Here is a 57194-nt window from a genome sequence, read left to right on the forward strand (position 1 = left end):
CCCGCTCATCCGCGGGCGCCGGGGCCGGCCACGCCGCACACCCGAGGCCGTGGTGGCCGACCGAGGCTACGACCACGACAAGTACCGAGACCTGTTGCGACAGCGCCGGATTCGACCGCTGATCAGCCGCCGAGGCACCCGTGACAACAACCAACCCGTGCGCTGGGTCGTGGAGCAAACCCTCGCACTACTGCACCAGTTCCGCCGCCTGGCCGAACGCTGGGAACGCCGCACCGACATCCACCACGGGTTCCTCGCGCTCGCCTGCAGCCTCATCACCTGGCGACGACTCCCAAACCGAATGCGTTAGGAGCTCTGAGCCGGTACTGCCACCGCCACGCGTTCGAACTGAGTCCGACGCCGGACGAGGTGCGGCACCTGATCGAACGCGCGTGGCGGCTCGTCGAACCGGCCCGTTCGGCGGACGAGCGGCAGGAATAGCGGTGCGGCGAGCAGTGCGTCCCGCGTCGCGCGAACGTTGCCGTGCTGACTCGGTTGGCGGCGTGCCCTCGCGCGCCACCACTCCACCGTGCACCCGGCGGTGAATTCGCGGCCCGCGATGCTGACCGGTTCGGCAAGGGTTGTCGCTCGGGGTCAGCGCGCGTACTCGTCGCGGTTCGCTGCGGGAAAGGCCATGCGCTGGGCCGTCAGCACCCAGCCGAGGGTTTCCCGGTCGCGGATTCACCAGGTCACTCTGCGTCCTCGACGGCGCTGAGCAGGTCTTCCGGGTTCCACACCTTCTTGGCGATCGCCCGGTACAGCTCACCGCGTTCGATGATGTCGTCGGCTTTGAACTCCTCGTATGCTTTGAACGGAAGGCCGTGGCTCTGCGTGAAGTGCAGGAAACCGGGGTTCTTCTCGTAGCAGAGCGGGCTGAGGCTCGCGGCCAACAGGTTCTGTCCGTAGTAGTGCGGGACTTTATCTTCGTACGGGGCATCGTTGTAGCTGGCGTTGAACTGCTTCGGGAGGAGCAAAAGCCCGCCGATCCGATTGCGGTGGCGGCTGAAGTCCGCATCGTGATTGAACTCGTCGCGGTGCCGCTGAGGCCGGTCGGCCCAGATGTGTTCGACCTCGTACTTCACCGACGCGCCGTTGGTGAGTTCGATGTAGTTGGAAGCTTGGCCGGAAGCGACGGTGATGTAATCGGTCATCCGCGCCAGCACCTTGTGCAGCTGGCCGCGATTCTGCTGGTGAACGTACAGGTCGTCGTTGCTGTCAAAGGTTTCCGCCATACGACTCAGGTAGTCGTGGAGGAACTTCGCCAGGTCGCCTGCGGTCAGGCCGCGTGTATCCCGCATGACGGTGAACATGGCGTACTGCATCGTCGAGTAGTCGGTCGCCCTGAAGTTCCAGATGCGTCGGGCGAGGAGGATGTCGACGAACCGTCCGACGAGTTCGAGCTTGAGATCGATCGTGGATCGGTCATCGGTGACCTGCAAGGGCGCCAGGAGAAGCTGGTCCTGGAGCGTGAAGCGATGATCCGCGTTGTAGCGGATGAACCGAAGCGGGCTCACCGGGTCGAAAGGACCTGAACTGGCTTTGAGAACCCGCTCGTACTGGCGAGCGTAGAAGTCCAGGTCGTGCGTGATGAACCGGCTGAAATCCTCCTTGGTTGTGAGCCCGACCTGTTGGTGGTTGTTGCGCAGCCACCGATGGAACTCCGTGCCGATGAGGTCCCAGTCTTCGGGGCGCGCATCCTTCCTTCGTTCCCGGATCGACATCGCGTACTGGCTACGCAGCCAGGTCTTCAGGAAGTCGGAGCCGGCGCTCTCGGTGGTGTCGTCCAGCCTGCGCATGTGTTTGCGCCACAGTTCGTTCGCGTGGGCCCGTGGTGCACCTTCGTCGATGTTGGCGAGTAGGTATCCCTTCAGCATGTCGGCCGGAGTGAGCTTCAACCCGCGGTCGTTCATGGTCTCGAAGATCGCGTACGCGTCGTCGTCGTTGTACGCGGTGATCTGGACCAGCTGCACTCGGTCTTTGAGCCAGTCGATGAAGTAGGGCAGTGCATCGCCCTTGAGCTCTTCGGGGAAGAGCCCGTCGATCTCTCGGTAGCGGCTGATCAGTGTGCGTACCGACTCGACGGCGTCGGACGGTGGGTCGTATTCGCCGTCCTCGTACAAGGCGCGCATGCACTCGTTCCGGTCGGGCACGTCGAGGTTGAATGACTTCTCGCCGTAGCTCTCGGAGAAGATCAGCTCGTCGATCGGGACCGTGGTGTCTCGGTTGAGCTGGAGTCGCCGGAGGTAGGTCAACACCAGTGTCAGACTCGTCAGCCGTTGTTGGCCGTCGACGACGAAGCGCTGGTTGCCCTTTTGGGAGACGATGATCGCCCCGAGGTAGTAGCCCGGGTACTTTGCGACGTCCCGGCGGGCGTGGTCCTTGTCGTAGAGCTGCAGGAACTTCGAAGTCAGGTCCGTGACCAGTTCGGCGAGCTGTTTCGGCTCCCACTTGTAGTCGCGCTGGTAGTAGTCGATGGCGTACTTCTTGTTCGCCAGGACTTCGGAGACGGTTTTCGCAACGCCGGCGATAGTACGGTCGTGGTCGCTCACGCTTGGCCTCCGGCGATTCGGATGCAGGTCACGTTGGTCATCGGGGAGAGTTCGATTCCTTGCTGCCCACCAGTCGTCGTGCGGGCCCGCCCGCACGACGGACGATCTTATCGACCGTCAGCTCAGCTGTGGTTCGTGCGTCTCTTCTGCGGCAGCATGCAAGCCACGAGGGAACGAGTGGAAGGCGAGTATGGAAACCCGACCCCTGAACGTGCACGATATTCCCGCCATCATCGCGCTGATGGACCTCGGCAGCCCCTTCGTCCGTCCTCGCACGGAGTCCGACTACTGGCTCTACGCCAACCTGTTCTCCGGCACGTGCCCAGTCGCTGTCGAGGGCGGCGAACTCGTGGGCGCGATCATCGCCTTCCGGAGCCAGAACGATCCCGGTGATGTCTATATGCAAGACGTCGTCACCCATCCCGGACATCGCCGCCGTGGCGTCATCACCACGCTGCTCAACACGGTCCGGGAGGTCGGGCTACGCCTTGGCTGCACACGGTTGTATCTGACGTCCGAACCTGAAAACACCTCCGCCCACCGAGCCTGGTCGCGGCTCGGCTTCGCCAACATCGCAGGCGATCACATCAGCAACGGCATCTCGGTGATCACCGACTACAAGGGTCCTGGACGACACCGCGCTGTTTACGAACTTCGGCTCGCCTAGCTTCGGCATCGGCGGCATCGCGCCAGGTCACCGCTTCGGGGGAGACGGCCGGTGTGAGCGAACTGCCGGAGCGCTTCGGTGAACCGCTCGAGCGCAACGCCGCTGCCAGTGGGAAACCCGCCTTCCGACTCGACCGCTGGCGACGTGAGGTCGCCGTCGCCACTTCAGCCCCCTCTGCGCTGCGGCGCGCCCACTGGCGAGGTTAGCCGTTGATGCTCTTGCCGTCTTCACACAACGTCAATTCTCCGGTTTGACTTGCGCGTAATGCGGTGTCGATTCGTGCGGCCAGGGGTGGTGTCACTTTGGCGATCGTCTGCTGCATTGTGTACAGCCCAGCTGACGTGATCTCCGGGTCGGTGAGGGTGAGAGCCGCGACGTCTGTGTCGGTGATCAGACCTCCGTCCCACACGAAGGCCAGCCCCTCGGGCATGCGTCCGTCATCGGAGATGCTGTCGATCACCAGAAGTGTGCCGAGCGGCCGGTCCAGGCCGATTTCTTCGCGTACTTCGCGTCGGGCTGTGGTCCACGGCGACTCGCCCGCATCGACGACGCCGCCCGGTATATCCCAGTGCCGCTTGTAACTCGGCTCGACCAGGAGGACCCGGCTGGAGCTGTCATGAAACAGCACGCCAGCGGCCATGCGGCGGCGAGGCAACGAGCGCACGTACTCGTCGAACGGCAGCAGATCCACGTTTCGGAGGCTACCTACCGGTTGCAGGAGTGGTGCTGACCTGTAGTCGCGGGAGGCATAGAACGCGCGGGAGGCAAGGTGAGCGGTGGGACCGAGGCGCTGTAGTAGCCGCCGGAGTCAGGCATCGGCGGCGTCGCGCCACGACACCGCTTCGGGGAGACGGCCGGTGTGGGCGAACTCCCGGAGCACTTCGGTGAACCGCTCAAGCGTAACGCCGCTGCCAGTGGGAAACCCGCCTTCCGACTCGACCGCTGGCGACGTGGGGTCGCCGTCGCTGACGACGTAGCCGTCCGGTCCGGCGTAGAGCAGGTACCCGTAGCCGTGCGCGATGTGGGCGCTGAGAGCGACGTCGGTGCCCTGGATGTTGGCGGTGTCGGTGTCATCACGGGACAACAGCTCGACGAGGCGTGTCACGTCGTCGTCGGTGGCGAGTGGCAGGCTTTCGCCGCCAACGACACCGTCGCGGAACGTCGGTACTGCCGCGACCAGCTTCATGTTGAGGGCTCCTCTCCCGTGTAATCCCGGACTGTGCCGTCCGGCTGAATCTCGCGGCGTCGGTGAACGGCCAACCACATGAGTTCCGTGTTCTTACCCGGTAGGTGCGCGTGTCCTCATCCTCGAACGGTGAAGGGTGGGCTCCACGGAGACACCCCAAATTCACTTATCGAGTTGTGGCGTCGCCGTCTTGAGTGCCGGGTACGGTGCGGACCGTGGGGAACGGGCTGACGCAGTGGACCATTCATGGCGAGCGACTGGTCGATGACACGCGCAAACTCACGTTGTCGATCGCGTCGGTGGAGTTGCCGGATGGTGTGACATTCGAGCAGTACGTACTGAGGTTGCCTGCGGCGGCGATGATGGTCGTGCTCGACGACGCGCGTGATCATGTGTTGATGATGTGGCGGCACCGGTGGATTCTCGACCGCTGGGTGTGGGAGTTGCCGGGCGGCTATGTCGACCCGAACGAAGATCCGGCGGTGACGGCGGCGCGGGAAGTCGAGGAGGAGACCGGCTGGCGGCCTCGGGACGTGCGCAAGCTGTTGTCGACCCAGCCGATGGTGGGTTCGGCGGATGCGGACAACCGGCTGTACGTGTCGCTCGGTGCGGAGTACGTCGGCGACCCAACGGACATCAACGAGGCGGAGAAGATCGCGTGGCTCCCGCTGTCGTCGGTGCGGGAGAAGATGGAGAACGGCGAGATCGTGGGCGCGTCGTCGCAGGTCGGTCTCATGCACGTGCTGGCGTTCCCGCCGGAGGTGCTGCGGCTCGGGATGTAGTGGCCACTGAGTGGCCAGTCGCTGCGATGTCTGGCCGGTCGGTCAGTGCTGCGTATACCGTCACCGGTGGTGTACCGGGTTTTGCGTGGGGTGAGCAGACATGGCCGATGGCGGTAGTCGTCGACATCCGCCGAACAAGCGGCTGACATGGGAGCGGCTGCAGCGTGGGTGGAGCCGCGACGAACTGGTCAACCAGATCGCTGAGAGCATGCGCGCCCACGGCGACGGCGAATCTGGGCTGACCGCGCACACGGTGCGCCGCTGGGAGTCGGGCGAGCGGTGGCCAGAGCCTCGCTTTCGCAAGCACCTCGTTCTGATCTTCGACCTCCCCGCCAGCGAGCTCGGACTGTTGACCTCGGAGGAGCGCGAGTTCCAACCGCAGGAGGTCACAGTTCCGGGCGGGGTGCTGGATGCGATGGTGAGTGCGGAGCTGAGGAGGTTGCTGATGAGCGAGGGCACCGGGTTCGGCCGCCAGCAGTTTCTCCGCGCAGCCGTGGCCGTGGGCCTGTCGCCCCTGCTTGCCTCGGTGGGCGTCGGCGAGGCGGACGCGGCACGGCACAGCCGCGGACATGCGCGCGATCCCCGGGCGGTCGAGTCGTATGCCAACGCCACCGCAGCGCAGCGTGCGCTGTACTGGACCACGCTGGCGGAGACCATGTGGGATGCCGCGCTCGGACACCTCCGACTCGGGTTGACGCTGCTGGGCCAGACGACCACCAGTCGCGAGGGTGACGACCCGCTCGCGGCAGCGGTCGCCGAAACGGCGTTGCTTGCGGCGCGGATCGCGTTCTTCGACCTCGGGAACCCGACGGTGGCGACGCGGTGCTTCGAGCAGGCCGAATCGACCGTCGACTACGCGGGCGATCACGCGCTGGCGGCGGCGATCGCGGCGCACCGTGCGTTCGTGCCGGGGTTCGCGGGCGACGGCGTCGCCGCGCAGCGCCACTTGGACGTCGCGCAGGCGCACGCACGGTTCGGCGGCGGTCCGAACCTGCGGGCGTGGCTGCACTGCGTCACGGCCGAGGTGCATGCCCGCACCGGTCAGGGTGAGTCGTCGCGGGAGCGGATTCGCCAGGCTGAGCACGCCCTGGGCACCAACGGCACGGATCCGGACTGGCTGGACTTCTTCAGCCCGGCGCGCCTGGCGTCGTTCGCTGGCAACGCGGAGCTGCTCGCCGGGCGACACGAGGTGGCGGCACGGTGGCTGGACCGGTCGCTTGCCCAATTGGATCCGCAGGCGGACAAGCAGCGTGCGGTCGTCCTGCTCGATCTGGCGGCAGCACACGCGCCGACGGACGCCGTGCATGCCGCGTCGTTCGCACATCGAGCGTGCGACATGTTGAGCGACCGCCCGTACGGCGCGGCCGTCGAGCGGATTCCCGCTGTGCAGCAGGCGTTGGCGGGCACGCCGGCTGGCGTCGAGCTCGTCGAACGGACGCGTGCGTTGCGGCTGCCTGCTGTGGCGGTCGACTAGGTAGTCGTCGTCTGCGTGTTGTGCGTCGCGACGAGGTCGGCCAGCGGGGCGAGGCTGTCCAGCTGGAAGAGGCAGGACGCTTCGACGTCGGAGCCGAGAATGGTCGTGGCCGTGTCGCCGCGCAGGATGTGTCCCCACGGTCCGCGGCGGATGACGGCGGTGTTGATGCGCAGTTCGATGGCGGGGCGGATGTCGTTGTCGAGGCGGTCGCCGACGTAGAGGATGTGCTCGGCCGGAACGCTGGCTTCGGCGATGACACGTTCGAAGAACGCGGTCGACGGTTTCGTGGCGCCCCAGCTGTCGGACGTGCCGAGAACATCGATCGGCAGGTCGAGTGAGCGGAGGATCGACTCGGCGCGGGCTGTTTGGTTGCCGGCGACGCCGACGGTCAGACCCTGGTCGCGGAGTGCGGCGAGGCAGGGGCGTGTGTCGGGGTGGAGGTCGTCGTCGGTGAAGGTTTCGGGCTGCCCGGCCTCGGCGCGGCGACGTCGTTCGGTTTCGAGGTCGAATCCGGGCCGGAACACCTGGAACGCTTCGCGGTAGTCGAGTCCGCGGGCGATCACCGCGCCGAACACGGCCGAGAACGTGTGCCGCGGAACGCCGAGCCAGTCGGCCCAGGTGCCGTACTCGGTGGTCTCGTCCACGAGCACTTCTCCGACGTCGAAGAACACCGCGCGAATCGTCATGCCCCCACCCTAGAAGTCGACCGTGTGGCGGTGTGGCGCCCCGCGGCCACGGCGTGGCCACTGCCTCCCGGCGGCACGAGTTGGTGTGCTGGTCGTGTTGTTGTTCATGACCAGGAGAAACGCGGTCGATATGACACATGCGATGACTCCGACCGACGCCGCGCCGCGCGACGCTGCGAGGTCGAAGATCTACACCACGTGGTTCCGGTGCGCGGTTGACGGCCGCGATCACGCGGTGGAGGACGAAGCGTTCGCGGCAGGGCGTGCCAGCGGTGGGCGGTGCGTGGCGGTGTGTGGGCACGTGGTCGAGATGTCGGCGGCGATCGTGCCGAACGGACCCGTGTGCCGCGGGTGTGCCGCGGTGTTGGCGCCCGTTGTTCCGGTGCCGCACTGCGGGCGCGGTGTCCGGCCAGGTCTTGTGCGCCGGTTGGTGGGCCGTCGTGGTATGGAGGTCGGCGCGTGAGCGACGGGATGTTGTTGGCCCGGCCTCTGCCGGGAATTGTTGGGCTGCGCCAACAGGTGAGTCATGTGTTCCGCCTGCCGGACACGGTGGTGCCGCCGAATCGGGTCACGGCGTTGTGCGGCGTGTCGTTCGCGCCGGCGCAGTTGCAGCGGTCTCCAACCCGACGGGAATGGCGTGCGAGCTGTGCCTGGCGCGAACGCCGAGGCCAGCCGTGGACGGCAGGGTCTGTGTCGAAACCCCGATCGGTGCAGGCCCTGCCGTCTATCCAGGAAGGCGTGGGGATGACCGAGGTGAGGGCCTGGACCGGCGGGCGCTGGAGTGGGTGGACACGGGCGAAGGAGGCCGGGTTCCGCCTGCACGAGCAGCTGGACACGGTGCGGGTGTTCGCACGGGAGCTGCCGGGGCACAGGGACATGTTGACGGTGGACTGGCCGCGGCGGACGGAGACGGTCCGGTGGGTGGCACGGCTGGCGCGGGCGCACCGGTGGTCGCGGGACCAGGTGCAGGGCTGGACCGAGGGTGAGGCGTTGCCGCGGGCGGTGAGAACCCAGATTGGCCCGGTAACGGCGGTAATCCAGGCGGTGCTGGAGTGGCCGGTCGATGCCCGATGAGGCGTGGCCAGGTGTGTTCAGCCACGACACGCTCCACTGGGTCGAGCGGGTCGGCGTGGCGGCATTGCGGGGCTTGGGCCAGGCCCGGTGTGGCGCGGTGTGCGTGCCACCGGCGTGCGCCGTCGTACGCGAACGTGCGCGATGTATGCAGTGCTTTCCGTGGCCGACGGGTGGGGCCGAGATGGCTGCGCTGCACCGACCGCATCTAGCGCGTACGACATGAGTTCGTGGAGAGTTCCGCGCAGTGCGCGGTGGTGGTGAAGTTCCGTTGGAGAGGAGTGTTCGTATATGACCGCAGTGTTGCCTGTGGACGGTTTCGCCGACGATCCGGTGGCGTCCCATTCGGCGCAGTTCCCGTTGGCCCGTGCGTACTGTGCGCCGGGCGAGGACCAGCCGTCGGAGGCCGGGGTGCGGCCGTGGAATCTGCGCTCGGTGCAGCCGGTGGCCGGGCCGGTGTCGGCGGGCGGACAGTCGGACTACGACCCGATTCGCCAGGTGGCGGTGACTCGCGAGGGGGTACCGGTTCTGGCCGAACCGACGGCGAACTCGGTTTCCAGCAACGATGGCGATGAAGGGCCGAGTGAGGACTGGACGTACGACTTCACGCCGGACAACCCGTACTCGACCTGATGTCGGTCCTGATCCTTACCGGGGAGCACGACCCGAGTGCCGACGCGATGGTGCGGGCACTATCCGAGCGTGAGGTCGAGGTGCACCGGATCGACACGGCGTGGTTCCCCCGCCAGCTCGGCGTGAACGCTGGGCTGGCGGGGGCGTCGTGGTCCGGGACGTTGCGCACGCCGCACCGCACGGTGGACCTGTCCGAGGTGGGCGCGGTCTGGTACCGGCAGCCAGGGGCGTACGAGTTTCCCGATGACCTGTCGCCGGTGGAGCGTCATCACGCCAACATGGAGGCCAAATACGGGCTCGGCGGGGTGTTGTCCACGCTGCCTGCGATGTGGGTGAACCACCCGGCGAGGTTGGCCGACGCGGCCTACAAGCCGGTGCAGCTGGCCGCGGCACGCCGGGCCGGGCTGGACGTACCGGAAACGCTGATCACCAACGATGCCGACGAGGTTCGCGAGTTCGTCGCGCAGGGCCGGACGGTGACGAAGATGATCGGTGCGGGCATGATCGTCGAGGAGGGTGCGCGCAAGGTTGCCCGGACGCGCGAGGTCGACGACGCCGACGTGGCCGACCTGCGTGGGGTCGAGACCACCACGCACCTGTTCCAGCGGTGGGTGGAGAAGGCCTACGAGGTGCGGCTGATCGTCATCGGCTGCAGCCTGACGGCCTACGCCATCCACGCTGGAAGTCCGGAGTCGTACATCGACTTCCGCGCCGACTACGACAGCCTCAGCTACGAACTGGTCGACGTCCCTCAGGCGGTGTCTACTGGCGTGGACCGGTTGATGGGCGAGCTGGACCTGGTCTACGGGGCGCTGGATTTCGTGGTCGGTCCCGATGGTCGGTGGACGTTTCTGGAGGTCAACCCGACCGGCCAGTACGGATGGCTAGAACATCACGTCGACGGAGTGAGCCTGACCGGCAAGCTCGCCAACCTACTCGCTGCTGGAGCCACCTTTGAGTGACTGGACAACACGCGCCGCACGGCTCGTGGACGAGTTGACCGAGGCGGGCAAGCTCCGCTCGCCGCAGTGGCAGGAGGCGTTCCGCGGCGTGCCGCGCCACGTGTTCGTGCCGGAGTACTACCAGCAGGACGGCGGCACATGGACCGCGGTGAGCACCGACAGTCCCGAGGGGCTGGACGCGGTGTATGCCAACCGCGCCCTGTTCACTGACGTCGATGAGCACGGGCGTGGCGTGTCGTCGTCATCCATGCCGGGCTTGATGGCCCGAATGCTGGAGATACTGGACATCCACCCCGGCGATCGAGTGCTGGAGATCGGGACCGGAACCGGGTACAACGCAGCCATCCTGTGCTCTGTACTCGGCGATGACAACGTCTACAGCATCGACATCGACTACGTCGATGCCGCACGGCGTCGCCTGGCTACCGTGGGGTTTTCCCCGACGCTGGATACGCGCGACGGGGTACTCGGCCTTCCCGTTGGCGCGCCCTATGACCGCATTGAGGCGACAGTGGCGGTGTCGAGCGTCCCGTACGCGTGGGTGCAGCAGGTGCGTGAGGGCGGGCTGATCCTGGTCGACCTCAAGATCGGCACGGCGGCGGGGAATCTCGTGCTGCTGCAGCACGACGGGTACGCCGCCGAGGGCCGATTCGACGGCGGCTATGCGGCCTTCATGTCGATGCGTCATCCGAGCCGCGTCGAGCCACCGACGACACCGGTGAACACGAACTCGCTCTCCGCGGTTACCGGAGTTACCCGGGTGCCGCCGAAGGCATGGGAGAAGTCCGTGCCGTGGTTCCTCGCGTCTCTGAGCTTGCCGGAGGGCACGACCTATGGGTTTACCCTGGACGAGCGGTACACGCCGACGGCGACGCTGTTCACATCGCCGGACGGCTCTCGCGCCACCGTGTTGCTGGATGGGGAGGAGTCGCTGGATGGGGAGGGCGGGGCTTGGCAGTGCGAGCAGTCCGGTCCGCATCGCCTGTGGGACGAGGTGGAGCGGGCATACGCGTTGTGGTGGGATTTCGGACAGCCGTCGTGGGAACGGTTCGGACTGACCGTGACACCCGAGACGCAGACGGTGTGGCTCGACGACCCGGTGCAACCGGCCTGGTCATGCCCGCTACCGGACTAGCTGTGGGATCGTAACCGACACAGCGACGCACGCGTGCAGTCTCCGAGTGAGCTTCCCCTTCCATGTAGCCGACGTCCCCAACGTCGACAAGTTCCTGGTCGGTGTTCGAGGACATGCTTGCGGGGGTGGGCGAGTTCATCCGCACGGGACGACGGCCGACCGGTATCCCGTGGGTCGACGCCGACTGAACCCGGTCGGCACACCGCGAGCGCCACCTGTTGTCACGGCTGCGCAGCAGCATCGGTAACGCTCGAGTATCGCCTCGGTGCGTCCCGTAACGACCACCTGCCTTCCTGACGACGGTCCCGACGACAAGGGAGACAGGTGCCGACGTGCGGCACCTGAGGTAACAACCACACATCGGCAAGTGGCTGAAAACTCTGTCAAAACAAGATCGGCGTGTGAACTTGTGTTACGACCGTTCACGGTCTATGGTGTGTTTATCCCGCCCGGCCGTTGACGACAGGACGCCGCGATGACCGATTCGATCACGCAGATCACCGCAGCCGAGATCTCTCGGCTGGCCGGGGTTACGCGTGCGACGGTGAGCAACTGGCGGCGGCGTCACCCGGACTTCCCGGTGGCCGTCGGGGGTACGGACACGAGTCCGACGTACGACCTCGACACGGTTCGCGCGTGGCTCGCCGAGCGTGGGCAGCTGCCGGAGTCGACCCCCGAGGCAGAACTGCGACTCGCGCTGCAAGGCGCGAACGACAGTCGGCTGCTGGCGCGGCAGTTGCTGCCACTGGTGTCGCCGCTGGCGCAGCTTCCCCCGGACAGGCTCGTGAAACTGGCGGACCTGCCGGACGAAGAGTTCGCCGCGGAATTGGCCACGGTAGTAGGCGAGCACCACGCACCCGACTTGGCGGCGCATGCATTGGTGCGGTGCTGCGCGGCACGCGGCCACGAGGCACGCGGCCCAGGAGAAGGTGCCGCCGAGACGGCGTTGCAGATCCTCGCGGAACCCCTGACGGACACGACTTCCACAGGGACGTATTCGACCCCGCAGGGCCTGGCCGACCTCATGGTCGCCCTGCCCGGTCGCCTCGCCCGGACGTTGGACCCGGCCTGCGGTGGTGGCGGCCTCCTCTCCTCCGCGGCGCGAGCCGGTGCCGCGGAGGTACTCGGTCAGGAGATCGTGAACGATCAGGCGGCGTTGGCGCGGGTGCGCGCCGAGCTTGCCGCGCCGGACGCTCGGGTGTGTCACGGCAACAGCCTCGTTGCGGACGCCTTTCCCGACGAGCGGGCCGATGCGGTGGTGTGCAACCCGCCGTTCGGCCTGCGCGACTGGGGCCACGACGACCTCGCCTACGACCCGCGCTGGGTGTACGGCTTCCCACAGCGTTCGGAGTCCGAACTGGCCTGGGTGCAGCACTGCCTCGCGCACCTGAGCGAGCACGGTACGGCCGTGGTCCTCATGCCACCCGGCGCGGCGGAACGCTCCGGCGGCCGCCGCATCCGCGCCGAACTCGTCCGCACGGGTGCGTTGCGGGCGGTCATCGCGCTGCCGCAGGGTGCCGCGCCGCCGCTGCACGTCAGCCTGCAGCTGTGGGTGCTGACACCGCCGCCGGACAGCGAGCCGAAGCCGGTGCTGTTCGTTGACGCCTCGGATCAGCCGGGACGTTCGGAGCAGCCAGGGCGCTCGGACCAGCCGGGGCGTGTCCGGGAGATCGACTGGGACGCCGTGTCGGAGCGAGTACTGCCGGTGTGGCGGGCGTTCCGCGAAGACCCCGAAAACGTCGACTCGGAGCCGGGACGGAGCGGCACGCGCTCGGTCGTCGACCTGCTCGACGACACGGTCGACCTCACCCCGCAGCGGCACGTGTGGGCCGAGCACGTCGTCGAACCGGAGCGGCACGACGCGGTGGCTCACGAGTTGCGTGAGCGGTTGCGGCGCGCCGGCGACGCTCTCACCGGGCTCGGCGATGGCCGGTTGTGGCAGCCGGCCGGGCCGGAACCGGCCGAGTGGCGGACGGCCACCGTCGCCGACCTACTGCGTGGCGGCGCGCTCACGCTGTACCGCGTCACACCGGCGCGGAAAGCGGCAACGCCCGGGGTCGACGAACCCGCTGTGCTGACCCGCCACGACGTCCGCACCGGGGAACCGCCGTCGGGTTCGCTGACAGACAAGCCGGTCGACAAGCTGGTGCCGGTCGAGCCGGGAGACGTGGTGCTGCCGGAGACGTTGCACCACACCGGCCCGGTCACGGCGCGCGTCGCCGGTGAGCACGACGCGGGGAGTGTGCTCGGGCCGCACCTGTTCCTGCTGCGCCCGGATCCGGACCGGCTCGACTCCGAGTTCCTGGCGGGATTCCTGGCCGCCGAGCACAACGTCCACGGCGCCACCACGGGGACGTCGGTGCGGCGACTCGATGTGAAACGGTTGCGCGTGCCGCTGATGCCCCTGGAACGGCAACGCGACTACGGGCACACGTTCCGCCGGGTGCGTGCGCTGAACTCGGCGGCGGACCTCGCAGCGACGATCGCGCGCGAGTTGGCCGGCCAGTGGGCGCGCGGCCTGACCAGCGGGGCCCTGCTGCCCCCGGACGACGAACCACTGGCACCGGCGGTCGGGCCCTGACGCCTGCCGCTGCCGGTCCGGCACGGAAGCGAGCCCAGCGTTCACCACCACAGAAGTCCATCATCAAGGAAGACCGAGGGGAACGTCGTTGAACACCAACAAGCACACCGAGCTGGCGAATCACGCCTGGTCCGTCGCGGATCTGCTGCGCGGTGACTACAAGCAGTCCGACTACGGGAAGGTGATCCTGCCGTTCACGGTGTTGCGCCGGCTCGAGTGTGTGCTGGAGCCGACGCGGGAGAAGGTCGCGGAGACGGTCGACAAGTACCGCGACCGGGACATCGACGTTGACCGGTTCCTCCGAAAGGCGTCGGGGCATCGCTTCTACAACACGACGCAGCTCAGGCTGAAGTCGATCACGGCGGACTCCTCGCACGTCGCGCGCAACCTCACCGAGTACATCGGCGGCTTCTCCCCGAACGCCTACGAGGTGCTGGAGCGTTACGAGTTCGCCGAGCAGATCAAGAAGCTCGACAACGCCAACCTCCTCTACCAGGTGACGAGCACGTTCGCCGATCTGGATCTGCGGCCCGAGGTGGTCGACAACCACCAGATGGGCTACATCTTCGAGGAGCTGATCCGGAGGTTCGCCGAGCAGTCGAACGAGACGGCGGGTGAGCACTTCACGCCGCGCGAGGTAATTGAGCTCATGGTCAACCTGCTCATCGCGCCCGATGACGATGCCCTGAGCAAGCCGGGCGTTGTCCGCAAAGTGCTGGACCCGGCGTGCGGCACGGGCGGCATGTTGAGCTCGGCCTACGAACACATCACGCGGATGAACCCGGACGCGACGGTCGACGTGTACGGGCAGGAGCTCAACCCCGAGTCGTGGGCGATCTGCCGGTCCGACCTGATGATCAAGGACCAGGACCCGGACAACATCAAGTTCGGCAACTCGTTCAGCGACGACGGCCACCGCGGCGCCACGTTCGACTACCTGCTGGCGAATCCGCCGTTCGGGGTGGAGTGGAAGAAGGTCAAGGAGGACGTCGAGGACGACCTGGAGCGGCTCGGCGAGAACAGCCGGTTCTGGCCTGCGCTGCCGCGGATCAACGACGGGTCGCTGCTGTTCCTGCAGCACATGCTGTCGAAGATGAAGCCCGCCGAGCAGGGTGGCGGCCGCGTGGCGATCGTCTTCAACGGCTCACCGCTGTTCACCGGGGCCGCCGGATCCGGTGAGTCACAGATCCGCCAGCACATCCTGGAGAACGACTGGCTCGAAGGCATCGTGGCGCTGCCGGACCAGCTGTTCTACAACACGGGCATCTCGACGTACTTCTGGATTCTCAGCAACCGCAAGAGCCCGGAATACCGGGGCAAGGTGGTGTTGCTGGACGCGCGGGACCAGTGGCAGAAGATGCGCAAGTCGCTCGGGGACAAGCGCAAGTACGTCGACAAGGACCAGATCGCCGACATCAGCCGGCTCTATGCCGAAGCGTTCGACGCGGCGAAGGATGAGAGTCACCCGCAGCACTCCAAGGTGAAGGTCTTCAACAACGAGGACTTCGGCTATCGCCGCATCACCGTGGAGCGGCCGTTGAAGCTGAAGTTCGAGATCAGCGAGAACACCCTGGCCGCGTTGGGCGAGGCGAAGCCGGTGCAGAAGCTCGACGCGCCGGAGGAGTTCGTCGCCGCGCTGCGACCGTTGCTGGGCACGACGTGGTGGGCGAAGGACGAAGCCGTCACGGCGATGCGGGAGGCCGTCACGGGTGCGGGCCTGAGCTGGCCGACCGGCGCGCCGTTCGCCAAGGCCCTGCGCGACGCTGTCGGGGTGCGCGATCCCGAGGGCGAGGTTCAGACCGTCAAGGACAAGCCCGAGCCCGACGCCGAGCTGCGCGACTTCGAGAACGTGCCCCTCGACGAGGACGTCGAGGAGTACCTGAAGCGCGAGGTCCTGCCGCACGTCTCCGACGCGTGGATCGACCACACCAAGACGAAGATCGGCTACGAGATCCCCTTCACCCGCCACTTCTACGTCTACGAACCTCCGAGGCCACTGTCGGAGATCGACGCCGAGCTGAAGGCCCTCGAAGCTGAGATCCAGAACCTGCTGGGCGAGGTGACGGAATGAGTCGCGTGACGAACGTTCGCGCGGCTGCGGAAGTCAGCCTTGGGCGTCAACGCGCTCCCCAGCACGACGCCGGCCCGCACATGGTTCCGTATCTGCGCGCAGCGAATGTCAAAGACGGTGCGCTCGACCTCAGCGACGTCAAGAACATGAATTTCTCTCCGGGGGAACAGCAGGTCTTTTCACTCAAACCTGGCGATGTGCTGGTCTCCGAAGGAAGCGGTAGCCTCGGTTCAGTTGGGGCTTCGGCGGTCTGGCGCGGGGAACTCGACGGCGTTGTATGTTACCAAAATACGCTTTTGCGCATGCGGCCGCGTTCGGGTGTTACGGATGGACGATTCCTTGAATGGTGGGCTAGATCGGCCTTTGGTAGTGGATTGTTTGCCTCTATTGCCACAGGGGCAAACATATTTCATATTAGCGCTGATCGAGTGCGAGCGCTCCCGATGGAGCTTCCTCCACTGGAGGAGCAGCGCCGTATCGCCGATTTCCTCGACGCTGAGACCGTCCGCATCGACAAATTTATCTCTGCTTTGAGCAAGGAGCTGGACCTATTCGCGGAGCGGAGGCGTGCAGGAGTTGTGCATCTGGTCGCTGGCGGTGACGAGATGCCCTGTCGGCCGTCGACGTTGGCCTGGCTGAGAAGCGTGCCCGAGACCTGGTCGGAAGTTCGGCTTGGCCTCGTTGCGCAGATGGGAAGTGGGCACACCCCGAGTCGTAATCGCCCCGAGTGGTGGGTGGATTGCACGATTCCCTGGGTTACGACCGGTGAAGTCAGTCAGCTCCGCGACGATCGGCTCGAGGAGCTTATTGATACCCGAGAGAAAATCAGTGATATTGGCCTGAAGAACTCCGCTGCTGAACTTCATCCGAAGGGCACCGTCTTCCTGTGCCGTACAGCGGCGTCCGCAGGATATTCCGGTGTTATGGGACTCGATATGGCCACCAGTCAAGACATCGTGACCTGGACGTGCGGCCCGCGCTTGGACCCGTATTTTCTTCTGTGGTGCCTCCGTGCGATGCGACCGGACCTCCTTGGGCGCCTCGCGATGGGGTCGACGCACAAGACGATCTATGTGCCAGACCTACAGATGCTGAGAATTCCGTTGCCGTCGGTTGACGAGCAGCGCAAGATTGTTAAGTCGATTAGGAACCAGAACCGTCGCCTTGACGCACTATCCGACAAGGTGAAGCGCCAACGCGAGTTGCTCTCCGAACGCCGGCAAGCGCTGATCACCGCTGCTGTTACTGGGGAGTTCGATGTGTCCGCTGCGAGCGGTCGAGGGGTCGAGGAGTAGCCGATGCCGATTCATCATGAGGCCGTGTTCGGCACGGCGATCGTCGACTCCATGTTGGAGCACGGCTGGGAGCTGGGCAGCGCCGCCGACTACGACCCTGCGCTCGGCCTGGACGTCGGCCAGATGCTCGCGTTCATCGGGGACACCCAGCAGGCCGAATGGGACGAGCTGCTCACCTACTACGGCGGCGACGCCAACGAGGCACAACGCGGATTCGCGCAGCGCGTCGCCAAGGCCATCGACACCGACGGCGTGCTCGACGTGCTCCGCAAAGGTGTCAAAGACCGCGGCGTGCGCATCCGCCTCGCCTACTTCAAGCCGTCCCTGGTCGCCTCCAACTCCGCGCTCGACGACTACCGCAAGAACCGGCTCACCGTCGTCCGCGAACTCGCCTACGCCGCCAAACAGGCCGACCGGGACAACCGGCTCGACCTGGCACTGTTCGTCAACGGCATCCCCGTCGCCACCGCCGAACTGAAAAACCCCCTCACCGGCCAAGGCGTCGAACACGCCAAACACCAGTACCGGCACGAACGCGACCCCAGCGAACTCATCTTCGCCAAACGCTCCGTCGCCAACTTCGCCGTCGACCCCGACCTCGTATTCGTCGCCACCGAACTCCGCGGCGAACGCACCCGCTTCCTGCCCTTCAACACCGGCTCCAACGGACCCGGCAACCCCGGCGGCGCCGGCAACCCGCCCCCGGCGGCACCGACCAAATACCGCACGTCCTACCTGTGGGAACAGGTGTGGCAACGCGACAACTGGCTCGACATCCTCGAACGGTTCGTCCACGAACACCGCGACAAAGGCGTCAACGGGCGGCTCAAAAAGTCGCTGATCTTCCCGCGCTACCACCAGTGGGACGCCGTCAAAAAGATCACTGCTCACGCCGCTCGCCACGGCACCGGCAACGACTACCTCGTCATGGCCTCCGCCGGCTCCGGCAAATCCAACACCATCGCGTGGCTCGCCTACCGGCTCTCGTCCCTGCACACGCCCACCGATCCGGCCGAACTCGACCCCGAAGCACGGGAGCAGGGCCTCACACCGGGCACGCCGGTGTTCGACAAGGTCCTCATCATCACCGACCGCCGCAACCTCGACGCGCAGCTGCGCGCCACCGTCGGCAGCTTCGAACAGACCGCAGGCACCGTCGTCGCGATCGACGAGAAGCAGGGCTCGAAATCCGAACAGCTCGCGAAACGGCTCTCCAGCGAACAGGGCAAGATCATCACCGTCACGCTGCAGACGTTCCCGGCGCTGCTGGACTACCTGCGGCAGAACCCGACCGAGATCAAAGGCTCCAAGTTCGCCATCATCGTGGACGAAGCCCACTCGTCCCAGTCCGGTGACGCGGCAGGTGACGTGCGCAAGGCGCTTCGCGGCCTCGCTCTCGACGCCGACGACGACTCCGGGGACGCGGGCGCCACCGAAGCCACCGGCGACAGTGACGACGTCGAGTCCAGTCTGAAACAGCGGGTTGCCGAACGCGCGAAGAACCCCAACCTGTCGTACTTCGCCTTCACCGCCACCCCGAAGGCCAAGACCCTCGAGTATTTCGGCGTCCTCGACGAACGCGACGGCAAGCCCGCTTTCGTGCCGTTCCACACCTACTCGATGCGCCAAGCCGTCGAAGAGGGCTTCATCCTCGACCCGCTGCGCAACTACGTCACCTACGACACCTACTGGAAGCTGATCAGCAACAACCCCGACGACCGCGAGGTCGACCCGGCCAAGGCCAACCAGGAACTCGCCCGCGCCGCGGTGATGCACCCATCGACCGTCACCCAGCACGCGCAGGTGGTCGTCGACCACTTCCAGGCCCACACGTTCGGACGGCTCGGCGGGCGCGCCAAGGCGATGGTCGTCACCTCCTCCCGGCAGAGCGCGGTGCAGATGTCGCGGGCCATCAAGAAATACATCGCAGGCCTGCGCGAGCAGGGAACACTCCGCGGCGACATCGGGGTGCTCGTCGCCTTCTCCGGCTCGCTGACCTACGAGGGCGAAGAGATCACCGAATCGCAGGAGAACGGTGGCGTGCCCGAAGGTGCGCTCCCGAAGGCGTTCGCCTACACCCGCGCCGACGACGTCACCACCCGGGGCGGCGGGGCGGGACAGCCCGAGTACCGCATCCTGGTCGTGGCGGAGAAGTACCAGACCGGATTCGACCAGCCGCTGCTCACGACGATGTACGTGAACAAGAAGCTCGGCGGGATTTCGGCGGTGCAGACGCTGTCGCGCCTCAACCGCACCGCCGACCGCAAGACACAGGCCGACCTGGCGGTGCTCGACTTCCTCAACGACGCCGATGCCATCCAGGAGGCGTTTCGGCCGTACTTCGAGGACGCCTCGACGCTGCCGTCGGACCCCAACCTGCTGTTCAACGCGCAGAGCAAGGTGCTGTCGGCGCAGATCCTCGTCGACGCGGAGATGACCGAGTTCGCCCGCGCGTTCCTGGCGGCCGAACAGATTGCGGCCGGCAACGAGGCCAAGTGGGCCAAGCTGCACGCCGAGCTGTACCGGCACATCGAACCGGCCGTCGCCCGCTACGACGCCCTGCTGGCCGACGAGCACCTATCCGAGGTCGCCGAGCAGTTCCGCTCCGACCTCAGCGACTTCATCCGCAAATACGGGTTCCTGTCGCAGATCGTGCCGTACAAGGACGCCGAACTGGAACGGCTGTACCTGTTCGGCCGGCACATGCTCAACCGGCTGCCCGTCGGCAAGGACGGCGGCGTCGACATCGGCGAGGTCGACCTCAGCCACCTGCGGGTGGAAAAGACCGGGGAACACGACCTCGGTCTCACCCCGGAGGGCACCGCGGAACTGCCCGGCTTCGGCGACGGCACTGGTGCTGGTCAGGAGCAGGACAAGTCGCTGCTGTCGGAACTCATCGAACGGTTCAACGACCGGCACGGCACCGAGTTCACCGAGGAGGACGTGGCGCGGCCGTTCAACGAGACCGTCGGGGACGAGAAGGTCCGACTGGCCGCGGTCAACAACACCGAGGAGAACTTCGGCGCGGTTTTCGACGACGTCTTCGAGGACAAGATGGCCGACCACATCGACACCATCGCGGGTCTCGGAAATCAGTATTTCCACAGCCACGACCGGACGTTCAAGGAGTCGCTGAACCGCAGTGCCCGGGGCGCGGCGTGGCGGCTGATCCGCAAGCAGGAGGGCGTCGGCGACGTGGCGTGACGTCAGGTTCTCCGGGCGTACCGGAATCGCTGGACTCGTGACTGCACGGGCGGGATCATGATCCGGCGAGATCGGCTGGCCCGGTGAATCGGCAGGGCACGTCGGCGGTGACGGTGAAGGGGAGGCTACGTGGGGGACACGGTCGCCGGTCGCTACGAGTTGCGCGACGAGATCGGTTCCGGCGGCATGGGCACGGTGTGGCGGGCGTTCGACGTCGTCCTCGACCGTGAGGTGGCGGTCAAACGCATCAACCCGCGGGCCATCGGCAGCGGGGACGCGGTCGAGGAGCTCGCGCAGCGCTTCCAGCGCGAAGCGCGCGTCACCGCCCGCATCCTGCACCACGGCGTCCCGCAGGTCTACGACGCCGGACTCGACACCGGGGTCGCCGAGCTGTACCTGGTGATGGAACTCGTACACGGCGTGCCGCTGCGCGCGTTCATCGACCGGCGGGAACCACTGCCCGCCGCGTGGGCCGCTGCGTTCGGCGCGCAGATCGCCACGGTGCTGTCCCACGCGCACGCCGTGCCCGTCGTGCACCGGGACCTCAAGCCCGACAACGTGCTGGTCACCGACGACGGCGGGGTCAAGGTGCTGGACTTCGGCATCGCCGCCGTCCTGCAGCCCGACACGGCACGACTGACCGCCACCGGCACGCCGATGGGCACGAGCCTGTACATGTCACCGGAACAGATCCGGGGCAGGCAGATCACGCCGCACAGCGACCTCTACGCGCTCGGCTGCGTGCTGTACGAACTGCTGTCGGGATATCCCGTGTTCGGTGGGGACACCGACATCGACCGGTGGAACCGGCACCTCGACGAGACCCCGGTGCCGCTCGCGGACCTCGGTGTCGACGTGCCCGACGACCTCGACCGGCTGGTGCTGGACCTCCTCGCGAAAGCTCCGACCGGCCGCCCTGCCGACGCCGCGGAGGTCTACGAGCGGTTGCTGCCGCTGCTGCCCACGCTCGGCGCGGCACCGGACGCCGCCGGGGCCGTGTCGGACGGGATGCCGGATCCCACGTTGGTGTTCCGGCGCCCCAACGCCCCGGGAAGCAGGTCCGAGTCGGGGCCCGTGCTGGAACCCGCCACCGCGGAGGAGTCCGCCGCGTCGGCGTCCCGCGTGCCACGCACCGCGATGCGCGAGTCCATGGACGACGCTGTCGAGCGCGCGGACGCGCTGCTGGGGGAGTACCGGTTCATGCAGGCCGCCGAGGTGCTCGACGCGGTGATCCAGCCCGCCGGCAACGTCCTCGGCGCCGAGAACCCGCACGTGCTCCAGCTGCGGCTGCGGCGAGCGGCGATCCTCGTCATCGCCGGTGAGTACCGGCTCGCGCGCCCCGAATTCGACGCGCTCGCGGATGCGTTCGCCCGCACCGAAGGCCCGAACAGCGACGATGCGGTCGAGTCGCTGCGGCAGGCCGCGTACTGCCGCGCCGAACTCGGCGATGTCGACGAGGCGCTCGCCCAGTTCCACGACGTGCTGACCAGGCTCCGGAGTGAACGCGGCGACGGCACCGAGACGGCGTTCGAGGTGCGCCGCAACATCGGCGAGCTCCAAGCGGCCCGCAACGACCTCGACGACGCCGAACAGACGCTGCGTGCGTTGCACGACGACCTCGTCCTCATCAACGGCGCAGACGACGAGGACACGCTCTACGTCGCCGAACTCCTGGGACGCCTCCGGTCGGCCCAGTCGGGGTGAACCGGCCAAGGCGGCGTGCCTATCCGTCCGGTTCGATGGTGCCGTCGGCGAGGGCGGTGGTGAGGTGGGTCGCGATGTGGCGGCCTGTGTCGCCTGCCTGGCGTAGGCGGGTTTCGAACCGGGCCAGCCTGCGGAACGCCTCGCCCAGTTCGCGTTGGCGTTCCAGGGGCAGGACCGGCACCTCGGCGCGGCGGATGTCGAGCCGGTGCACGCCCGACGCCGTCGTGCTCAGCGCCCGCGCCCGGCTGCTCGCACGCAGCTGGCCCGCGAGGAAGTGCACGTTGAGCTTGTCGCCGTCCACCCGCAGCAGCGACAGGTTCGGCCCCAGCACCAGATCCTCGGCCTCGACCACCTGCGTCGACGGCGTGCCGTTGCCCGCCGCCACCAGCGGCACCACCAGATCGCCCGGCTGCAACGGCGTCAGCTCGTTCGGGTCGTTGCCCGCGTAGCGCAGCGTCGGCTCCTGGCACGTCGCCACGTCCCGCCCCGTCAACACCCGCGGACCGTCGCCGTCCTCCGCCGTGGCGACCGGCGCGTGCCGCTGCCGCAACGTCAGCGCACCGGCGCGGGCCAGGTCGTTGATCGTCGAATACGTTCCCGTGTGGCCGGTCGCCTCCCGCACCGCGGGTAGCAACTCGTCCAACTCCGCCAGAGTCCGGGCCAGCTCGTCGCGCTCCCGTTGCAGCGCGCCCAGATCGACCTCCGCAAGCGGCTGCGGCAGGTGCCGAGCCGGAGTCACGTCGACGTCCTCGTCCAACAGCTCGATCGGCTCCACCGTCCGGTGCCGCCCCGCGACCTCCTCGACCGTGCCGTGTCCGCAGAACTCGTCCCACGCCGCGCCGACATCCCGCGCGATCGCGTCCCAGTCGACGTGCCCGCGCCGCGACGGCCGATGCCGAGCCGTGTCGACCAACAGCACCGGCCCCGCGCCCTGCTCGGCAGGATTCCGCAACACCCACAGGTGCACGGCGATGCCCGTCGACATCAACACACCCGCCGGCAGCGCCACGACCGCGCGCAGCGCGCCCCGCCGCAGCAACGCCTGCCGGATCGTCCGCCCCGACCGGCGCCCCGCCGCCCCCGCAGGCAACGCCACTACCACCGAACCGCCCGGCTCGGCGTGCGCGAGACAGTGCTGCACCCACGCCAACTCCGGCTCGCCCTTCACCGGCAGGCCGTACTCCCACCGCGGATCCAGGCCCAACTCCTCGTGGCCCCAATCGCGGTACCCGAACGGCGGGTCGCACACGACCGCATCGAACCGCCTGCCCGTGAACGCGTCGTGGCGCAGCGCATCCCCAGCCGCGACCTCGACCTTTCCGTGTTCACGGAGCCGGGCGCGGGCGATCCGCGCGGTCGTCACCTCGATCTCCTGGCCGACCAGCGTCTCCGCACCGGCCTCCGCGGCCGCGCGCAGGACGTTGCCGGACCCGCACGCCGGGTCGAACACCGAGTTCGCCTCGCCGGTCAGGTCCATCATCAACTCGGCGAGTGGCGGGGGAGTGACGAGGTGTTGCCGCTGCTGCCGGTCGAAGATGCGTGTACACAGTTCCTCGATCACCTCGCCGGGCGGCGTGTCGCCGAGCTCGTCCAGCGCCGCGCGGACCCGCTCCGGCAGGTCGACGCCGGCGTGGCCGGTCAGGTGGTCGGCGATGTCGGCGGTCAGCTCGACGAGAGCGGCGTCCCCGCGGCCGACGTCGAGGGCCCGCCACACGACGTCAACAGGCGACGGGCCGATCGGTTTCCCCTGCGTACGGAGCCAACGCTGCACCTCGTCCAGCCGGAACGTCGGCGCGCCGCGCGCCCCCACGACAGGTTCGGGGAAGTCCGCGTGCCGCTTACGCCAGTTGCTCACGGCTGCCCGTCCCACGTTCGCCAGTCGCGCGATCTCCGCGGCCGTCACCCACGTTTCGTCTGACATGCCACCTCCAAGGGTTCGTGGTTGTGAGCATATCAGAACGCGGGATGCGTGTTGACTGTGAACATCGCTGTATGCTCCACTGTGAACGTCAACAGGTCATGCCGCTGTGAGCGGCCGAGGTTCGCAGTTGGGGAGTCGACATGGAATCCGGGGAAGATCTCGACGAGCTCGCCCGCGCCGCCCGCGACGGTGACCGGACCGCCGTGTCGGCGCTGCTGCGGGCGATCCAGCCGCGGGTGGCCCGGTACTGCCAGGCGCGCGTGGGTGGCCGGTTCAGCACGTACGCCTCCGCCGACGACATCACGCAGGAGGTGCTGATCGCCGTGATGCAGGCGCTGCCGTCCTACCGGTCGGACCGCTCCGCGTTCACGTCGTTCCTGTTCGGCATCGCCTCGCACAAGGTCGCCGACTTCTACCGTAAGCGGCAGCGGGAACCCATGACGCCGATGGACGACCTGCCGACCACTGTGGACACCGGCCCCGGCCCGGAGGCCGTGGCGCTCCAGGACGACGAACGTCGGCGGCTCGGCAAACTGCTGGAAGGGCTGACCGACGCGCAGCGCAACATCCTCGTGCTGCGGCTCGTCGCCGGACTCTCCGCCGAGGAAACGGCACGCGCCATCGGTTCGACATCCGCCGCGGTGCGGGTCACGCAGCACCGCGCACTCGAAAAGCTCCGCCGCATCCTCGCCGCCCAGTGCTGCCCGGCATAGCCCTTCACGCGCATTCCCGGCGGGACATCCGGGTCCTCAGCTTTCCACTCCGCCGGACAGTTTTCCCACGCGCGCAGTCATCGCACCACTCGCAGTTCTGGCACTACCGCAGTTCTCACTTGATCGCAGTTTTCACTCAACAGAAATGGGGACAACCATGTCTGACAACAACCCGTACTCGCAGCAGCCGCCCTTTCCGCAGGCAGGCTCCGGTGCACAGTCTTCCGGCGCGCCGTCTCCCGGAGCACAGTCCCCCGGAGTACAGCCTCCCGGCACGCAGCCTCCCGGAGCGCCGCCGAGGTCTGCGAAGTTCGTCGGGCTGGCGTGGTCGAGTCTGATCCTGGGGATCGTCGGCCTCGTCGGATCACCGGTGATCATCTTCAACAACATCACCGCCATCGCCGCAGGCGTCGGCCTCATCCTCGGGATCATCGCCCTGTTCGGCAGCAAGAAGATCGTCGCCGGAATCGGTGTCGTGCTGTGCGTCGCCGCGGTGGCCGTCACGGTGGTGGTGCAGCAGAATGCGGTCGAGGAGCTGGACCGCATCACCGACGAGTTCGACGCCTCCCTCGACGGCACGTCGAGCACCGTGGAGCCGGCACCGTCGCTGCCCGACCCGGAGCCGGTTGACGAGGTGACCCAGCCCGAGACGAACGAGCGCAACTACATCCCCATGCAGCTCGAGGACGAGGCCTGGGTCGGCCCGCCCGGGGACGCCCGGGGCTCCACCGGGACGTCGTTCGCCATCGACAGCGTCGAGGCCGACCCGGGATGCCACGCCTACGGCACCCCGCCCGAATCCGGCCACACACTGCTGCTGCACGTGCGGGTCGCGACCGGCAGCGACCAGCTGGCGGCCATGGACGCGGCGGGCGTGGTCAACCCGCTGAGCTTCGTCGAGATCGGCGCCGACGGCGTGTCGCACCCGGCGGACATCGGGACGTGCACCGACTTCGAGGACCAGCTCTCGTCGAACTTCGGCGTGAACCAGAAGTACAGCGGCACCATCGAGATCGTCGTCCCCGAGGCGAGCGGGACGCTCGCCCTCGACCCGGGAGCGATGGCCGAAGGACCGTCGGGTTGGGAGTGGACGTACTGATGGACTACGGATCCCGACCCGGCCATTCCCCGATCCTGCTGCTCGTGCTCGCCCTCGTCGGCGTCGTCTGGGCGATCGTGTGACGCGTGCAGTCCGGCGAACGAGACCGCGCGCCACGCGAACGTCGCGAGGGCGACCACCATGCAAGTCCACTGTGGATCGCCAGCACCCGGTCCGTTATTCACCCACATCACCGAAGCGACTCCCGAACGTAACGAGTCGGACTCGCCGGGTAACTCCAACGGCCCCGGTGACGAAACACGGCCGACGTAAGAAAACCGTGAAAGGAAGTACCCCCGAGATGTCCGCTCCGCAGCCGTACCCGAACCCGTCGGTCCCCGGCGCGCAGCCGCCCGCCCAGCCGCGCAACGGGCTCGGTACCGCCGGATTCGTGCTGGGCCTCATCGGCCTGGTGTTCTCGCCGATCCCGTTCGTCGGAGTGGTGGCCTGGCCGCTGGTGATCCTCGGCTTCATCTTCTCGCTGCTCGGCTTCCTGCGGGCGCGCCGTGGTGAGGCGACCAACAAGGGCCTGTCCGTCGCCGGCATCGTCTGTTCGGCCGTGGGGCTCGTGATCTGCATCCTGTGGGCGGCCGCGTTCGGCGAGGCCGTCAACGACGTCAACGAGGAGGCCAACCGCGAGGTCACCGTGCAGTACGAGGTCACCGGTGACGCGCCGAGCGTCTCCATCAGCTACACGACCTTCGGCGACGGCAACACGTCGATGAACCAGGCCGACGTCACCGACCTGCCCTGGTCGAAGGAACTGACCACGAAGGGTCTGTTCAAGGGCGGCAGTCTCACCGTGTCGACCGGATCGCAGGGCGGCAGCGTCACCTGCACCGTGACCGTTGACGGCGAGGACACCAAGTCCAGCACCGCCTCCGGCGAGTTCTCCACCGCCAGCTGCGACGGCTTCAGCAGCTGAGCGGCGTGAGCATACGACAGTGGACGAGCGGCGTGATCGCAGGCAGCTGCGACATGATCCGAGCGCACGCTCGTCCACTGTCACCCACTCATCGCTCCACGTCGCCCACGTCGCCGCATCACTCATCCGTTCATCGGCGCGACTTCGACTCCGTCGCCTCAGTCTGGAGGACAGCCATGACCAACAACGACTCCTCGACACGACGATGGACCGGAGTTCTGGCGGTAGTCGGCGGCATCCTGGCCGCAGTGGGCCTCATCGGTGGCCTGATCGTCCTCGCCGGTCAGGACCACTCGGGTGGGGGCACGGGAGTGGCAGCCCACATCGACGCAGACACATCAGCCGCCAGTGGTGCTCCGGAGACCGTGCCATCAGGTGAACCGGTCCCCGATAGCATTGTCGTCGTCCATTGTGACGTGGACGGGCAACCCACCCGGTCCGAGTCGTTCACGATCGCCGACCAGGACTTCACCGAGGCGTGGGACCAGGGGCCGTCCTACTGCGAAAGCTTTGATGCCGCACCGGACACGGAAACCGAGCGGGATGCCTACGAAGCCAGCGGCTACGCCGACGGGGACATCGGTGTGCTGTACAGCCAGTGCACGGAGGCCTCGGCGGGTTCGTATCCAGATGTACCGTCGGCCACTCAGGTGTCGGAGCTGGAGGGAATTCTGATTCTCTGCCCGGACCACCCGCGCGCCGGAAAGTTTCGTGAGCTCGTGAAAGCCGGCAACCGTGACATCGAGCTCGCCGATTCAGGGCGGCTCATTCGGTCGGGTACGTGGCGGGTCGGCGAACAGGTGCAGCCCGGTACGTATGCCGTCGAAAGTCATATTGAGGGTTGTTACTGGGAGCGTACCGACTCAACGGGCGAGATCATCGACAACAACTTCGTTCGTGGCGCGAAGCGCGTCGAGGCCACGATCGTTCACGGCGACCATTCGTTCACCTCCGAGAACTGCGGAACCTGGCGACCGGTCGAATGACGTCTCGTAATGAGTCGGTTGAACTCCTCGCCTCGGATGGGGTCTTGTGTCGTTCGGTGCGCGCCGCACGCGTGAACGCCACGCCACCGCTCACCGCTTTGGCCAGTGCCAGGCTGGACGGTCGAGGAGGCCGGGTTGGTCGGCCAGCACCGTTGCGCCGAAATCCCTCTCCAGTTCCACCAGGTTCGCGTCGTCGGCCGCCGCTCGGACCGCTTCCACGAGCGGCCGTGCGCGCGTCACCACCACGACCTGGGTGTGCTCCGCCGCCGTGGCGATCAACGCAGCCAGCGCGGGCAGCAGACTCGGGTGCAGGCTCGTCTCCGGCTCGTTCATCGCGAGCAACTCCGGCGGGCGCGGGCTCAACAACGCCGCCACCCACAGCAGATACCGCAACGTCCCGTCCGACAGCTCCGCCGCCGACAACGGCCGCAACAATCCGTACTGGTGGAACTGCAGCTCGAACCGGCCGTCATCACCCGGCCGCACCGACAGGCGCGACGCCGGGAACGCGTTGTCGATCGCCGTGTGCAGTGCCTCGGAGTCGCCGATCTCCTCGATCGTCTGCACCGCCGCAGGCAGATCGGCCCCGTCGTGGTCCAGCACCGGAGTACGGGTTCCCACCCGCACCTGCCGGGCCGGGGCGTCGGCGTCGGTGCGGAAGTGGCCGTAGAACCGCCACGAACGGATCCGTTCCCGTACCAGGAGTACCTCGGGTGAGATCCGCGGATCGGCGAACGACGTCAGCATGCTGTCCGTCACCGGGATCTGATGCGGTTCCCGGCCCCACGCTCCGTCCGTCCCACGGGTGCGCACCACCGGACCGTCGCGATCGGCCAACAACGCGCCCTTACGCAGCACCGGCCCGATCCACACACACTCCCGCTTGAACTCCGGATCGCGAATGAACGCCGACCTTTCCGGCACCGGCATCCCCAGGTCGAGCGCATAGCCGAACTCGTCTCCGGCGAAGCCGAGCCGCAGGCCCACCGACTTGGTCCGCAGGGCGCCCTGCGGCGGCGCGGTGCCCTCCCGCACCGTGCGGCCAACCGTTTCCGGTCCCGCCCACGACGTCGACGGCAACCCGCCTTCACGGGCCAACGCCGCGACCGCACCACTGTGCGCCGCATCCGCCAACAGCCGCAGCGCTCGATACAGGTTCGACTTCCCCGTGCCATTCGCACCGGTTACCACGGTCAGCCGGGACAACGGAAGCACGAGATCCCGCAGCGAACGGTAGTTCTGCACGGCCAGGGTCGTCAGCATGCGGCGACCGTAACCGCCGCCACCGACACGAGCATGCGCACGGCGTCGCCGCGAGACCCGCAATCGCTGGTTCACGACGGTGCCGGCCGCGGTGGCGTGGTTCCCCGCGGGACCGCCGCTCCGCTCCCGGATCCGTCAGGCCGTGTCACCGGCGGACGTACTGCACATAACGAATGAGTCTCCGTCGTTAACCCCGCACTGATCATCGCCGACCAGGACGGGCGGACCCATCAATCGACGAGGACTGGACCGCCCGTGAATACCGCGTTCGCCACCCCGCCGCCCGCCTTCGACCACTCCCGGCACAGATAACCCGTGGCCGACATCAACACCGGCACCAGCACCGACACCGCGCCGCCCGACCCCGCGCACCCCGACACCGGTCACGCCGGCGACCGTGGCACCGCCACCCGCACGTCGTTCGGCTCCCGCGTTCGCCGCGCCGCACCGCCCGTGCTCGTCTACCTCGCGATACGCCTCGTCGGCGTCGTCGTGCTCGCCGTCATGGCGGCCTCCCACGACACGAGCCTGCTCGACCGGCTGACGGCCTGGGACGGCCAGTGGTACCTCGGCATCGCCGAACACGGCTACGCCGGGCAAAGCGCGCGGAGCGTCGGCCCCGACGGACAGCCGTACCCCGACGCGCCGTTCGCCTTCTTCCCGCTGTACCCCGCGGCGATGTCGATCGTCGCCACCTTCGGCATCCCCCTCGACATCGCGGGTCTCGTAGTGTCCACCCTCGCGGGCGTCGCCGCGGTACCCGCCGTCATGCGCCTCGCCCGCCACGCGCAGCCGCGGCCACACACAGGACCGCGACACCACACCGGCCCACAGGGCGACGCAGCCCCGCACGTCCGTCCCCGACCCGACGTCGACCCGCACCGCGTCGGACTGCTCCTCGTCGCACTCTGGGCGGGCGCGCCGATGTCGGGGGTGCTGTCCATGGTCTACACCGAGGCCACGTTCCTCGTGCTCGCCGCGTGGGCGCTCGTCGGTGTGCTCGACCGGCGCTGGCTGCTCGCCGGCACCTGCGCCCTCACCGCCGGCCTGGTGCGCCCGTCCGCGGCGGTGCTGATCGCGGTCGTCGTCGCGGCCGCACTGCACGCCGCGTGGACCCGCCGCGGCGGATGGCCCGCCGCCCTCGCCGCCGGGACGGCCCCGCTGGGACTGCTCGGCTGGTGGCTGACCGTCCACATCGCCACCGGACACACCTGGCAGGCCATCGAACGCCACGGCTGGGGCGTCTCCTGGGACTGGGGCGCCGACACCCTCGCCTGGATCAGCGCCGCGTTCGCCGCCGAAGCTCACCCGTACCACCTCGTCGGCGCAACCGTGACCGTCGGCGCCGCCGCACTCGTCGTAGTCCTGACGGTGCAGCGCCCGCCGTGGCCGCTCACCGCCTACGCGGCAGGCGTCGTCGCCCTCGCCGTCGGGTCCGGCGGACTCGCGATCACCACGCCACGGCTCCTGCTCGCCGCCGCACCCGTGCTGATGCTGCCGATCGCCACCGGGCTCGCCGGTCGCCACCGCGGCACGGCCCTCGCCGTGACGGGCGCCGTCGTGATCGCCGGCTGCTGGTTCTCCGCCTACGCGCTCACCGCGTGGCAGTACGCGATCTGAAGCGCACCGTGACCCGCATTCGCCGCGCCCTCCGCACACTCACCGACCACGTCCTCGCCGCCGCCGTCACCCTCGCGCCGGTGCTGTTCCCCCGAGCCCTCGACGACCCGCCGCACCCGACAACCGACGGGTCACACCAACCCGATCCACCGGATCCCGACGATCAGCCGCGGCCGCCGCGCGAGTCCTGACGCCCGCGCGTCACCGCCGGACAGTCCACTCACGACACCGCCACTCACGACACCGCCACTCACGACACCGCGGCATCACGACACCGCGGCATCACGACACCGCAGCCGAACTCTGTGCCAGCAACGGGATCCGCCCACCGGCGAGCACGGCCTCACGCTGCCGCTGCGACAACGTGTGCCGCACCTCGTACCGCCGATCCTGGGTGGCGTTGTAGACCGACAGCCGCGCGTCCGGTTCACTCAGCAGCCGGCGCAGATCCTCGACGACGAGCGTGTCGTCGGCGTCGATACGGGCGTAGTCCTCGGAATCGGCGAATTCGAGCGGCAGGATGCCGAAGTTCGCCAGGTTCTGCCAGTGGATCCGCGCGAACGACACCGCGAGCACCATCCGCAGCCCCAGATGCCGCGGCGTGATCGCCGCGTGCTCCCGCGACGACCCCTGACCGTAGTTGCGCCCGCCGACGATCACGTGTCCCGCACCGCCTGCCGTCTCCTGCGCCCGCGCCGGGTAGTCCGGGTCGATCCGCGTGAACGTGAACTCCGCCAGCGCGGGCACGTTCGACCGGTACGGCAACGCGGCGGCACCCGCGGGGGAGATCTCGTCGGTCGACACGTCGTCGCCCACCTTCAGCAGCACCGGCGCCTCGACCCGATCCGGCAACGGCGGGAAATCCGGCAGCGACGAGATGTTCGGACCCTTCGACAGCTCCACCTGCCGCGACTCCTCCGGCTCGGGCGGCGGCTCCAGCATGTCCGGGTTGACCGTCGCCCGCTCGGGCAGCTCCAGGGTCGGATAGTCGATCCCCAGATCCCGCGGGTCCGTGATCGCGCCTTCGAGCGCGCTCGCCGCGGCCGTTTCCGGCGAGCACAGCCACACCGAGTCCTCCGGCGTGCCCGACCGGCCGGGGAAGTTGCGCGGGAACGTGCGCAGCGAGTTGTGCCCCACGGCGGGTGCCTGGCCCATACCGATGCACCCCATGCACCCCGCCTGGTGGATCCGCGCGCCCGCCGACACCAGGTCGAACGTGGCGCCCAGCTTCGTCAGGTCCGCGAAGATCTCCCGCGACGTCGGGTTGACGTCGAAACTGACACCGCCCGCGGTCTGCCTGCCGCGGACCATCGCAGCGGCGATCGCGAAGTCCCGCAGCCCCGGATTGGCCGACGACCCGATGATCGCCTGCCCCAACGGCGTACCGGCCACCTCGCGCACCGCGACGACGTTGTCCGGCGCCGACGGCGTCGCGATCAACGGCACCAATGTCGACAGGTCGATCTCGTCGGTCACGTCGTACTCGGCACCCTCGTCGGCGGTGATCTCCACGAAGTCCTGCTCCCTGCCCTCGGTGCGCAGGAACCGCCGCACCGCGTCGTCGGACGGGAACACCGTGGTCGTGGCGCCCAGCTCGGCGCCCATGTTCGCGATGACGTGCCGGTCCATCGCCGACAACGTGTCGAGGCCGGGGCCGTGGTACTCGATGATCCGGTTCACCCCACCGGACACGGTGTGCCTGCGCAGCATCTCCAGGATCACGTCCTTGGCCGACACCCACGGCGGCAGCTCGCCGGTCAGCCGCACACCCCAGATCTCCGGCATGCGCACGTACAACGGTTCGCCCGTGATCGCCGTCGCCACGTCCAGTCCGCCGACCCCGATCGCCAGCATCCCCAGCGACCCGGCCGCGGGGGTGTGCGAATCGGAACCGACCATGCTCGCACCGGGCACGCCGAACCGCTGCATGTGCGTCGGGTGCGACACGCCGTTGCCGGGTTTGGAGTACCACAGGCCATACCTGCGGCACGCCGAACGGAGGAACGCGTGGTCCTCGGCGTTGCGCTCGTCGGCCTGCAGCAGGTTGTGGTCGACGTACTGGACACTGACGTCGGCGCGGGTGCGCTCGAGGTCGAGGGCCTCCAGCTCCTGCATCACCAGCGTGCCGGTGGCGTCCTGGGTCAGCGTCTGATCGATGCGGATCGCGATCTCCTCACCCGGCGTCATCGTGCCGCTCACCAGGTGGTCGGCGATCAGCTTCTGTGCGACGTTGCGAGGCATGCGTCCTCCTTCGCCCGGGGGAGTCCGCAGGGTGGAGTTGCCACAGCGGCGGCTGCCGAAACGTTCACCCCGCTCCCGCCGCCCGCCCGTGTGAGGGCTGCCACGCGTGCGCCGCCGGTTCGCCTCGATGGTTCATACCGCCGTGGTGCACGGGAATCCGATGGAGAACCGGAGCGGCCCTCGCCACTGTGATTCGGGAAGTGCTGCGCCGTTCGACGATCGGGCCACTGGAACGCCACGTTCCGGGAAGGCAGGCGCAGCGCGTACGACCCGTCAGCCAGGAGACCGGCCACGGCGCCGTGCGGCTCGTTCGCACACACCGATGACCCGATCCACGAGGACCTGGAGGGGCGGGCTGACGATGTCATGCCGCTGCGCCGAAGGCGCAACTCTGTTCCGATCATTTCCCGGCGGGCCGCGGCCGTGGCCGCCGCGGTCCTGACCGCCGTGGCGACGGCGTGTGCGCCACCGCCACCGGAGCCTGCGTCGACGTCGGGTGAGGCGATCAGCAGGGACAACTGCGGTATCGACGTCGCCGTGGACGGCCCGCCGGACCGTGTCTACGCGGCGTATCAGCCCGCTGTCGAGATCGCCCACGCGCTCGGCATCACCGACCGGCTGGTCGGGACGGCGTTCCTCGACGCACAGGTCCTGCCGGAGTACGTCGACCAGCAGGAGCGCGTCGACTACGTGCCGAGCCTGCCGAGCAGGGAAGCGTTGCTGGAGATGAAGCCGGACTTCGTGTTGTCCGGTTTCAACGGGTTCTTCGCCGAACAGAGCGCGGACAGCTCGGTCGGCACCCGTGCCAGCCTGCGCGAACTAGGCGTGCAGAGTTGGATTCTCTCGCCGCTGTGCCCGAGCGAGGACGGCCTCACCGACCGGTCCATCGACCCGGCCACGGTGACGGTCGAAAGCATCTACCGGGACCTGCGTGATCTGGGTGCGCTGTTCGAGGTCGAGGACACCGCGGAGGCGGTCATCAGCGACATGCGCAGGCGCATCGGCGACGTCGAGAAGCGCGTCTCCGGCGCCGAACGGCCGTCGGTCGCCATCGTCTCGCCCAACGACGACGGCAGCTACGGCGTCGCGAGCGGCATCGACTTCGGCTCCCACGTCATCGAACGGGCGGGCGGCACGAACGCCTTCGCCGACCTGTCGGACACGCGCAACATCGACATCGGCGCCGAGGAACTGGTCGAGCGCGACCCCGACGTCATCCTGACCGACGCGTGCTGCAACGCCGACCTGACCCGGCAGGACGCGCGGTCGGAGGTCGACGCCATCCTCCGCGACCCGGCGTTGGCCGACGTCACCGCCGTCACCGAGAAGGCCGTGCACCCGTTCCTGTTCGCCGACCGCTCCGCGGGCGTGCGGGCCGCCCACAGCATCGAGCTGGTCGCCTCCATCCTGCATCCGAACCGCGTTGACTGACGGCGGCCCGTCGACCGTCGCAGAAGCCCCGCGCGTCCGCACCGAGCCCGCGGCCGGCCCCCGTGGACGGTCCACAGTGGTCCGGACGGTGTCGGTGGTGGCGGTACTCGCCGGTGCCTGCGGACTGTCCCTTGTGGTCGGCAGTTACCCGATCCCGCCGTCCGACGTGCTGTCGGCGGTCGTCTCGCCGGGCACCGGTGCCGCGGACACGATCGTCCACCACGTGCGGATCCCGAGGACGCTCTCCGGCCTGCTGGCGGGCAGCGCGCTGGGCGTGGCAGGCGCGGTGATGCAGGGACTCACGCGCAACCCGTTGGCGGGGCCGGGAATCCTCGGCATCAACGCCGGCGCGTCGCTGGCCGTGGTGACGGCGATCGCGCTCGGCGTGACCGCGGCGGGCGACTACCTGTGGTTCGCCTTCGCCGGGGCCGGTGCGGCCGCGCTGCTGGTCTACGGGTTCGGTTCGCTCGGCAGGGGCGGGGCGACGCCGGTGAAGCTGGCGCTGGCCGGTGCGGCGCTGAGCGCGATGGTCGGGTCGATGACCACCGTCGTCACCCTGCTCGACGCGGCCACCCTGGACCAGTATCGGTTCTGGGCCGTCGGGTCGCTCACCCGCTCCGGAGCCGACGTCACCGCCGCCGTCGGACCGTTCCTGGCCGTCGGATTCGTCCTGGCGGTCGCGGTCGCCGGCAGCCTCAACGCGCTCGCCCTGGGCGAGGACATGGCGCGCAGTCTCGGAACGCCGGTCGTGCCGGTGCGGGTGCTCGCGGCGTCGTCGGTGTTGCTGCTGGCCGGCGCGGCGACCGTCATCGCGGGGCCCGTCGCGTTCGTCGGCCTCGCGGTGCCGCACCTCGCGCGCATCCTGGCGGGTCCCGACTACCGGTGGATCATGCCGTTGTCCGCACTGCTGGGGCCGGCCCTGCTGCTGCTCGCCGACGTCGCCGGTCGACTGCTGGTGCAGCCGGAGCAACTGCAGGTCGGCATCGTGACGGGACTCGCGGGCGGACCGTTCTTCCTCTACCTGGTCCGCAGGCGGAAGGTGGCGCAGCTGTGACGGCCCGGCGCGACACGCTCCTCCTCCACGCGGCAGGCCGCGGGGTCGCGTTCCGCGTGAGCAGGCGTTCGGTGGTGCTGACGGCCGTGCTCGGGCTGTGCGCCGGGGCCGTGGCCGTGCTGTCGCTCGGACTGGGGGAGTTCGACCTGAGCCCCGCCGACACGCTGCGCGTGCTCGGCGGGGGAGGAACGCTCATCGAGTACGACGTCGTCGTCCGGGACCGGCTGCCGCGCGCGGTGACCGGCCTCGGCGTCGGCGCGGCCTTCGGGCTGTCGGGCGCTCGGCGGCGCGTTGCTGACCGCCGCGGCGATCGTGGTCCTCGCACTCGGCCGTGGGCACGGCGGTTATCGGCTCGTGCTGGTGGGCATCGGGATCGCGGCGATGCTCTCGTCCGCGATCTCCTTCCTGCTCGTGCGGGCCGAGTACCGCCAGGTGCTGAGCGCTGCGTCCTGGCTCACCGGCAGTCTCGCCAACCGCGGAGCACTGCACGTCACCGTCATCCTCACCACGCTGGCGGTGGCCGTCCCCGCGCTGGTGGTGCTCGGCCGCCACCTGCGGGTCCTCGAACTCGGCGACGACCTGGCCCGCACCCTCACCGGCGGCGTCGGCAGGGTCCGGCCCGCGCTGATCGGGACCGCCGTCGTCCTCGCGGCCATGGCGACCGCGGCGGCCGGGCCGATCGGGTTCGTCGCCCTCGTCGCACCGCAGATCACGCGGCGGCTGCTGCCGGGCGGCCCGCCGCCGCTCGCCCCGGCCGCCGCGACCGGTGCCCTGCTCGTGATCGGCGCGGACCTCGCCGCCCGGCTGCTGTTCGCACCGACCGAACTGCCCGTCGGCGCCGTCACGGGCGTGCTCGGTGCACCCGTGCTGCTGTATCTGCTCGCCCGTGCCACCGAATCGGACACACCGGATGAACCCTGACCCGCTGACGCCGCCTGCCACGCCGCTTGTCACGACGACTCCTGCCACCGAGCTGGCGACCACCGGCCTCACGCTCGGCTACCACTCCCGGCCGGTCGTGCACGACGTCTCCGTCACCGTGCCGCCGGGGCGGATCACCGTCATCGTCGGGGCCAACGGCAGCGGCAAGTCCACGCTGCTGCGAGGCCTCGCGCGGCTGATGACCCCGAGCCGGGGAGCGGTGCTGCTCGACGGCCGTGACATCGCGGGCATCGGCGCGAAAACGCTTGCGCGGCGACTCGGCCTGTTGCCGCAGCAGCCCCTCGCTCCGGACGGCATCACCGTGTCCGACCTCGTCGGCCGCGGGCGGCACCCGCACCAGCGCTGGTTCCGCCACCACAGCGAGGCCGACGACGCCGCCGTCACGAGCGCCATGGAGGCCACCGGCATCGCCCACCTCGCCGACGAACCGGTCGACGAACTGTCCGGCGGTCAGCGGCAACGGGTGTGGCTGGCGCTCGCGCTGGCCCAGGACCCCGACGTGATGCTGCTCGACGAACCCACCACCCACCTCGACCTGGCGCACCAGATCGAGCTGCTCGAACTCCTGGCCGACCTGAACGCCGAGCTCGGCCGCACCACCGTGCTCGTCCTGCACGACCTGAGCCTCGCCGGGCGCTACGCCCACCACGTCGTCGCCGTCAAGGACGGCCGCATCGCCGCCGAAGGACCACCGGCCGACCTTCTCGAACCCGACACCGTCGCCTCGGTGTTCGGGTTGACCTGCGAGGTGATCGACGACCCGCTCACCGGAACGCCGATCGTGCTGCCCCGCCCACCGGCGGACTCCCGTCGCAGCACGTGACGCGAGTCCACCGGCGGACCCTCGGGATCAGCCGGTCGGTTGCAGCAGCACCTTGGAGTAGCCCTCCTCGCGCTTGTCGAACCGCGCGTAGGCGTCGGGCGCCTCGGCGAGAGGGAGTTTCTTCGACACCACGAAGCTCGGTTCGGCCCTGCCCGCGACGATCAGGTCGCGGAGCTGGTGGGCGTAGGCCTTGGCGTCCGCCTGGCCCGTCCCCATCCGCAGGCCCTTTTCGAAGAACTTGCCGACTTGGAACAGCAGGATGCCCTGCGCGGCGTTGTCGTCGGGCGCACCCGGATCGGACGGCAGATACAGCCCGACGACGCCGAGCGACCCGGTCGGGCGCACCGTGTCGACCAGCTGGTCGAGCACGAACGCGGGCTGTTCCTCGCCCTCGGGTGCGGTCGCCTGGTACCCGACCGCGTCGATGCCCCGGTCCACGCCGTCGGCGTGGACGGCGTCGGAGATCTGCTCCGCCGGATCGCCCCGGGTGAAGTCGATCGGCTCGGCCCCGATCCGCTCGGCCAGTCGCAACCGGTCGGCGACCTTGTCCACCGCGAACACCCGGCTCGCGCCCTTGAGTACGGCCGAGTAGGCGGCCATCAACCCGACCGGACCGGCCCCGTAGACGGCGACCGTGTCACCGGGACGGACTCCCGCCAGCTCGGTGGCGTGGTAGCCGGTGGGGAAGATGTCGGCCAGCAGCGCGAAGTCGTCCTCGTGCTCGCCGCCTTCCGGCAGCGGCACGCAGTTGAAGTCGGCGAACGGAACGCGCAGGTATTCGGCCTGCCCGCCGCGGTACGGGCCCATGCCGACGTACCCGTAGGCACCGCCCGCGCCCGGCGGATTCACGGTCAGGCAGAACGCCGACTTGCCCGCCCGGCAGTTCGTGCAGAAACCGCAGGCGACGTTGAACGGCAGGACAACGCGCTGTCCACGTCGGACACTCGTCACGCCGTCGCCGACCTCTTCGACGACGCCCATGTTCTCGTGGCCGAACACCGTGCCCGCCTCGGCGTCGGTGCGGCCCTCGTACATGTGCAGATCGGAGCCGCAGATCGCCGTCGTCGTGATCCGGACGAGCACGTCGGTCGGCTGTTCGATGCGGGGATCGTCGACGTCGGACACCGACAGGTCGTAGGGACCCTGGTACACGACCGCCTTCATGACCACCTCCCGGCCATAGGGAATCGAGCGGACATTCCCGGTCTACCCGGAGCGTCGCGGCCCGTAACAGAGGTGGCCCGGGACGGCGGTCCGCGCACGGCTCGTTGCTCCGGCGGCCGCGGCGCGGGGGCTGGTGCCGGTTCGCGGGCCGTTCGCGCCCGGGCCGGAGTCGTTTCGGGGGACGCCGACCACGGGTACCCGGCCGGGTGACCGTCGTCCGCGCGGGGTCGCGTGCGGACGGAGCGAGTCCCGGTCGAAGGCGAGGCACGACGATGACGGCTCAACCCCCGGATCCGGCACCGGACGACACCCCGGGCCTCGAGCCCGGCGGGAGCGTCCGGCCCGGCGACACACCGCCGGAGTCGGGCCAGACGTCCGGACTCTCCCACCGGGAGCCCGAACCACCACGCGTCATGCCGACACTGACGATCGTCCTGTTGGCGATCGCGGCCCTGCTCGTCGCGGGCATCTTCGTGGTGATGATCTTCCAGGTGTGGTGACCGCGGTTCGCGCCCGTGACCGCAGCGCGCCGTGACCGCGGTTGGCGCCGTGCCTGTGGGGTCGTGTCGCGCCGTGCGGTTCACTCCGGTGCGAGCCGTTGCCAGATGCGGGCCAGATCGCGCAGATCGTCGTCGTCGAGGCGGTCGAAGAAGAGCGTCCGCAGCTCGGCGTACTGCTGTTTCCACGCCTTGCGCAGCAGGGACCGGCCTGCCGGGGTGAGCACGACGTCGACCGCGCGGCCGTCGGTGCCCGACCGGGTCCGCTCGATCAGGCCGCGGCGTTCCAGCCGGTCGGCCAGCCGCGTGAAACCTCCCGTCGACATCAGTCGTTCCCGCGCGAGGTCCGACATCCGCATGCCGTTCCTGCCCGCCTCGCCCAGCCGTGCCAGCACGCTGTACTCGGCCATCGACACGTCGAGGGGTGCGAGCGCGGCCTCGATGTCACGCCAGATCCGGTCGTGCGTGAGCAGGAAACCGCGCCAGGCGCCGTCCTCGAGTTCGCTGAGTCGCGGGGTCGTCATGGCAGGCACGGTACTCGGCGACGGGGGCGTGCTCACGGGGAGTGGAGTCCGTGCGCCGGGAGAGGCGGTGAGCAAGTGGGCCGGTTCCGCCCGGAATAAGTTGTCTGCGCAGGCAGTTATTCCGGGTGTGGGCGTGACCGCGCCAGGCGAAACGGAGGCATCGAGATGGCGTTCGAGATCGGGGTTCTGACGTTCGGAGAGGTCACCGAGGACCCGACCACCGGCGAGCTGCCGAGCCCGCGGGAGCGGATGCGGGAGACCGTCGAACTGGCCGAGGTCGCCGACCAGGTGGGTCTCGACGTGTTCGCGGTCGGGGAGCACCATCGCACGGACTTCGTGGCATCGGCACCTCCCGTCATCCTCGCCGCGGCGGCGCAGGCGACCCGCGACATCCGGTTGAGCAGCGGCGTCACGGTGCTGAGTTCCGACGACCCGGTGCGGGTGTGGGAGCAGTTCGCGACCGTCGACCTCATCTCGGGCGGGCGCGCCGAGATCATCGCGGGCCGCGGTTCCTACACCGAGTCGTTCCCGCTGTTCGGCTACGACCTCGCGGACTACTCGGAGCTGTTCGCCGAGAAGCTCGACCTGCTGTTGCGTATCCGGGAGGAGAACCCGATCACGTGGTCGGGACGGTTGCGGCCCTCCCTCGACCACGCCGACATCGCACCCCGCGCCGACGGCGACACGCTGCCGATCTGGGTCGGCGTCGGCGGCACACCGGCGTCGGCGATCCGCGCGGGACAGCTGGGTGTGCCGATGATGCTGGCTCTGCTGCTGGGACCGATCGGCTTCCACGAGGAATCCGTGCGCCTGTACCGCCGGGCCGCGGCCGAGGCGGGACACGACCCGGACGCGCTGCGGATCGGCCTCACCGCGCACGGCTACGTCGGCCGCACCAGCCGGCACGCCAGGGACACCATGTACCCGTACTTCGCCAAGGGCATGGCCGACAACAATCACCAGCGGGGGCGCGGATTCCGCATCCCGCGGCAGGCGTTCGACGCGCACACCGCGCCGGGCGCAGGCCTGCTCGCCGGCAGTCCGCAGGAAGTGATCGACAAACTCCTCGCCTACCACGAACTGTACGGACTGGACCGCGTGCTGCTGCAGGCCGGATTCGGCGGCATGCCGCAGAAAGAGGTCCTCGACGGCATCGAACGGCTGGGCAGCGAGGTCGCTCCCGTGGTGCGCCGCGAAGCGACCGGCAGCCGGTCCGGTGGAGGCATCTCATGAGGTCGGGTGCGGACACGGACACCGAGGCCACGGTCAGCAGGGTAGCCGGCGCCGGACCGAGGGATGCCGAGGCCATGGCTGCCGACGCCACGGTGGCGACCGGACGGGCAGGAGCGGAACCGGCCGCGGCCACGCTCACCGTGGCTGTCGTCAACGGCAGTCCGAGCGAACGGTCCAAGACGGCGGCGCTGGCCGACGTCATCGTGACAACGCTGCGTGATCTGCTGGAACCCGACGGCGTCGACGTCGAAGTTCGCCGCATCGACGTCTACCGGCTGGGGGCGGGATTCACCGGAGCGCTCGACCGCGACGACGTGCCGGCCCAGACTCAGGAGGTGCTGGACGCCGCCGAACACGCCGACCTGCTGATCGCGGCCACGCCCGTGTTCCGCGGCTCCTACACCGCGATGTTCAAGCACTTCTTCGATCTCGTCGGCCAGTACGCGTTGACCAACAAACCCGTCTTCCTGGCGGCGACCGGCGGCGGGGACCATCACGCCCTCGTGCTGGAGCACGCGCTGCGGCCGCTGTTCGGATTCTTCCAGGCGATGACAGTGCCCGTCGCGGTGTTCGCCTCGTCGGGCGACTTCGACGGCACTACGCTGCTGAACCCGCGCGTCTACAGCCGTATCGAGGTGGCGCTCGACGATGTCCGCACGGTTCTGAGGGTGCGTGCGGCCGGGCGCGGGTCGTGACGACGGCGGTCCTCAGGAACCCGGCTGGTCGGCGTCCTTCTGCGCGGCCTTCTTCTTGGCGGCCGCTTCCTTCTTGACCTCGGCGTGGGTGGCGCGTTCGCGCTGGAGCCAGTCCGGGTTCTCGTCCTTGATCGCGTTGATCTGCTCGGTCGTGAGCGGGTCCATCAGGCCGGCGCGGGCGAGGCCGCCGATCGAGATGCCGAGCTTCGCCGCGACGACCGGGCGCGGGTGCGGGCCGTTGCGGCGCAGGTCCCGCAGCCACTCGGGCGGCGAGGTCTGCAGCTCGTTGAGCTCGTCGCGGGACACCACGCCCTCCTGGAACTCGGCGGGGGTGGCCTCGAGGTAGACGCCCAGCTTCTTGGCCGCGGTGGCGGGCTTCATCGTCTGGGTGGTCTTGCGCGACGTCATGGTCCCAGCGTATCCGCTGGTGCTCCCGCCGCCGACCACGCCCGGTAATCTGGCCCGGTGACCACCCGTGACGAGAGCGACGAGCCCCGGGCGTTCCGGCTCGCCCATGTCCCCGGGGTGATCCCGGACAAGTGGGTCCGGAAGTGGGACGAGCGGGTGCCCGACGTCCCGCTGCAGCTCGTCCGTGTCTCGGCGGCGGAGGCGGCCGACCACGTGCGTGACGGGCACGTCGACGCGGTGCTGCTGCGCCTGCCGACCGAGCGCACCGGCCTGCACGCCATCCCGCTCTACACCGAGACGACCGTGGTGGTCGTCGAGAAGGAGCATCTGCTCACCGTGGCCGACGAGGTGGGGGTCGACGACCTCGCCGACGACGTCGTGCTGCATCCCCACGACGACACCCTGGCGTGGGAGGAGCTGCCCGGGCAGCCGGCGATCGCCCGCCCCGACACCACCGCGGGCGCGATCGAACTCGTCGCGGCGGGGGTGGGTGTGCTGGTCGTGCCCCAGTCGCTGGCGCGGCTGCACCACCGCAAGAGCCTCACGTACCGGCCGCTCGTCGGCACCGGCGAGTTCCCGGTGCCGCAGTCGCAGGTCGCGCTGGCGTGGCCGGAGGGCGAGACGAGCGAGCTGATGGAGGAGTTCATCGGCATCGTCCGCGGCCGGACCGTCAACAGCACCCGTGGCCGCGGGCCGACACCGAAGCAGCCGAAGTCGACGTCCGCGCAGTCCGGGGCGACCGGCGGCCAGCAGCGGAGCCGTTCCGGACGGCCGGGCAAGCCCGGACGACCCGGCAGACCAGGCAAGCCGGGGAAGCGGGGCAAGGGTGGCAGCGGTGGCAAGGGGCGCCGCCGCCCGTAGCGCCGGGCCAGGCGTCAGACCGCGCCGTGGTAGACGAAACGGCCCAGGCCGACCGTGAACAGCAGGAAGCCGTAGAGGCCGTGTTCGATCGACACGGCCAGCAGCGAGCGGCTGCGCGCGTACCGCCAGGCGAACAGCACGCCGCCCGCGGTCGTCGCGAGCACGGCGAACAGGTTCCCGAAGATGATGTGGGCGAACCCGAACGCGGCCGCGCTCGCGATGATCATCCCGGCGCCGGAGCCGAACACCGGGGCGTACCGGCGGAACAGGAACGAGCGGAAGATCAGCTCCTGCGGATACACGCTCAGCACCGGATAGCCGACGGCGACGATCGCCCACACGACGGGCTCCTCGCGCGGCATGGAGAAGAGATCACCCGGCAGGAACATCGCGACGCCTGCCACCGCCACGACGCACGCCGCCGCCCACAGTCCGAGGATCGACCGGAGCTGCCCGCGAACAGCCGAGGCCCGCCACAGGTCGCGCCGGTCGAAGTCGCCGACCCGCAGCAGGTAGACCACGCTGGCCACGCCGAGCACCACGAGGAACGGGATGGGGCTGACACCCTCGGCCAACACGGAGAACACCGTGATCACGCCGAAGAACAGCGCCAGGAACTCCACCGCCAGGCCTGCCCGTTTCGCGAGGGACGGCGTGTCGCGGCGGGCGACCGGCACCGCGTCGTCGGTCAACACACCCCCGAGCATACGTGGACCGTGGCCGCATGCTCGCCTGCAGTGGCGTCGGTCAGGCACACTGCCGGTCATGCCAAGGGTCGCCACCGGGGAATCGGTCCTCACTCGCGTGGTCCGCATCATCGAAGTGTTCACCGCAGCCCGCCGGTCGCTGACGATCAGCGAGATCGCCCGTGCGGCCGAATTGCCGGTGCCGACGACGTCACGGCTCGTAGCCGAGCTCGTGGGACACGGCTTCCTCGTCCGTGACTCCGGCGGTCTCGTCCGTATCGGCATGCGGCTCTGGGAATTGGCCCACCGGGCCTCGCCCGCGCTGTCGCTGCGGGAAGCGGCGATGCCGTTCCTCGAAGACGTCCACCATGCGGTCGGGGACCACGTCCAGTTGAGCGTGCTGGACGGCGACGAGGTGTTGTTCGTGGAGCGGCTGTCGGCACCGGGCGCGGTCATCAACTACACCGAGATCGCGGGTCGGCTGCCGCTGCACGCGTCCTCGTCCGGCCTGCTCCTTCTCGCTCACTCGTCCCCGGAATTCCAGGAGCGAATCCTCGGCCGTTCGCTGCATCGTTACACCGAGCACACGATCGGTGATGCCGACTCGCTCCGCCGGGCTCTCGACTCGGCTCGTCGGTCCGGCTACGTCATCGCCGAAGGACACATCCACGACGACGCGACGAGCGTCGCGGTGCCGGTCACCGGCGCCGGCGACACCGTCGTCGCCGCACTCTCGGTCATCGTGCCTCGGCACACGGACGCCTTCTCCGTGGTCCCGGTGCTGCGCACAGCGGCACGGGCGCTGTCACGGGCGCTCGGTTCTTCCAATCATTGAGAACGCCCTTCTACGGCGGCCTCGTCGAGTCACATGCTTTCCCACGTCCGGATCCGTCCGTCGGGAGGTGAGCGGTGAGCAGCGTTGCTCCGGCCCAGCAGAGTGGACCAGTGGCGGAACAGGCAAGTGCGAGTACTGCGCGTGTCGCGGAGATTCGCCGGCAGGCCGACGGTGTCGTGGGGATCGTCCTCACCGACCCCGCCGGAGGCCGTTTGCCGGACTGGGCGCCGGGGGCCCACATCGACCTCGTACTACCCGACGGGACCACTCGGCAGTACTCGCTCTGCGGCGATCGGTGGGACGCCCACGCCTACCGAGTGGCCGTACTGCGGGAACCGTCGAGTCGTGGGGGATCGGCCTACGTCCACGATTCGCTACGGGAAGGCGATCTGGTCGGGCTCGGCGGACCACGCAACAGCTTTCCGCTCGTACCTGCCCCGCGGTACTTGTTCGTCGCCGGCGGGATCGGCATCACGCCGTTGCTGCCGATGATCGCTCAGGCGGACATGGTCGGTGCCGACTGGACTCTGCTCTATGGAGGCCGGTCCCGGAACTCGATGGCTTTCCTCGACGAACTGGGCCGTCACGGCGACCGGGTGCGGGTCGCACCGCAGGACGAGACCGGCTTGCTGGACCTGCCGGCGTTCCTCGGAACGCCGCGTGAGGACACCAGGATCTATGCCTGCGGTCCGGCACCGCTGCTCGACGCGCTGGCTGACGCGACCGCCGACTGGCCCTCCACCTCGGCGCGGACCGAACGGTTCGTCGCCCGGGAACGTTCCGGGAGCGGCAGTGACTCGTCGTTCGAGGTGACACTCGCCCGGTCAGGCCGCACGATCTCCGTCGGCCGTGACGAGACGGCACTGGAGGCGATTGGGGCGGCCGGTGTCGACGTGCTCTCGTCCTGCAGACAGGGCACGTGCGGTACCTGTGAGACCACCGTGCTCGAGGGTCGTCCGGATCACCGCGACTCCATTCTCGACGATGACGACCGGCAGGCCGGTGACTGCATGTACCCGTGTGTGTCCCGCGCCGTGCCCGGAGACCGGCTCGTCCTCGACCTCTGACGGCACCGCATCGCCGGCGGTACCGCACCGTATCCCACACCGAAAGTCCCGCACGATCTATTCCACAACGGAGTGAAACCATGAGTGCACCGACGCTCGGCCGTGCGCCGACGATCGACGTCGACCCGTTCTGCGACGAGGTTCTCGCTGACCCGATTCCCCTACAGCGCGAGCTGCGCGCCGCGGGGCCGGTCGTCCATCTGAGCACCTACGACATTCTCGCGTTCGCCCGCTACGAGCAGGTGCACGCGGCCCTGGTCGACTGGCAGGGGTTTCAGTCCGCTGCCGGGGTGGGGCTCACGAACTTCCGGACCGAACAGCCGTGGCGGCCGCCCAGCCTGCTCCTGGAAGCCGACCCGCCGCATCACGACGCGCCGCGGCGAGTGTTGCAGAAGATCCTCTCGCCACGCGCATTGCGCTCATTGCGAGAGAAGTGGTTCGCCGACGCCGAAGAGCTCGTCGACGAGGTGTTCGGTCACGGACCGCGCGTTGTGGATATCGACGCGGTAACCGAGCTGACCGAGGCGTTCCCATTGCGGGTGTTCCCGGACGCCGTCGGGATTCCACAGGAAGGGCGGGAGAACTTGCTGCCCTACGGCGACCACCTGTTCAACACCTTCGGTCCGCGCAATCACCTCGTGGAGGAGGGAGAACCGCGCGCGGGAGACCTGTTGGCGTGGACGAGCAGGCAATGCCGCCGTGACGTGCTCGCACCGGGCGGGTTCGGCGCCGAAATCTGGTCCGCTGCCGACCGCGGCGACATCCTGGTCGACCAGGCTCCGTTGATCGTGCGGTCCTTGCTCTCGGCGGGTGTCGACACCACTGTGCACGGGCTCTCCGCGGTGCTGCACGCCTTCGCCACTCACCCGGACCAATGGGCACGACTGCGCGAAACCCCCGCGGCGGCGCGGGTCGCGTTCGACGAGGCGGTCCGGTGGGAATCGCCCGTGCAGGTCTTCTTCCGCACCGCGACGCGCGACATCGAGATCGGTGGCAGGACGGTCCCCGAAGGGCACAAGATCCTCATGTTCCTCGGCGCCGCGAACCGCGACGAACAGCACTGGGGCGCCGAGGCCGACCGGTTCGATCTCGGCCGCGACCCCTCCGGGCACGTCGGTTTCGGCATGGGGATTCACCAGTGCGTCGGCCAGCACGTCGCCCGACTCGAAGCCGAAGCACTCCTCACCGCGCTCGCGCGGCGTGTCGAACGCCTCGAACCGACAGGCCCGCCGCGCCGGCATCTCAACAACACCCTGCGCTCGTGGGAGTCGCTGCCGCTGCGCGCCCACCTCGCCTGACACCCACGACACTCCACGTCCACCGGACCGAAAGGACAACGATGTCCCACGACCTGCGTGCCGACCTCGACCGAGGTCCCATGCACCGTTCACAGTGGCTCGCCGTCGCCGTCTGCGTTCTCCTCAACATGCTCGACGGTTTCGACGTGCTCGTCATGGCCTTCACCGGTGAGTCGGTTGCCGCCGAGTTCGGCCTCACCGGCGCACAGCTCGGCCTCCTGCTGTCCGCCGGACTGGTCGGCATGGCAGCAGGTTCACTGTTGCTGGCGCCGTTCGCCGATCGTTTCGGCAGGCGGCCACTGATTCTGGGCTGCCTCGGGCTCGCGAGCCTCGGGATGCTGCTCGCCTCTGCGAGCGGTTCCGCGGTCGAGCTCGGGTTGCTGCGCGTTGTGACCGGCATCGGTATCGGCGGGATTCTCGCTTGCAGCAACACCGTCGCCGCCGAGTATGCCTCGCGTCGCTGGCGAGGTCTTGCGGTGAGCCTCAACTCCACCGGGTACGCCGTCGGAGCCACGCTGGGCGGAGTGATCGCCGTCGTGCTGATCGGTGCGTTCGGCTGGCGGTCCGTCTTCCTTTTCGGTGGGGCCGCCACGCTGTTCGCGATCCCGCTCGTCCTCGTCGGGATGCCCGAGTCACTCGACTTCTTGCTCAGCCGCAGGCCGAACCGGGCACTGGAGAAGGTGAACCGCGTCGCCCGCAGGTTCGGGCGTCCACCGCTGGAGGAACTCCCGGCGGCCGAGAGCACGTCCGGGCGGCGTGGGGTCGTCGCAGGGTTCCGTACCCTGCTCGGGCCGCGTCTGCGGCGCGGCACGCTCATCCTGTGGGCGGCCTTCTTCCTGGTCATGGCAGGGTTCTACTTCGTAACCAGCTGGACGCCGACCCTGCTCGTGGAAGCCGGTATGTCGGCCACCCAGGGCCTGACGGGTGGCACGTTGCTCAATCTCGGTGGCATCTTCGGCGCCACGGTACTGGGTGCGCTCGCGGCTCGCTGGTCGTTGCGCAACGTCCTCATCGTGTACCTCACCGCGACGGCGGCCATGCTCGCGCTGTTCCTGCTCGCACTCGGCTCTCTCGCGGCCGCGTTCGCCGCGGGTGCCCTGATCGGACTCTTCGTCAACGGCTGTGTCGCCGGGCTCTACGCCCTGACCCCCAACGTGTACGACGGTGCCGTGCGCGCCACCGGCGTCGGCACGGCGATCAGCATCGGCAGGATCGGCGCCATCCTGTCCCCCACGATCGCCGGGGCGCTTCTCGATTCCGGGTGGAGTCCGCAACACCTCTACCTGGCGTTCGGCACCGTCTTCATTCTCACGGCGCTGGCGCTGTGCCTGCTCCGTAGCGAGAAGGAGGCGGACACGCCTGCAGCAGCATCACCTGTCGCGGCCTCGACTGCGGCCGGGTGAGAAACGGAGCGCAACGTGGCCCCGGAACGGTGTCCGGGGCCACGTCCGGCCGTGCGTATCCGGGGCGCTCAACCGCCGAGGGCCGCGGCCTCCTTCGCCAGCGTTTCGATCGTCGCGAAGTCGCGGGCCGCCACGGCGTCCTTCGGGGTCAGCCAGCTGCCGCCGACACAGGGCACAGTGGACAGTGCGAGGTAGTCCGGTGCGTTGGTGACGCTGACCCCGCCCGTGGGGCAGAACGTCAGGTGCGGCAGGGGACCGGCGAACGCCTTCAGCGCCGCCGGACCACCGCTGGCCTCGGCGGGGAAGAACTTCAGCGTGTCGATCCCGCGTTCGGCCAGCCGCATCGCCTCGGACACCGTCGCGGCGCCCGGCAGGAACGGCAGCCCGGTCGCGGTGACCGCGTCGAGCAGCGAGTCGGTCGTCCCCGGGGTGACCAGGAACGTCGCGCCCGCGTCGGCGGCCTGCGCCGCCTGCTCGGGCGTGGTCACGGTGCCCGCGCCGACGACGATGTCGGGCACCTCCGAGGCCACCTTCTCGATGGCCGCCAACGCCGCGGGGGTGCGCAGCGTCAACTCGATCGTGCGGATGCCGCCCGCCAGCAGGGCGCGGGCGACGTCCGGTGCGACCTCCGCCTCGTCGAGCACCACCACCGGCATGACCGGCGACAGGTCGAGCACTTCCGAACCGGTTGTCACGACGTTCCTCCCACACGGGCCTCGGGTTTCGTTGCGGTCATGCCGAAGTGCCCGGGTGTCACCGGGCCGAAGACGCTCGCTCCGGCGTCGGCGGGGCCGACGTTGCGGCGCAGCGCCGCGAACAGTTCGCGACCCGTCCCCGTCCACTGCGCCTCGTCGGGCGCCGCGTCGACGGGCGTCCTGGCGTCGAACTCGGCCGGGTCGACCTGCACGTCCAGCGTGCCGGACTCGGTGTCGAGCCGGACCACGTCGCCGTCGGCGACGCGCGCGAGTGGCCCGCCCGCGGCGGCCTCGGGGGTGAGGTGGATGGCCGCGGGGATCTTGCCCGACGCACCGGACATCCGGCCGTCGGTGAGCAGCGCGACCCGGTGCCCGCGGTCCATGAGCACGCCGAGCGCAGGCGTGAGGCCGTGCAGTTCGGGCATGCCGTTGGCGTGCGGGCCCTGGTTGCGGAAGACCACGACGACGTCGCGTTCCAGCTCGCCCGCCTTGAACGCGGCGTCGAACTCGGCCTGCGTGCTGAACACCCGCGCGGGCGCCTCCACGACACGGTTCTCGTGGGCGACCGCGGACACCTTGACGACGGCCCGGCCGAGGTTGCCCTCGACCATGCGCAACCCGCCGTTGTCGGCCATCGGCCGGTCGACCGGGCGCAACACCGATTCGTCCAGGCTCTGGTTCGTCGCCTCGCGCCAGGTGAGCCGGTCGCCGTCGAGGATCGGCTCCCGGCGGTAGTGGTCGAGTCCGCGGCCCGCGACGGTGCGCACGTCGCGGTGCAGCAGGCCCGCGTCCAGCAGCGTGCCGACGAGGAACTGCACGCCGCCCGCCGCGTGGAAGTGGTTGATGTCGGCGCTGCCGTTGGGGTAGACGCTGGCCAGCAGCGGCACGATCGCGGACAGGTCGGCGAAGTCGTCCCAGGTCAGCTGGATCCCGGCCGCCGCGGCGATGGCGACGAGGTGCAGCGTGTGGTTGGTCGACCCGCCCGTGGCCAGCAGTGCGATCAGCCCGTTCACGACGGAACGTTCGTCGACGACCTCGCCGAGCGGGGTGTACTCCTCACCGTGGGAGATCTCGACGATGCGGCGGCCCGCCTCCTCGGTGAGCGCCTTCCGCAGCGGCGTACCGGGGTGCACGAAGCTGGCACCCGGCAGGTGTAGGCCCATGACCTCGACGACGAGCTGGTTGGAGTTCGCCGTGCCGTAGAAGGTGCAGGTGCCGGGGGAGTGGTACGACGCGGACTCGGCCTCGAGCAGGTCCTCCCTGGTCGCCTTGCCCTCGGCGTACAGCTGACGGATGCGTGCCTTCTCCTTGTTGGGAAGGCCGGACGTCATGGGGCCCGCGGGCACGAGCATCGCGGGCAGGTGGCCGAACGACAGGGCGCCGATGAGCAGCCCGGGCACGATCTTGTCGCACACCCCGAGCAGCAGGGTGCCGTCGAACATGTCGTGGGAGAGCGCGACGCCGGTGGCCATCGCGATCACGTCGCGGCTGAACAGTGACAGTTCCATGCCGGTGCGGCCCTGCGTGATGCCGTCGCACATGGCGGGCACGCCGCCTGCGAACTGGGCGACACCGCCGGCCTCACGGGCCGCGTCCTTGATCCACTCGGGGAACTCGTGGAGCGGCTGGTGTGCCGAGAGCAGGTCGTTGTAGGCGGACACGATCGCGATGCCGGGCTTGCGGACTCCGCGCATCGCGAGCCGGTCGTCGCCCGCGCAGGCGGCGAAGCCGTGCGCGAGGTTGCCGCAGCCCATGGCGGCGCGAGCGGGAGAGCCGGACGCGGCCGACGTGGCGGCCGAGATGCGAGCGAGGTACGCGGCCCGGCTCTCGCGGCTGCGCTCCGCGATGCGGTCGGTGACCTCGGCGACGACGGGGTGGACGTGGTCTGGCGCTTGATTCACGAGCGTCTCCGGTCGGTTGGGCGCTGTCCTCCGTGGAAACTGACACGATACAGAAGCGCAGCCCTGGAATCAAAATCGATTCAGTTTCGCTGCGAAAGCCCAGGTGAGGCGGGGTGTCATCGGCGAAATCGAGTGATCCACATCACGAGAACACATCACAGTGTGGTAGTTGTCACAGTGAACATCGACAGGGCAGAGTTGGCGGTGCGGCACCACGGCAACACAACACGGCAGCACAACACGGCAGCACCGCCGACCGAACCGATCCGGAGGGTGCGCAGATGTCCAACAGCGAGATGAGTGAGCTCCGCAGCACGATCAGCCGGCTGAAGCAGTGCGTCGGCGACCTGCGTACGCGCTACGGCGAGACGCCGGCCGTCCACCGGCTGGCCAACGACGTCGAACGGCTCGACATCGACGCCGTGGAGCTGGACGAGTGTGCGGCCGTGCCCGCACAGGGGCGCGGTGCGCCGATCATCGACAGGAGCGAGGTCGTGCCCGTGCCCGACACCCCGTACGACCCGTCGTTGTGGGACGACGCCGACGACGAGGGCGTGGGCGGCTACCACGGCCACCGGCTCTGAGGGGTCGGTGGCTTCGACGTGGCAAGCCCCGCCGGCACTTCTCCCGCCGACAGCCCGACCCCCGCCCGCGCGAGTATCGCGCCGCGAACCCTCCGCACCGATCGCTGGTGGCTGCAGCCGCTGCTGACCACCCTCGGACTGGCGACGTTCGTCGTCTACGCGACGGTGCGTTCGTTCATGCGCACCGACTACTGGGCGGCCGAACACCACTACCTGACGCCGTTCTACTCGCCCTGCCTCAGCGATTCCTGTGTCGCGGGGTCGAGCCACTTCGGCACGCCGATCGGCGAACTACCGGGATTCATTCCGCTGGCGTTCCTGTCGCTGCCGTTCCTGCTCGGGTTCCGGCTGACCTGCTACTACTACCGCAAGGCCTACTACCGTTCGATCTGGATGGCGCCGCCCGCCTGCGCCGTCGGCGAGCCGCACGAGCGCTACACCGGCGAGACCCGCCTGCCGCTGATCCTGCAGAACGTGCACCGGTACTTCTTCTACGTCGCGCTGGTGATCACGCTCATCAACACCTACGACGCGATCCTGGCCTTCGGTGGCGAGAACGGCTTCGGTATCGGACTCGGCAACGTGGTCCTGTTGCTCAACGTCGTGTTGCTGTGGTGCTACACGCTGTCCTGCCACTCGTGCAGGCACGTCACCGGCGGGCGGCTCAAGCACTTCTCGCGCAACCCGGTGCGGTACCGGATCTGGACACAGGTCAGCAAGCTCAACACCCGGCACATGGAGTTCGCGTGGCTGACGCTGGGCACGCTCGTGCTCACCGACCTGTACGTGTGGCTCGTGTCCAGCGGGGCGATCGCGGATCTGCGCTTCATCAACTGAACAATTCGAAGGTGGCGAATACATGACCGAGGTCGAACGGCACAACTACGACGTGGTGGTGATCGGTGCCGGCGGCGCCGGTCTGCGTGCCGTGATCGAGGCGCGGCAGCGCGGCCTGAGCGTCGCGGTGGTGTGCAAGTCGCTGTTCGGCAAGGCGCACACCGTGATGGCCGAGGGTGGATGTGCCGCCTCGATGGGGAACGCGAACTCCCACGACAACTGGCAGGTGCACTTCCGCGACACCATGCGCGGCGGCAAGTTCCTGAACAACTGGCGGATGGCCGAACTTCACGCCAAGGAGGCGCCCGACCGGGTGTGGGAGCTGGAGACCTACGGCGCCCTGTTCGACCGCACGGCCGACGGCAGGATCAGCCAGCGCAACTTCGGCGGGCACACCTATCCGCGGCTCGCGCACGTCGGCGACCGCACCGGGCTCGAGCTGATCCGCACCATGCAGCAGAAGATCGTGTCGCTGCAGCAGGAGGATCACCGGCGTTACGGCGACTACGAGGCCAAACTCAAGGTCTTCGCCGAGTGCACCGTGACCGAACTGGTCAAAGAGGACGGACGCGTCGCGGGCGCGTTCGGGTACTGGCGTGAGAGCGGTCGGTTCGTGCTGTTCGAGACGCCGGCCGTGGTGCTCGCGACGGGCGGAATCGGCAAGTCGTTCAAGGTGACCTCCAACTCGTGGGAGTACACCGGTGACGGCCACGCGCTCGCGCTGCGCGCCGGTGCGGGTCTGATCAACATGGAGTTCGTCCAGTTCCATCCCACGGGCATGGTGTGGCCGCCGAGCGTGAAGGGGATCCTCGTCACCGAGGGCGTCCGGGGCGACGGTGGTGTCCTGAAGAACGCCGAGGGGGAGCGGTTCATGTTCCGCTACATCCCGGACGTCTTCAAAGGACAGTACGCCGACAGCGAGGAGGAGGCCGACCGCTGGTACACCGACCAGGAGGGCAACCGGCGCACCCCCGACCTGTTGCCTCGGGACGAGGTGGCCAGGGCCATCAACACCGAGGTCAAGGAAGGGCGAGGATCGCCGCACGGCGGCATGTTCCTCGACATCGCGAGCAGGCTGCCGACCGAGGAGATCCGCAAACGCTTGCCGTCGATGTACCACCAGTTCCGGGAACTGGCGGACGTCGACATCACGGCGGAACCCATGGAGGTCGGCCCGACGTGCCACTACGTGATGGGCGGCATCGAGGTCGACCCGGACACGGCGGCCTCGACGGTGCCCGGGCTCTTCGCCGCGGGCGAGTGTTCCGGTGGCATGCACGGCTCGAACCGGCTCGGCGGCAACTCGCTGTCGGACCTGCTCGTGTTCGGCCGGCGCGCCGGCCTGGGTGCCGCGGAGTACGTGGAGTCCCTCGACGCGCGGCCGTCGGTGTCGGAGGCCGACGTCACGGCGGGCGCGACACACGCGCTCGCCCCGTTCGACGGCCCGGACGACGGGGGCGGCGAGGAGAACCCGTACACGCTGCACACCGAGCTGCAGCAGACGATGAACGAGCTGGTCGGCATCATCCGCAAGGCCGACGAGATCGAGAAGGCCATCGACAGGCTCGCCGAGATCCGCGGCCGCATCCGGCGGGTGACGGTCGAGGGGAACCGGCAGTACAACCCCGGCTGGCACCTGGCCGTCGACCTGCGCAACATGCTGCTGGTCAGTGAGTGTGTCGCGCGCGCGGCGCTGCGCCGCACCGAGAGTCGGGGTGGGCACACTCGCGACGACTTCCCGCAGCTGGACGCGCAGTGGCGCAACCGGTTGCTCGTGTGCGCGGCGGCCGATGATCAACCGGTGCCCGCGGTCGACGTCGAGGTGAAGGAGCAGCCGCCGATGCGCCGCGACCTGCTGGAGCTGTTCGAACTGTCCGAATTGGAGAAGTACTACACCGAGGACGAACTCGCCGGCCACCCGGAAAGGACCGCGTGAGATGGCATATCCCGCGAAGCTGCGCGTGTGGCGCGGAGACGCGACGTCCGGCGAACTGCAGGACTTCGAGGTCGAGGCCAACGAGGGCGAGGTGGTGCTCGACCTGATCCACCGGTTGCAGGCCACGCAGACCCCGGACCTGGCGGTGCGCTGGAACTGCAAGGCGGGCAAGTGCGGTTCCTGTTCGGCCGAGGTCAACGGCAGGCCGAGGCTGTTGTGCATGACCAGGATGTCGATCTTCGACGAGGACGAGATCATCACCGTCACCCCGATGCGGACGTTCCCCGTGATCCGCGACCTCGTGCCGGACGTGTCCTACAACTACGAGAAGGCACGCGAGATCCCGTCGTTCACGCCGCCCGAGGGGCTCGAACCCGGCGAGTACCGGATGCAGCAGGTCGACGTGGAACGCTCGCAGGAGTTCCGCAAGTGCATCGAGTGCTTCCTGTGCCAGGACACCTGCCACGTGATCCGTGACCACGAGGAGAACAAGGAGGCCTTCGCCGGTCCGCGATACCTGATGCGGGTGGCGGAACTGGAGATGCATCCGCTCGACGTCGCCGACCGGGTCGACGCGGTCCAGGACGCGCAGGGACTGGGCTACTGCAACATCACGAAGTGCTGCACCGAGGTGTGCCCCGAGAGCATCCACATCACCGACAACGCGCTCATCCCCATGAAGGAACGCGTCGCCGACCGCCGCTACGACCCGATCGTCTGGCTGGGCAACAAGATCTTCAAACGCAACGGGGCGTGAGTCCGCGCGTCGTGGCGAGCATCTCCACCCTCGAGCAGACACGCCGCTCCGGCCGATGGACTAGGGTCACCGGCTGCGGGAACCGAAGCGGGGGTGTTGCGTGCGATCGGTGGAGCGGACTCTGGCCGTGCTGCGGGCGTTCTCGGCCGAGCAGCCCGAGCTGACGCTGACCGAGGTCGCGCGGGCCAGTGGCCTGGACCGCGCCGGGGCACGGCGCATCCTGTTGGCGCTGGTGGAGTTGGGCTACGTCCGTCACGAACAGCGCCGGTTCGCGCTGACGCCGCAGGTGCTGGAGTTCGGCCACGCCTACCTGTCGAACCGGTCGTTGCCGCAGATCGCCGAGCCGCACCTCCGGCGCCTGGCCGCCGAGGTGCGCGAGATGACCGCGCTCGCCGTGCTCGAGGACACCGAGATCCGCTACGTCGCGCAAGTCCCCAGTCCGAAGTTGCTGGGCGTGGAGATCCCGGTGGGCACCCGGTTGCCCGCGCACGCCACGTCGATGGGCAAGGTGCTGTTGGCCGCGGTGGCGCCCGAGCGCTTGGAGGCGGGGTTGCGCGCGGCCGAGTTGCCCGCCCTCACCCCGCACACCGTCAGCAGCCGTGGGGAGCTGTTGGCCGAGCTGGCCACGATCCGTAAGCAGGGCTACGTGGTTGCCGACGACGAGCTCGAGGAAGGGCTGCGCGGGGTTGCGGTGCCCGTGCACGACGCCGACGGCAGGGTGTGCGCGGCGGCGAACGTGTCGCTCGACGTGCATTCCTCCACCGAAGAGGGGGTGCGGCGGGAGATCGTCCCGCTGTTGGCGCGGACCGCGGCCCGTATCGAGGCGGACCTGCAGCTGAAGCCGCGGCGCCGGTGATCCCACCGGCGCCGCGGCCGAGCCGTCAGTCGGCGAGTTCGGCGAGGTAGCTCTTCTCGGCGACGTGGATGTAGAAGTCCGGTGCGTGGTCCCCGGCCTTCTCCTGGAAGTCGCCGTAGGTGTCGATCTTCTGGAACCCGACGTCGCGCAGCAGCCCGCGCACGTAGTCCCGCCGCAGCGGGTACATGTTCAGGAAGTACTCGCCGCCGTCGTCGAACGTGTACTTGTAGCGGGCCAGGCCCTCGTCGACGTGGTCGGGCACGGCGTCGACCTCGTCGCCGCAGTAGTAGTAGCTGCTCTTCCCGGTGGACGTGCCGTCGAGCAGAGCGTCGTAGTTGCGCTGGTCGAGGATCAGCACGCCGTCGTGTTTGAGCACGGAGTAGAACTCGGCGAGTGCTTTACGCCGGTCGTGTTCGGAGAACAGGTGAGTGAACGAGTTGCCCAAGCAGATCACCGCGTCGAATTCGCCGTGCACGTCGCCCTTGAGTGTCCGCCAATCGGCGTGGACCAGTTGCAGCAGGTGCCCGCCGTTGGCCAGGCCGTTGCGGAACGCCTTGGCCAACATCTGAGGACTGCCGTCGGCGCTGACCGTGTCGAATCCCGCTTCGGCCAGCTGTACCGAGTGGAAGCCGGTGCCCGTCGCCGCATCGAGCACCCGCTGGGCACCGCGTGCCTTGAGCTGGTCGACGAAGAAGCGCCCCTCACCCTCGGCGCGACGCGGCCAGTCGATCAGGTCGTCCCACTTGTCGACGATGCCGCCCACGTACTCCTGGGCGTAGTGATCGCTCTCCCGGACGGCGATGGGGTTGTCACCGAATTCCTGCTCGCGGGCCCGGAAGAACTCGCTCGTGCTGTCGACCTGAATGTCTTTGGACATTGTCCCTTTCCTCGAATCGTTGGAAGACGACTGCGCGCGTCGGCACAGGTGCCGATTCGGAATTCCGACGTCGGCGCCGACACTAATGACGATCGAGATCGGGACAAGGCGTCGACGCGCTTCGCAGCGCTCGTCCGGTGCTGCCGAGGACGCGCCGCCCGGACGTGGGAAAGCAGGCGTGACCAGCGATTCCGTGACGCCTGCCTGCGGCTCGGGAATGTGTCCGAAATCCGATGTCGCACGTGTTCTCCTAGCGACCCCGGGGTGTCGCCCAGCGAACATCGGACGGCCGAGGACAGGCACCCACGGGCGGGACCGTCGTTCGCTGGGCGACCGTGAAGTTCGCCCAGCGAACTCCGGACTCGGGGATCGGTTCGCCTCGATGTGCCGGACCGGACCCCGGTGACCAGCGCGTTTCGTGCGGCCGGCAGGCGGATGACACGCCGCGGTGGGTCAGGTCACAGCGAGAAGTGGATGTGGTTGCGCTTACGCTCGGCGGCCGATCGGGCCACCGGCGAGCGGGGTGGCCGGTTCGACCTCACTCCTGTTCGACCTCACTGTGGCGGAAGGACGGCTTATGACCGGGCGCATTCGGAATCGCGAGCTGGCGGCCAAGGTGATGGACGCCGATGCTGCGGCGGCCCTGATCGGCAGTGGCGACAACGTCGGAATGAGCGGTTTCACGGGCGCGGGGTATCCCAAGGAGGTGCCGGGGGCGCTGGCCAAGCGGGTCGCGATGGCGGAGGCGCGCGGCGAGCCGATGAAGGTGGGGCTGTGGACCGGGGCGTCGACCGCACCCGAACTCGACGGGGCTCTTGCCGAGGTCGAGGGCGTCGAGATGCGCCTGCCCTACCAGTCCGACCCCGTCACGCGCGCCAAGATCAACGACGGCCGGATGGACTACACCGACATCCACCTTTCGCACGTCGCGCAACAGGTGTGGCAGGGCGTGTTTGGCGAGCTCGACGTCGCGGTGGTCGAGGTCAGCGGTGTCACCGAGGACGGCAGGTTGATCCCCTCGTCGTCGATCGGCAACAACAAGACCTGGCTGGAGCAGGCCGA

The 57194-nt window shown here is 68.8% G+C and carries 52 protein-coding genes, 1 pseudogene and 1 riboswitch (1 of these 54 running past the window's edge); of the genes and pseudogenes, 38 read left to right on the forward strand and 15 right to left on the reverse strand.

The annotated features are described in order from the left end of the window. On the forward strand, positions 1 to 310 hold a 310-nt coding region (locus tag LY13_RS19595), incomplete at its 5' end, for a transposase (RefSeq protein ID WP_253830064.1). 379 nt (positions 311 to 689) lie between these two features. Here the strand turns inward: LY13_RS19595 and LY13_RS19600 are convergent. Next, on the reverse strand, positions 690 to 2549 hold the full coding sequence (locus LY13_RS19600; protein ID WP_253830065.1) for a DUF262 domain-containing protein: 1860 nt from the start codon (positions 2547 to 2549) through the stop codon (positions 690 to 692). Positions 2550 to 2739: 190 nt separating this feature from the next. On the opposite strand from LY13_RS19600, the gene LY13_RS19605 reads away from it, so the two are divergent. Continuing rightward, positions 2740 to 3216, forward strand: a complete 477-nt coding sequence (locus LY13_RS19605) for a GNAT family N-acetyltransferase (RefSeq protein ID WP_253830066.1) — start codon at positions 2740 to 2742, stop codon at positions 3214 to 3216. Here LY13_RS19605 and LY13_RS26210 read toward each other — a convergent pair. From LY13_RS26210 to LY13_RS19615, 3 genes and pseudogenes are all read right to left on the reverse strand, one after another. Next, positions 3213 to 3329: pseudogene (locus LY13_RS26210) on the reverse strand (hypothetical protein); the annotation flags it as partial. The gene LY13_RS19605 and the pseudogene LY13_RS26210 overlap by 4 nt on opposite strands. A gap of 89 nt (positions 3330 to 3418) precedes the next feature. Beyond that, positions 3419 to 3907 (reverse strand): NUDIX domain-containing protein, encoded by a 489-nt coding sequence (locus LY13_RS19610; RefSeq protein ID WP_253830067.1) that lies wholly within the window; start codon positions 3905 to 3907, stop codon positions 3419 to 3421. Between the two features lie 117 nt (positions 3908 to 4024). Further along, positions 4025 to 4402 carry an Imm1 family immunity protein gene (locus tag LY13_RS19615; RefSeq protein WP_253830068.1) on the reverse strand — a complete coding sequence of 126 codons (378 nt, stop codon included), beginning with the start codon at positions 4400 to 4402 and terminating at the stop codon, positions 4025 to 4027. Between the two features lie 215 nt (positions 4403 to 4617). Here LY13_RS19615 and LY13_RS19620 point away from each other — a divergent pair, with 215 nt between their 5' ends. Continuing rightward, a complete protein-coding gene (locus LY13_RS19620; protein ID WP_253830069.1) occupies positions 4618 to 5184 on the forward strand; it encodes an NUDIX domain-containing protein in 567 nt (188 codons plus the stop codon). A gap of 100 nt (positions 5185 to 5284) precedes the next feature. Then, positions 5285 to 6658: a helix-turn-helix domain-containing protein gene (locus LY13_RS19625; protein ID WP_253830070.1), complete on the forward strand. Its 1374-nt coding sequence runs from the start codon at positions 5285 to 5287 to the stop codon at positions 6656 to 6658. Here the strand turns inward: LY13_RS19625 and LY13_RS19630 are convergent. Next, a complete protein-coding gene (locus LY13_RS19630) occupies positions 6655 to 7344 on the reverse strand; it encodes an HAD family hydrolase (RefSeq protein ID WP_253830071.1) in 690 nt (229 codons plus the stop codon). The two genes, LY13_RS19625 and LY13_RS19630, sit on opposite strands and share 4 nt — an antisense overlap. 85 nt (positions 7345 to 7429) lie before the next feature. On the opposite strand from LY13_RS19630, the gene LY13_RS19635 reads away from it, so the two are divergent. The 10 genes from LY13_RS19635 to LY13_RS19680 all read left to right on the forward strand — a co-directional run bounded on the left by LY13_RS19635 (position 7430) and on the right by LY13_RS19680 (position 22000). Next, a complete protein-coding gene (locus LY13_RS19635) occupies positions 7430 to 7807 on the forward strand; it encodes a hypothetical protein (RefSeq protein ID WP_253830072.1) in 378 nt (125 codons plus the stop codon). 281 nt (positions 7808 to 8088) lie between these two features. Further along, positions 8089 to 8418, forward strand: a complete 330-nt coding sequence (locus LY13_RS19640) for a hypothetical protein (protein WP_253830073.1) — start codon at positions 8089 to 8091, stop codon at positions 8416 to 8418. Positions 8419 to 8706: 288 nt separating this feature from the next. Next, positions 8707 to 9048: a putative ATP-grasp-modified RiPP gene (tgmA, locus tag LY13_RS19645; protein ID WP_253830074.1), complete on the forward strand. Its 342-nt coding sequence runs from the start codon at positions 8707 to 8709 to the stop codon at positions 9046 to 9048. Continuing rightward, entirely contained in the window at positions 9048 to 10010 is a 963-nt protein-coding gene (tgmB, locus tag LY13_RS19650) for an ATP-grasp ribosomal peptide maturase (protein WP_253830075.1), read from the forward strand. The genes tgmA and tgmB overlap by 1 nt, the downstream gene beginning before the upstream one ends. A gap of 25 nt (positions 10011 to 10035) precedes the next feature. Continuing rightward, positions 10036 to 11145, forward strand: a complete 1110-nt coding sequence (locus LY13_RS19655; RefSeq protein ID WP_253830076.1) for a methyltransferase domain-containing protein — start codon at positions 10036 to 10038, stop codon at positions 11143 to 11145. Positions 11146 to 11620: 475 nt separating this feature from the next. After that, positions 11621 to 13726: an N-6 DNA methylase gene (locus tag LY13_RS19660; protein ID WP_253830077.1), complete on the forward strand. Its 2106-nt coding sequence runs from the start codon at positions 11621 to 11623 to the stop codon at positions 13724 to 13726. Positions 13727 to 13814: 88 nt separating this feature from the next. Next, complete coding sequence (locus LY13_RS19665; RefSeq protein WP_253830078.1) at positions 13815 to 15797, forward strand: type I restriction-modification system subunit M; 1983 nt, start codon at positions 13815 to 13817, stop codon at positions 15795 to 15797. Continuing rightward, a complete protein-coding gene (locus LY13_RS19670) occupies positions 15794 to 17092 on the forward strand; it encodes a restriction endonuclease subunit S (protein WP_253830079.1) in 1299 nt (432 codons plus the stop codon). The genes LY13_RS19665 and LY13_RS19670 overlap by 4 nt, the downstream gene beginning before the upstream one ends. A gap of 3 nt (positions 17093 to 17095) precedes the next feature. Beyond that, the gene (locus LY13_RS19675) at positions 17096 to 20296 is read left to right on the forward strand and encodes a type I restriction endonuclease subunit R (RefSeq protein ID WP_253830080.1); all 3201 of its coding nucleotides are present in this window, start codon (positions 17096 to 17098) and stop codon (positions 20294 to 20296) included. A gap of 129 nt (positions 20297 to 20425) precedes the next feature. Then, positions 20426 to 22000, forward strand: a complete 1575-nt coding sequence (locus LY13_RS19680; protein WP_253830081.1) for a protein kinase domain-containing protein — start codon at positions 20426 to 20428, stop codon at positions 21998 to 22000. Positions 22001 to 22019: 19 nt separating this feature from the next. Here LY13_RS19680 and LY13_RS19685 read toward each other — a convergent pair whose 3' ends face one another. After that, on the reverse strand, positions 22020 to 23921 hold the full coding sequence (locus tag LY13_RS19685; protein ID WP_253830082.1) for an N-6 DNA methylase: 1902 nt from the start codon (positions 23919 to 23921) through the stop codon (positions 22020 to 22022). Between the two features lie 140 nt (positions 23922 to 24061). On the opposite strand from LY13_RS19685, the gene shbA reads away from it, so the two are divergent. The 4 genes from shbA (at position 24062) to LY13_RS19705 (ending at position 27644) form a co-directional block, all read left to right on the forward strand. Then, on the forward strand, positions 24062 to 24634 hold the full coding sequence (gene shbA, locus LY13_RS19690; protein WP_253830083.1) for an RNA polymerase sigma factor ShbA: 573 nt from the start codon (positions 24062 to 24064) through the stop codon (positions 24632 to 24634). Positions 24635 to 24791: 157 nt separating this feature from the next. Next, positions 24792 to 25733: a hypothetical protein gene (locus tag LY13_RS19695; protein ID WP_253830084.1), complete on the forward strand. Its 942-nt coding sequence runs from the start codon at positions 24792 to 24794 to the stop codon at positions 25731 to 25733. 301 nt (positions 25734 to 26034) lie between these two features. Further along, positions 26035 to 26658 (forward strand): DUF4190 domain-containing protein, encoded by a 624-nt coding sequence (locus tag LY13_RS19700; RefSeq protein ID WP_253830085.1) that lies wholly within the window; start codon positions 26035 to 26037, stop codon positions 26656 to 26658. Between the two features lie 176 nt (positions 26659 to 26834). Continuing rightward, a complete protein-coding gene (locus LY13_RS19705) occupies positions 26835 to 27644 on the forward strand; it encodes an Rv1352/Rv1906c domain-containing protein (protein ID WP_253830086.1) in 810 nt (269 codons plus the stop codon). A 90-nt stretch (positions 27645 to 27734) separates the two neighbouring features. On the opposite strand, the gene LY13_RS19710 is transcribed toward LY13_RS19705, so the two are convergent. Further along, positions 27735 to 28907 (reverse strand): AAA family ATPase, encoded by a 1173-nt coding sequence (locus LY13_RS19710; protein WP_253830087.1) that lies wholly within the window; start codon positions 28905 to 28907, stop codon positions 27735 to 27737. A 315-nt stretch (positions 28908 to 29222) separates the two neighbouring features. Between LY13_RS19710 and LY13_RS19715 the strand changes: the two genes are divergently transcribed. Beyond that, positions 29223 to 30527 (forward strand): putative hexosyltransferase, encoded by a 1305-nt coding sequence (locus LY13_RS19715; protein WP_253830088.1) that lies wholly within the window; start codon positions 29223 to 29225, stop codon positions 30525 to 30527. Next, positions 30509 to 30718, forward strand: a complete 210-nt coding sequence (locus LY13_RS19720) for a hypothetical protein (protein ID WP_253830089.1) — start codon at positions 30509 to 30511, stop codon at positions 30716 to 30718. The genes LY13_RS19715 and LY13_RS19720 overlap by 19 nt, the downstream gene beginning before the upstream one ends. A 91-nt stretch (positions 30719 to 30809) precedes the next feature. Here LY13_RS19720 and LY13_RS19725 read toward each other — a convergent pair whose 3' ends face one another. Continuing rightward, positions 30810 to 32768: an aconitate hydratase gene (locus LY13_RS19725; protein ID WP_253830090.1), complete on the reverse strand. Its 1959-nt coding sequence runs from the start codon at positions 32766 to 32768 to the stop codon at positions 30810 to 30812. 126 nt (positions 32769 to 32894) lie between these two features. Next, positions 32895 to 33076, forward strand: a riboswitch (cobalamin riboswitch). Positions 33077 to 33134: 58 nt separating this feature from the next. Here LY13_RS19725 and LY13_RS19730 point away from each other — a divergent pair. The 4 genes from LY13_RS19730 to LY13_RS19745 all read left to right on the forward strand — a co-directional run bounded on the left by LY13_RS19730 (position 33135) and on the right by LY13_RS19745 (position 37018). Beyond that, positions 33135 to 34199 (forward strand): ABC transporter substrate-binding protein, encoded by a 1065-nt coding sequence (locus LY13_RS19730; RefSeq protein ID WP_253830091.1) that lies wholly within the window; start codon positions 33135 to 33137, stop codon positions 34197 to 34199. Between the two features lie 97 nt (positions 34200 to 34296). After that, positions 34297 to 35253 carry a FecCD family ABC transporter permease gene (locus LY13_RS19735; RefSeq protein ID WP_253830092.1) on the forward strand — a complete coding sequence of 319 codons (957 nt, stop codon included), beginning with the start codon at positions 34297 to 34299 and terminating at the stop codon, positions 35251 to 35253. Positions 35254 to 35544: 291 nt separating this feature from the next. After that, the gene (locus tag LY13_RS19740; protein ID WP_253830093.1) at positions 35545 to 36174 is read left to right on the forward strand and encodes an iron chelate uptake ABC transporter family permease subunit; all 630 of its coding nucleotides are present in this window, start codon (positions 35545 to 35547) and stop codon (positions 36172 to 36174) included. Then, the gene (locus tag LY13_RS19745; RefSeq protein WP_253830094.1) at positions 36164 to 37018 is read left to right on the forward strand and encodes an ABC transporter ATP-binding protein; all 855 of its coding nucleotides are present in this window, start codon (positions 36164 to 36166) and stop codon (positions 37016 to 37018) included. The genes LY13_RS19740 and LY13_RS19745 overlap by 11 nt, the downstream gene beginning before the upstream one ends. A gap of 27 nt (positions 37019 to 37045) precedes the next feature. Here the strand turns inward: LY13_RS19745 and LY13_RS19750 are convergent, their stop codons facing one another. Then, positions 37046 to 38182 (reverse strand): glutathione-independent formaldehyde dehydrogenase, encoded by a 1137-nt coding sequence (locus LY13_RS19750; RefSeq protein ID WP_253830095.1) that lies wholly within the window; start codon positions 38180 to 38182, stop codon positions 37046 to 37048. A 272-nt stretch (positions 38183 to 38454) separates the two neighbouring features. Between LY13_RS19750 and LY13_RS19755 the strand changes: the two genes are divergently transcribed. Further along, positions 38455 to 38682, forward strand: coding sequence for a DUF6480 family protein (locus LY13_RS19755; RefSeq protein ID WP_253830096.1), 228 nt, complete (start codon positions 38455 to 38457; stop codon positions 38680 to 38682). An 80-nt stretch (positions 38683 to 38762) separates the two neighbouring features. Here LY13_RS19755 and LY13_RS19760 read toward each other — a convergent pair whose 3' ends face one another. Next, complete coding sequence (locus LY13_RS19760; RefSeq protein WP_253830097.1) at positions 38763 to 39203, reverse strand: MarR family winged helix-turn-helix transcriptional regulator; 441 nt, start codon at positions 39201 to 39203, stop codon at positions 38763 to 38765. 165 nt (positions 39204 to 39368) lie between these two features. On the opposite strand from LY13_RS19760, the gene LY13_RS19765 reads away from it, so the two are divergent. Together LY13_RS19765 and LY13_RS19770 are read left to right on the forward strand one after the other, a co-directional pair. Then, complete coding sequence (locus tag LY13_RS19765) at positions 39369 to 40436, forward strand: LLM class flavin-dependent oxidoreductase (protein ID WP_253830098.1); 1068 nt, start codon at positions 39369 to 39371, stop codon at positions 40434 to 40436. Beyond that, on the forward strand, positions 40433 to 41131 hold the full coding sequence (locus LY13_RS19770; RefSeq protein ID WP_253830099.1) for an NAD(P)H-dependent oxidoreductase: 699 nt from the start codon (positions 40433 to 40435) through the stop codon (positions 41129 to 41131). Before LY13_RS19765 ends, LY13_RS19770 begins: the two co-directional genes overlap by 4 nt. A 12-nt stretch (positions 41132 to 41143) precedes the next feature. Here the strand turns inward: LY13_RS19770 and LY13_RS19775 are convergent, their stop codons facing one another. Continuing rightward, positions 41144 to 41539 carry a DUF5997 family protein gene (locus LY13_RS19775; RefSeq protein ID WP_253830100.1) on the reverse strand — a complete coding sequence of 132 codons (396 nt, stop codon included), beginning with the start codon at positions 41537 to 41539 and terminating at the stop codon, positions 41144 to 41146. A 57-nt stretch (positions 41540 to 41596) separates the two neighbouring features. Here LY13_RS19775 and LY13_RS19780 point away from each other — a divergent pair, with 57 nt between their 5' ends. After that, positions 41597 to 42400: a LysR substrate-binding domain-containing protein gene (locus LY13_RS19780; protein WP_253830101.1), complete on the forward strand. Its 804-nt coding sequence runs from the start codon at positions 41597 to 41599 to the stop codon at positions 42398 to 42400. Between the two features lie 14 nt (positions 42401 to 42414). Here the strand turns inward: LY13_RS19780 and LY13_RS19785 are convergent, their stop codons facing one another. Then, entirely contained in the window at positions 42415 to 43095 is a 681-nt protein-coding gene (locus LY13_RS19785) for a CPBP family intramembrane glutamic endopeptidase (RefSeq protein WP_253830102.1), read from the reverse strand. Positions 43096 to 43165: 70 nt separating this feature from the next. On the opposite strand from LY13_RS19785, the gene LY13_RS19790 reads away from it, so the two are divergent. The 4 genes from LY13_RS19790 to LY13_RS19805 all read left to right on the forward strand — a co-directional run bounded on the left by LY13_RS19790 (position 43166) and on the right by LY13_RS19805 (position 47689). Next, positions 43166 to 43921 (forward strand): IclR family transcriptional regulator, encoded by a 756-nt coding sequence (locus LY13_RS19790; protein ID WP_253830103.1) that lies wholly within the window; start codon positions 43166 to 43168, stop codon positions 43919 to 43921. A 110-nt stretch (positions 43922 to 44031) separates the two neighbouring features. Further along, positions 44032 to 44988, forward strand: a complete 957-nt coding sequence (locus tag LY13_RS19795) for a PDR/VanB family oxidoreductase (RefSeq protein WP_253830104.1) — start codon at positions 44032 to 44034, stop codon at positions 44986 to 44988. Between the two features lie 80 nt (positions 44989 to 45068). Further along, the gene (locus LY13_RS19800) at positions 45069 to 46286 is read left to right on the forward strand and encodes a cytochrome P450 (RefSeq protein ID WP_253830105.1); all 1218 of its coding nucleotides are present in this window, start codon (positions 45069 to 45071) and stop codon (positions 46284 to 46286) included. 80 nt (positions 46287 to 46366) lie between these two features. Further along, positions 46367 to 47689: an MFS transporter gene (locus LY13_RS19805; RefSeq protein ID WP_253830106.1), complete on the forward strand. Its 1323-nt coding sequence runs from the start codon at positions 46367 to 46369 to the stop codon at positions 47687 to 47689. Between the two features lie 68 nt (positions 47690 to 47757). Here LY13_RS19805 and eda read toward each other — a convergent pair whose 3' ends face one another. Continuing rightward, positions 47758 to 48384, reverse strand: coding sequence for a bifunctional 4-hydroxy-2-oxoglutarate aldolase/2-dehydro-3-deoxy-phosphogluconate aldolase (gene eda / locus LY13_RS19810; protein ID WP_308216372.1), 627 nt, complete (start codon positions 48382 to 48384; stop codon positions 47758 to 47760). Further along, complete coding sequence (gene edd, locus LY13_RS19815) at positions 48381 to 50285, reverse strand: phosphogluconate dehydratase (RefSeq protein WP_253830107.1); 1905 nt, start codon at positions 50283 to 50285, stop codon at positions 48381 to 48383. Before edd ends, eda begins: the two co-directional genes overlap by 4 nt. A 281-nt stretch (positions 50286 to 50566) precedes the next feature. Between edd and LY13_RS19820 the strand changes: the two genes are divergently transcribed. The 5 genes from LY13_RS19820 (at position 50567) to LY13_RS19840 (ending at position 55255) form a co-directional block, all read left to right on the forward strand. Then, positions 50567 to 50869 (forward strand): Rv0250c family protein, encoded by a 303-nt coding sequence (locus LY13_RS19820; RefSeq protein WP_253830108.1) that lies wholly within the window; start codon positions 50567 to 50569, stop codon positions 50867 to 50869. An 18-nt stretch (positions 50870 to 50887) separates the two neighbouring features. Beyond that, complete coding sequence (gene sdhC / locus LY13_RS19825) at positions 50888 to 51706, forward strand: succinate dehydrogenase subunit SdhC (RefSeq protein ID WP_372493862.1); 819 nt, start codon at positions 50888 to 50890, stop codon at positions 51704 to 51706. A gap of 22 nt (positions 51707 to 51728) precedes the next feature. After that, positions 51729 to 53642: a fumarate reductase/succinate dehydrogenase flavoprotein subunit gene (locus tag LY13_RS19830; RefSeq protein ID WP_253830109.1), complete on the forward strand. Its 1914-nt coding sequence runs from the start codon at positions 51729 to 51731 to the stop codon at positions 53640 to 53642. Between the two features lies 1 nt (position 53643). After that, entirely contained in the window at positions 53644 to 54399 is a 756-nt protein-coding gene (locus tag LY13_RS19835) for a succinate dehydrogenase/fumarate reductase iron-sulfur subunit (protein WP_253830110.1), read from the forward strand. A gap of 100 nt (positions 54400 to 54499) precedes the next feature. Then, positions 54500 to 55255 (forward strand): IclR family transcriptional regulator domain-containing protein, encoded by a 756-nt coding sequence (locus LY13_RS19840; protein ID WP_253830111.1) that lies wholly within the window; start codon positions 54500 to 54502, stop codon positions 55253 to 55255. A 25-nt stretch (positions 55256 to 55280) separates the two neighbouring features. Here the strand turns inward: LY13_RS19840 and LY13_RS19845 are convergent, their stop codons facing one another. Continuing rightward, entirely contained in the window at positions 55281 to 56132 is an 852-nt protein-coding gene (locus tag LY13_RS19845; protein WP_253830112.1) for a glycine/sarcosine N-methyltransferase, read from the reverse strand. Between the two features lie 577 nt (positions 56133 to 56709). Here LY13_RS19845 and scpC point away from each other — a divergent pair. Continuing rightward, positions 56710 to 57194: the 5' portion of a succinyl-CoA:acetate CoA-transferase ScpC gene (scpC, locus tag LY13_RS19850; protein ID WP_253830113.1), read on the forward strand. Its footprint extends 1027 nt past the window's final position; 485 of the gene's 1512 nt are visible here — the first part of the coding sequence; its start codon is at positions 56710 to 56712; its stop codon lies off the right edge, out of view.

This window comes from Prauserella aidingensis (genome assembly GCF_024171865.1).
Taxonomy (GTDB): Bacteria; Actinomycetota; Actinomycetes; order Mycobacteriales; family Pseudonocardiaceae; genus Prauserella; species Prauserella aidingensis.

What these genes read in the sequence shown, in the direction of transcription:
- LY13_RS19675 (WP_253830080.1), top strand. Translation starts at nt 17,096, where the DNA reads ATGCCGATTCATCATGAGGCCGTGTTCGGCACGGCGATCGTCGACTCC.
- LY13_RS19750 (WP_253830095.1), bottom strand. Translation starts at nt 38,182, where the DNA reads ATGAAGGCGGTCGTGTACCAGGGTCCCTACGACCTGTCGGTGTCCGAC.
- LY13_RS19710 (WP_253830087.1), bottom strand. Translation starts at nt 28,907, where the DNA reads ATGCTGACGACCCTGGCCGTGCAGAACTACCGTTCGCTGCGGGATCTC.
- shbA (WP_253830083.1), top strand. Translation starts at nt 24,062, where the DNA reads ATGGAATCCGGGGAAGATCTCGACGAGCTCGCCCGCGCCGCCCGCGAC.
- LY13_RS19805 (WP_253830106.1), top strand. Translation starts at nt 46,367, where the DNA reads ATGCACCGTTCACAGTGGCTCGCCGTCGCCGTCTGCGTTCTCCTCAAC.
- LY13_RS19790 (WP_253830103.1), top strand. Translation starts at nt 43,166, where the DNA reads ATGCCAAGGGTCGCCACCGGGGAATCGGTCCTCACTCGCGTGGTCCGC.
- LY13_RS19800 (WP_253830105.1), top strand. Translation starts at nt 45,069, where the DNA reads ATGAGTGCACCGACGCTCGGCCGTGCGCCGACGATCGACGTCGACCCG.
- LY13_RS19700 (WP_253830085.1), top strand. Translation starts at nt 26,035, where the DNA reads ATGTCCGCTCCGCAGCCGTACCCGAACCCGTCGGTCCCCGGCGCGCAG.
- LY13_RS19775 (WP_253830100.1), bottom strand. Translation starts at nt 41,539, where the DNA reads ATGACGTCGCGCAAGACCACCCAGACGATGAAGCCCGCCACCGCGGCC.
- tgmA (WP_253830074.1), top strand. Translation starts at nt 8,707, where the DNA reads ATGACCGCAGTGTTGCCTGTGGACGGTTTCGCCGACGATCCGGTGGCG.
- LY13_RS19630 (WP_253830071.1), bottom strand. Translation starts at nt 7,344, where the DNA reads ATGACGATTCGCGCGGTGTTCTTCGACGTCGGAGAAGTGCTCGTGGAC.
- LY13_RS19670 (WP_253830079.1), top strand. Translation starts at nt 15,794, where the DNA reads ATGAGTCGCGTGACGAACGTTCGCGCGGCTGCGGAAGTCAGCCTTGGG.
- LY13_RS19660 (WP_253830077.1), top strand. Translation starts at nt 11,621, where the DNA reads ATGACCGATTCGATCACGCAGATCACCGCAGCCGAGATCTCTCGGCTG.
- LY13_RS19730 (WP_253830091.1), top strand. Translation starts at nt 33,135, where the DNA reads ATGCCGCTGCGCCGAAGGCGCAACTCTGTTCCGATCATTTCCCGGCGG.
- LY13_RS19845 (WP_253830112.1), bottom strand. Translation starts at nt 56,132, where the DNA reads ATGTCCAAAGACATTCAGGTCGACAGCACGAGCGAGTTCTTCCGGGCC.
- tgmB (WP_253830075.1), top strand. Translation starts at nt 9,048, where the DNA reads ATGTCGGTCCTGATCCTTACCGGGGAGCACGACCCGAGTGCCGACGCG.
- LY13_RS19830 (WP_253830109.1), top strand. Translation starts at nt 51,729, where the DNA reads ATGACCGAGGTCGAACGGCACAACTACGACGTGGTGGTGATCGGTGCC.
- LY13_RS19615 (WP_253830068.1), bottom strand. Translation starts at nt 4,402, where the DNA reads ATGAAGCTGGTCGCGGCAGTACCGACGTTCCGCGACGGTGTCGTTGGC.
- LY13_RS19705 (WP_253830086.1), top strand. Translation starts at nt 26,835, where the DNA reads ATGACCAACAACGACTCCTCGACACGACGATGGACCGGAGTTCTGGCG.
- LY13_RS19685 (WP_253830082.1), bottom strand. Translation starts at nt 23,921, where the DNA reads ATGTCAGACGAAACGTGGGTGACGGCCGCGGAGATCGCGCGACTGGCG.
- LY13_RS19725 (WP_253830090.1), bottom strand. Translation starts at nt 32,768, where the DNA reads ATGCCTCGCAACGTCGCACAGAAGCTGATCGCCGACCACCTGGTGAGC.
- LY13_RS19820 (WP_253830108.1), top strand. Translation starts at nt 50,567, where the DNA reads ATGTCCAACAGCGAGATGAGTGAGCTCCGCAGCACGATCAGCCGGCTG.
- LY13_RS19605 (WP_253830066.1), top strand. Translation starts at nt 2,740, where the DNA reads ATGGAAACCCGACCCCTGAACGTGCACGATATTCCCGCCATCATCGCG.
- LY13_RS19625 (WP_253830070.1), top strand. Translation starts at nt 5,285, where the DNA reads ATGGCCGATGGCGGTAGTCGTCGACATCCGCCGAACAAGCGGCTGACA.
- LY13_RS19760 (WP_253830097.1), bottom strand. Translation starts at nt 39,203, where the DNA reads ATGACGACCCCGCGACTCAGCGAACTCGAGGACGGCGCCTGGCGCGGT.
- LY13_RS19745 (WP_253830094.1), top strand. Translation starts at nt 36,164, where the DNA reads ATGAACCCTGACCCGCTGACGCCGCCTGCCACGCCGCTTGTCACGACG.
- LY13_RS19770 (WP_253830099.1), top strand. Translation starts at nt 40,433, where the DNA reads ATGAGGTCGGGTGCGGACACGGACACCGAGGCCACGGTCAGCAGGGTA.
- LY13_RS19835 (WP_253830110.1), top strand. Translation starts at nt 53,644, where the DNA reads ATGGCATATCCCGCGAAGCTGCGCGTGTGGCGCGGAGACGCGACGTCC.
- LY13_RS19640 (WP_253830073.1), top strand. Translation starts at nt 8,089, where the DNA reads ATGACCGAGGTGAGGGCCTGGACCGGCGGGCGCTGGAGTGGGTGGACA.
- LY13_RS19765 (WP_253830098.1), top strand. Translation starts at nt 39,369, where the DNA reads ATGGCGTTCGAGATCGGGGTTCTGACGTTCGGAGAGGTCACCGAGGAC.
- LY13_RS19695 (WP_253830084.1), top strand. Translation starts at nt 24,792, where the DNA reads ATGTCTGACAACAACCCGTACTCGCAGCAGCCGCCCTTTCCGCAGGCA.
- LY13_RS19755 (WP_253830096.1), top strand. Translation starts at nt 38,455, where the DNA reads ATGACGGCTCAACCCCCGGATCCGGCACCGGACGACACCCCGGGCCTC.